Here is a 55,291-nt window from a genome sequence, read left to right as displayed (position 1 = left end):
GATACGCATCACCCTCATGGGCCACAAAGACCTGGGTCTTTTCCTTCAGGCGGCGGAAGGCGCTTGAATGGATGATGCGGTCGCGATCGCGCTGGAAGGCGCTGCGCATCGCGCTTTCGGGCTGAGGGTGGTGACGGCCGCGGCTTTTCGCCGGATCGCAGGCATAAGGGGCGCGCATCGGGGCCATCTCCAGCTCCTGTCACTGTTGAGGTCTTTTTTCAGGCGTCGGGAACGTCCATATACTGATGCGAGGCCGAAACGCCAGCCGTGGAAAGTCAGACGCTCATGAGCACCACCCTCGATACGACGGACATTTCCCTGTCCCCCTCAGCCGCCGCGCAGATCAATGAGATCACGAAGGCGCAAGGCTCGCGCTATCTGCGTCTCTCGGTCGAGGGCGGGGGCTGTTCGGGCTTTTCCTACAAATACGATCTCACCGACGAGGCGCGCGAGGATGATTTGCGCATCGAACGTGACGGAGCCACCGTATTGATCGATCCCATGAGCGTGGAGTTCCTCTCCGGTTCGGTCATCGACTATGTGGACGAGCTGATCGGCGCGAGCTTCCAGATCAAGAATCCCAACGCCACCGCCGCCTGCGGCTGCGGAACCAGCTTCTCGATCTGATCACGTCCGGGTGAACCTGTCGTCTTGATCTGGACATTCGGGCTTGTTTCGCGCTCCCCTGCGAAAAACACGTCAGGGGAGATTTCATGAGCCTTTCGGTCAAAGACGCGCTGCACAAGCGCATTTCCACGCGCGCCTTTCTCGACAAGCCGGTGACTGAAACCGAGCTGCGCGCGCTCATAGACGATGCGCGCTTCGCCGCGTCGGGGGGCAATTTGCAGCCCTGGAAAGTCGTCGCAGTCGCGGGCGAAGCGCGCCAGCGCGTCATGGATGCAGTGTCCAAGAAGCTCGCCGAAAACCCTTTCGATGATGAGGCCGCTTTCCCAGTCTATCCTGAAAAGCTGTGGGAGCCTTATCGCTCGCGTCGGTATGAGCTGGGCGAGGACATGTACGCCCTGATGGGCGTGCCGCGCGAGGACAAGGCGGCGCGCCTGAACTGGTTGATGCAGAACTACCAGTTCTTCGGCGCTCCGGTAGGCCTGTTCTTCCTGATTGATGAACGGATGAACCCCAACCAATGGGCGCATCTGGGCATGTTCATGATGAGCCTGGCGCTCGCCGCCCAGGAACGCGGACTCGCCACCTGTTTTCAGGAAGCCTGGACGCCGCATTGCAAGACTGTCGGCCGGGCGCTGGGCGTTGAAAGCCCCGATCAGGTCTATTGCGGCATGGCGATCGGCTATGCCGATCCCGACGCCGCCGTAAACCAGCTGCGCTCCAAGCGCGCGCCGGTGGACGAGATCGCGCGGTTCGAGGGGTTCTAGAGCGACGCGCCGCAGGTGAAACTGCCGTCGCACACGCTCATGATCAGGGCGAAATAGGCCAGCACGGCGACCACCCAGGCGACAGGCGGAAAGAAGACGAGCCGAATGCCCGTCTTCGGCGCCCTGAAGAGCAGAAAACTGATCCATCCCAGGATCAGTCCCGCCGCCGCGATCACGGGGCCTGCGGACAGGAACAGAAAGGCGGCCAGCGCCGCCTTGTCCACATCGTCCTGACTGAGGACCTGGGAAAAGGTCATCAGATTGGGCAGGTAGAGGCCAAAACTCAGGAAGCCAATGGCGACTGCGACCAGCGTCGCAAGCCCCATCAGAATCACGGTCAAAACCGTGTAGGGTTTCGGCGCGGGCTCATCCGCAAGATCGCGCATCCAGCATCCCCGTTATTCGGGCCCCATTGGTCGGGAGCATCACATGACCTTGTCCGTCGCTTCATGGAACGTCAACTCGATCAAGGCGCGCCTGCCCAATGTGCTCGACTGGCTGAAGGAGGCGAGCCCGGACGTGGCCTGCCTGCAGGAGATCAAGACAGTCGATGAGGGCTTCCCCCGGCTCGAGATCGAGGAGCTCGGATACAATGTCGAGACGGTTGGCCAGAAGACCTATAACGGCGTCGCCCTTCTCTCAAAACGCCCCATCGAAGAGATCAGCCAGCGCGCCCTGCCCGGCGATGATGAGGATGATCAGGCGCGCTATATCGAGGCCGTGATCAGCGCGGACAGCGGCCCGGTCCGCGTCGCCTCGATCTATCTGCCCAATGGCAATCCGGCGCCCGGCCCGAAATACGATTACAAGCTGGCCTGGATGAAGCGCCTTAAGGCGCATGCCCGGTCGCTGCTGGCTTTTGAGGAGCCGGTGATCCTCGCCGGGGACTACAACCTCATTCCGCGAGACAGCGATGTGCATGACGCCGCCGCCTGGGAAGGCGACGCCCTGATCCGCCCTGAAAGCCGGGACGCCTTCGCCGAGATCCTGTGGTTGGGCTATTCCGAAGCCTTCATGCAAGCCGATGGCCGCGCGCACCAGTACACCTTCTGGGATTATCAGGCGGGCGCCTGGCAGAAGAACAACGGCATCCGCATCGATCATCTGCTGCTGAGCCCGCAAGCGGCGGATCGTCTGAAAGCGGTCGAGATCGCCAAGGATGTGCGCGGCAAGGAAAAAGCCTCTGACCACGTCCCGTTCGTGGGCGTGTTCGATCTGTGAGTCAGCCCGCACAGACCCTCGCCGCCATCACCTATCTGGTGGCCGATTATGACGAGGCCATCGACTGGTTCACACGCGCGCTGGGCTTTGAGCTGATTAGCGATCAGGACCTGGGCGAGGGCAAACGCTGGGTCGAGATCGGCGCCGGGGATGGCGGCGTGAAGCTCCTGCTCGCCAGAGCCAGAGGCGTCCAGCAGGTCGCGGCCATTGGCGCCAGTGCAGGCGACCGTGTCGGTTTCTTCCTGCATACGACCGACCTTGAGACCAAACGCGCCCGGATGGAGCATGAAGGCGTCCGGTTCGAGGAAGCCACGCGGCACGAACCCTACGGCAAGGTGGCTGTCTTCAGGGACCTTTACGGCAATCGCTGGGATCTGCTGGAGCCAACGGCCTAGAGGACGCCCCCGCCCTCGCTCGGCGGTTCGAGCACGGTGTTGATGATATCGTCGATCATCGAGAACTCGCCGTGCAAGCTGGCGATGCGGCCATGATCGGTGAGCGGCTTGAACATGGAGCCCGCCTCGAACTTGTTTCCAGTTTCCGCAACGATCAGCAATTCGCCCCGCCCGGCGCCCTCGCCCAGCTTCTCGTCAAAAACACAGCGGACATTCTTGCCCTTCAGCACGCGCTCCAGCTTGAGCAGTCGCTCCATGAAGGATGGGGTCAGCAGATAGCGCGCCATCACCTGATCGGTGCCATAGACCTCGAACGCCTTCTCGAAAGTCGGATCCACCAGACCGATCCGCTCAAGCTTCTGGCCGCCAAACGTCTTTTTCGCCCAGCCTTCCAATGCGTTGAAAATGCCGGCGTCCCGGGTCACCAGCGTGACGCCCTCCACGGTCCGAGGGAAATTGATCCGGATCAGGACGCCGCGAAACACCGTGACGTAATAGGTGCGTTTCTTGGTCCGGCGTTTCTGTTCGAGATGGGCCTCATACAGATCGAAATCTGCGCCGTGCGCCTCGCCTGAGAAGTGATCCTCGAAGCTGCGCCGGTCATAACCGGGAAGCAGGTCATGCTCACGGAAGGCGTTAAAGCGGATCGGGTCCTGAACCTCGGCGCGATAGCGCATGCCGAAGGCTTCCGCAAAACGGTCATTGAGGCCTGTCTTGACCGTCTTGCGCAATCTGTTGAGCGGCTGGTTGCCCCAGACAAGACCCAGGACGAAGATCACCCCGCCCCCGATCATCATGACGGGCGGCGGCCAGGACGCAGCCACGCAGACCAGAACGAAGGCCGCCGCCACGACCAGCCCAAGCACCAGCCCCTTGTAACACTGCGCCACCGCGGACTTTCGCTCGCTTTCAAGGCTCTCAAGCCAGGGAGTCAGGTCGGCTATCGCCTGGTTCAGATCACGCATGGGCAGCTCGTTTACAGAGAGGGGCCAAAGAAAACGGGCGCCGTGACACGGCGCCCGTTTCATATGTCAGATCCTGCGCAAGACCGGTTAGCGGCCGCGGCGCGCAATCCGTTCGATCTCGGCCTGCACCTTCTCTTCCACGATGGAGGGCAGGTTTTCGTCGAGCCATTGCTTGAGCATCGGACGCATCAGTTCGCGCACAATGCCTTCCAGAGTCTGGCCCTGCTGGGATGAGACGCGCAGATTCTCCGACAGGGCCGCGAACATGCCTGCAGCCGCGGAGGCCGGAGCGGCGTCGATGAGGCTGTCCTCCTCGGGCTCCTCCTCAGGCTCCGCGTCAAACTCGACTTCCGGCTCGGGTTCGGGATCCGGCTCGCGGTCCATGATCATGAGATCATCGGCCACGTCCATCGGCTCGTCTTCATCCTCGACACGCTCGGTCAGCTCCAGCGCGTCATCCATGTCCATTTCCGGTTCCGGCTCGGGTTCGGGCTCCGGTTCGGCCTCGAACTCGACTTCAGGTTCCGGCTCAGGCTCGGGTTCCGGCTCGGCCTCGAACTCGGGCTCAGGCTCCGGCGCAGGCTCCTCCGCCTCGGCTTCGGCCTCTTCAGCCTTCGGCTCTTCTTCGTCTTCGTTAATGATACGGCGAATGGAGGCGAGGATTTCCTCCATCGTCGGTTCTTGGTCGGTATCCTGAGCCATAGAGACGTCCTTCGTCCGTCGAGGGGTAAACGGCGGCGCACAGGTTAGGCGCGGCAAGCCTTGGCTGTCCAGCACCCTTCCTTGATTTCCAATGGTCTAATTCCAGGGCGTTAAGTCGAAGTTAGCCCCACGAGCTTCTTCAAAACGCGACCGCACATCTTCCGCCTCGACCGGCAGCCCCAGGCTCTGGGCGTCAAGCTGGCCCATCGCCTGCAGAAGCGCATAGCTGGCCACCGTCAAGTCACGCTCGGCGCGCACCAGTTCAAGACGGGAGTTCAGCAATTCCTGCTCGGCGTTAAGCACGTCCAGGGTCGTGCGAAGGCCCACAAGCGCCTCCTGCTCAACCCCTTCAAAGGCGATTTCGTTGGCGCGAACAGCCTCGCGGCTGGATTCGATGACCGCCAGAGCCGCCAGATAATTGTTCCACGCATTGGTGGCGCCCTCGATGACCTGACGACGCACCGTCAGCCCCGACAGACGCGCCTGATCGGCCGCCGCGCGCGCCTCTCTCACATTCGAGCGGTTCAGCCCCCCGGTGAAAATCGGCATGGTCACATTGGCCGTGATCGAGGCTGTGCCGCGGCCCTGACCGGAGAAGTCACTTTCGCGCCCCTCGGACACAGAAGCGCGCAGACCGATTTCCGGCAGTTGCGCGCCGCGGGCGACCCGGACGCCATATTCCGCCGCCTGCTCGGCGTACTGGGCCGCCAGCAGGTCGGGATTGCGGTTGATCGCCACTTCGGCGGCGTCGGCGAATTCTGCGGGCACCTGCTCGGACGGGCCGGCATTGTCAGGCTCCACAGGATCGACCCCGGTCACGCGCGCATAGCCCGCGCGGGACGCTGCGAGGGCGGCCTGAGCTGCGGAAAGCTGGGCGCGAGCGCCAGACAGGCGCGCCTCGGCCTGGGCGACATCAGTGCGGGTGATCTCACCCACTTCAAACCGGTCGCGGGCGGCGCGCAGCTGCTCGGCCAGCACTTCGACGTTATTGCTGCGAATGGCGACAACCTGCTGGTCGCGCACCACATTCATGTGGGCGCTTACAGCATCGAGCAGCACCGACTGTTCGGTCGAGCGCAATTGCTGGCGCGCGGCTTCAATCCGCGCCAGCGAGGCGTCGATGGAGCCGCGCGTCCGGCCGCCCCGGTAGATGGACTGGTTCAGCGTCAGCCCATAGCTGGAGGAATCGTTCTCCGGAGCCCCGCCCCAGGTATCGACCGTTTCACCCACGGACCCGGTCGCCGACAGGCTGGGCAGCAAGCCCGCGCGCGCCTGGAAATACCCCTCTTCAGACTGACGCAGGCTGGCGCGCTGAGCGCCGAGCGTGGGGTTGGATTCATAGGCGGCGGCGAGCGTCTCGTTCAGAGACTGGGCCTGCGCCAGTCCCCACGGCGCAAGACCTGCAGACAGAACCGACAGTGCGGCGGCGCACAGAAAACGTTTCATGGGGCGTCCCTCTTGACCATCCCTTGCGCAAAAACGCGCAATCCCGACACGCCTTCTTATACGGCGCTCGGCGTGCGGTGTACGGTGCAAAATGTCACCCTAGCCATACGGTTCTGTAACAGACCGCTCTAGAAGGCGAATTTTGCTTCCGGCTCGAAACCCGGCAGATAGGGCGCGGTCGTGTCGAACACGCTCCGGTCACCCACGGAAGTCTGCGCTTTGGTATAGATACGCGCCTGCCCGACAGTTCCGTCGCGAACGATCACAGCCAGCCGCCCGCCGACAGCGAGCTGGTCAAGCCAGGCCTGTGCAGGCTCAGCAACGGCGCCGTTGACGATGATCACGTCAAACGGGCCCTGTCCGGGCACGCCCTTGGACAGGTCCCCCTCGACCACGACCGCATTGTCGGTCTCGATGGCGTTGAGGGCGTCGGTCGCCTTCTCGACAAGACCGAGATCCTTCTGCTCCAGGCCAACGACGGTCTCCGCCATGCGCGCCAGAACCGCGGTCGAATAGCCACGGCCGCAGGCCACATCAAGAACCACGTCCGTGCGGCGGATATCGGCCGCCTGGATCAGCTTGGCGAGATCACGCGGGGTGAGCATGAAGCGGCCTTCCGCCACTTTCGCCTCGATGTCGGCATAGGCTTTGGCCGATTGCGACTTGGGCAGGAAGCGCTCGCGCGGAATGTCGGCCATCGCGTCCTGAATACGATGATCGGTGACATCGTTCGGACGAATCTGGCTGTTGACCATGGCGAGGCGGGCGGTCTCGAATTCGGACATGGCGCGACGGCGTCCCCTTGTTGAATCTGCGGGCCGCTTATATCGCGCCCGCTTTCAGACCTGCAAGGCCAAGAGACGCCCCTGCGGCGCCAGGCCACTGCAATATTGTACAGCACAAGCTGTCAAAGCCCCCTCAAACCGCGTTGCGGGCGCCTTCGCGCTTTTGTATAGATGGCGACCCACCACACGGCGGCGCTATGGCGGAGTGGTGACGCAGCGGATTGCAAATCCGTGTACCCCGGTTCGATTCCGGGTGGCGCCTCCACCCTCTCCCACGAAACGCCCCTCAGCGGTCCCGCAGGGCTGACGACTATTCCGCGGCTTGCGCGTGCGGATGATCCAGAACGCCTGCCTTGACCAGTTCAGGCTTGAGACGCCCCGTGAACGCCAGCGCCGTCATCCGGTAATCACTGATGAACGACCAGAACGGGTGAATGAAGGTCGCCGGCTTGTTGCGCTCGATAAAGGCGTGGCTGACCCAGGCGAAACCATATCCCGTCAGCGGCCAGAGCAAAATCGCCCACCAGGTCTGCGTGACCAGAGCGGCGGCGAGAATCGCCGTACCAATCACCGTACCGGCGTAATGCATGTAGCGCGTGCCCGCCTCGGCGTGCTCACGAAGGTAAAAGGGCCAGAATTCCTGGTAGCTGGCGCTGCGCTCGGCCATGACGACCTCCCCGTCTGCTTTGTTTTAAAGGCAAAGTATCACAGGGCCGGGCTTTCCGCGAGCAGATCGGAGTCTGTGGGGAAATGTGGAGAATTTCCATTAACGTTAGGCCGTTGTTAACTCCCGACTCAGTATTTGTTTACCCGTCTTCCTTCGAAGACACCCCACCATCCACCCAATGCCTTTTCGGGAGCTTCCGGGCTCCCGATTTTTTTTGCCTGCACCGCGGCGAACTGAAACGAAACTGCATCGGGCTGCACTCAGCCGCTTGATCGCGTCCAACGCCATGGATATACACACCACCTCATCGCTGATGAACGTTCCTCGGTAGCTCAGTTGGTAGAGCAAGCGACTGTTAATCGCTGGGTCGGCGGTTCGAGCCCGTCCCGAGGAGCCATCAGCGGCGATGACCTCTCAAAGAGTGTGAGCTGCAAGCCCCGCCTTGATCCTCAAGGCGGGGCTGCTCGCATCTGAGCCCCCTCAATTCGCCATGCGCGCAAAAGAAAAGGGACGCCCATGGCGCCCCTTCCCTCATGCAGAGTCGTGTCTCAGGTCCTAGCTGACCATGCGCACCGAATCCGTGGGCGCATCCCAGGGCAGGTGGTGCTCCTTGAGGACGGCCATATTGTCCGCCGAGATGATTCGCGGCTTTGATTCATAGCCCAGAAGCTCGGACGGCTCGGAGTCACAATTCCGCGCCAGGAGCAGGATCTCGGCAGACGTGAAGTTCGACATGCCGCGCGCCAGCTCTTCGCCCGCTTCATCATAGATGTGCAGCACATCGCCCTTGTTGAACTCGCCCTGCACCGACACCACAGCCTCACGACCGATATCGGTGCGATCCTTGCGCAGCTGCTTGGCGGTTTCCTCGTCGACCACGAGCCCGCCCGCCTGCTGCAGGCGGTCCGTAAGCCAGATCGCCCAGGAGCTGTCGGGATCGCCCAGCGCCACGCATTTGGTGTGACGGCGCTCATCCTTGAGAAGCGCCGAGACGGGGCGGTCCACTTCACCCTGACCGATGATCGTTTCCACGCCAGCGTTCTGCGCCATGTTCGCGGCGCGCATCTTGGTCAGCATGCCGCCCGTGCCGAGCGCGCTGACCGAGCTGGTCACCTCGAGATATTCGGACACGTCCTCGACGACCGGCACGTGCTGGGCGCCTTCTTCTTCCGGATTGCGGTCATACAGACCATCCACGCTCGTCAGGATCACCAGCTGGTCGGCCTGGACCATCTGGGCCACCTTGGCGGCCAGACGGTCATTATCACCCACCTTCAACTCCTGGGTCGTGACCGAGTCGTTTTCATTCACGATGGGCATGACGCCATGCTCGATCAGCCGGGTGATGGTGTTCTTGGTGTTCAGGAAGCGGCGACGATCCTCAAGATCATCCAGCGTCACCAGCACCTGAGCAATGTCGAACCCGTACTCAAGGGCAATCTGCTTGTAGGCGTTCATCAGGAGGGGTTGCCCGCAGGCGGCGGCCGCCTGCTTGTCCAGCAGACCCGCCTCTTCCGGCGCCACGCCAATGGTCGACAGGCCGATCGCCACGGAGCCCGACGAGGTCAGGACCACGTCAATGCCCTCTTCGCGCAACCGGGCGACATCCTCCATCACCCCGTGCATGAAGGCGTAGCGCAGGGTGAGATGCTCCTCGTTTGCGAGCAGCGATGAGCCGATTTTAACAACGACGCGTTGGCGATCTGACAAAACAATACCTCTCCTGTGACGCGGCGCAGCATGCCGCTCAGACGGGGGAAACATACTTTTTGTTCGAAATAATTCAAGGGCAGACACCCTGAAATTCCACCCCCGCAAAAGGGCTTTAAAAGCGTAGTTTACAGGGTGTTTCAGCGCCTAAACTCTGCATCGAGTTGAAAAAGCTTACTTCGTCATCTAAATGATGCGGCGTCGCGTCATACTGGATTGACGCACATGTGTTGCATAGCGGAGACGGAGGCATCGTGCGCTGGAATTTGATTATGGTCGGATGCGGAAACATGGGCGGCGCCCTGCTTTCGCGGTGGATCAAACTTGGCGGCGTCGGCGTGACGGTCGTCGATCCGGGCGAACCCAAACTGCCCCTTGGGGCGAAATGGGTGAAGTCGGTGGATGATCTGCCCCAGGATGAGCGCTTCGACGCCATGATCCTGGCCGTGAAACCCCAGCTGATCGATGTCGCCATCCCGCCCGCCGCCAGGTTCGTGAAAGAGGGCGGATGCGTGGTTTCAATTGCAGCCGGCGCCTCCGCCGCCAAGGTTTCCGAAGCCGCCGGCGGGGTCAGCGCCCTGCGCCTGATGCCGAACATGCCCGCGCGTGTGGGACGCGGCGTCAGCGGGCTTTTCGCCGACAGCCAAGCCACTAAGGAGCACCGTGAACTCGGGACCGTTCTGGGCGAAGCCGTCGGCGAGGCGATCTGGCTTGAGGACGAAGACCAGATCGACCGCATCACCGCCGCCGCCGGCAGCGGGCCGGGCTATGTTTTCGAATTCGCCCGCACCTACCAGAAGGCGGTCGAAGCGCAGGGCTTTGACCCGAAAGACGCCCGTCGCCTCGTCATCGAGACGCTGGCAGGCTGCATGGCTCTCGCGCTTGAAGACGAAGCCGGGTTTGAAGACCTGCGCAACTCGATCATGAGCAAGGGCGGCACCACAGCGGCCGGCGTCAATGCTCTCAATGGCGACGGCGTTCTGGATGAACGCCTGAACGCCGCGCTCGACGCCGCCTATTCCCGTGCAGTGGAACTGCGCGGATAAGCTTTAACTCGCACGCCCCCGATAACAGACGCTACAAAGGAGCCAGCCACCGTATGACCGCTGTTCTCAGCCGGATGAATGACATGACCGACACCAACGACGTCACCGCCTATGTGAACGAGCTGGGCCGTCGCGCCGCGACCGCCGCCCGCTCTCTCGCCTCTGCCTCGACAGAGCGCAAGAACACGGCGCTGACGGCCGCCGCCCAGGCCCTGCGCGACAATTGCGGACGGCTGCTCGAAGCGAACGCCAAGGATGTCGACAGCGTCAAGGCTGCGGGCAAGCCCGCCGCCTTTATCGACCGTCTGATCCTGGATGAAGAACGGGTGGGCGCCATTGCGGATGCGCTGGACAAGATCGCCGAGCTGCCCGACCCGGTGGGTCGCGTTCTGCACACGACGGAACGCCCGAACGGGCTGACCATCGAGCGGGTCGCAACGCCTTTGGGCGTGATCGGCATGATCTATGAAAGCCGCCCCAATGTGGGCGCGGACGCCGGCGCTCTCTGCCTGAAATCGGGCAATGCCGTCATCCTGCGCGGCGGCTCGGAGAGTCTGAACTCCACCCGCGTGATCGTCGAATGTCTCGCCAAGGGTCTGGAAGCAGCCGATCTGCCGCTCGATTGCATCCAGATGATCGACACCACCGACCGCGACGCGGTGCAGGCGCTGCTGACCTGCGCGGATTACGTGGACCTTGTGATTCCGCGTGGCGGCAAGGGTCTTGTCTCTCTGGTGCGCGATCAGGCGCGGGTGCCGACCCTGCTGCACCTGGATGGCAACTGTCACACCTATGTGCATGCAGCGGCGGATCTGACCAAGGCGGCGGCGATCATCAAGAACGCCAAGCTGCGTCGCACCGGCATCTGCGGCGCCACGGAGAGCCTTGTCGTGGACCGCAAGGTCGCCAAGGACTTCCTGCCGATGGCCATGGACGCCCTCGGCGATTGCGAAGTGCGCGGCGAAGCCGAAGCGCGCGAGATCGATTCCCGGATCAAGCCGGCGACGGACGAGGACTTCTACACCGAGTATCTCGACACCATCCTGTCGGTGAAGCTGGTGGACGGTCCGGACGAGGCCATTCCGTTCGTCTCAGAGCACTCTTCCGCCCACACCGACGCCATCGTCACCGAGGATGCGCAAGTGGCCGAACGCTTTCTGAACGAGATCGACTCAGCCGTGGTGATGCACAACGCCTCCACCCAGTTCTCCGATGGCGGCGAGTTCGGCATGGGCGCTGAGATCGGCATCGCAACGGGCAAAATGCACGCGCGGGGTCCGGTGGGGCTGGAGCAACTGACCAGCTTCAAATACCGTGTCCGCGGCAACGGCCAGACCCGGCCGTAAGCCCAAAAAACATAGATTAATCGAACCCATTAACGCGTTCACTCGGGGGCCAATATGCAAGTTGAAGCGCTTGTATCGCTTGCGGGGTATTTTGTCCTGATGCTGGGCATCGGGCTCTATGCCTACAAGAAATCTACTGATGACGTGTCCGGCTACATGCTGGGCGGGCGTCAACTTCACCCGGCGGTCGGCGCGCTCTCTGCGGGCGCGTCCGACATGTCGGGCTGGATGCTGATGGGCTTGCCGGGGGCGGTGTACGTCTCTGGCCTCGGCGCAGCCTGGATCGCGGTAGGCCTCGTTATCGGGGCGTATTTCAACTATCTGCTCGTGGCTCCGCGCCTGCGCGTCTACACCGAGGTCGCTGACGACGCGATCACCATTCCGGACTATTTCGAGAAGCGCTTCCACGACAATACGCGCGTGCTGCGCATCCTGTCGTCCGTGGTGATCGTGATCTTCTTCACCCTCTACACCTCGTCGGGCGTGGTCGCGGGCGGCAAGCTGTTTGAAGCCAGCTTCGGCCTTGATTACCGTCTGGGCCTGTTCCTGACCGCCGGCGTGGTGATCGCCTACACCCTGTTCGGCGGTTTCCTGGCGGTGAGCCTGACCGACTTTGTCCAGGGCGTGATCATGTTCATCGCCCTGATCATGGTGCCCATCGTCGCCTTCACGCAGCTGGGCGGGCTCGGCGATATCGTGGAGACCACGAATGCGGTCTCCGACGTGCCCCATTACCTCTCGATGATACCGGACCCGCTCACCTCCATGAGCATACTGGGCATCATTTCGGCGATGAGCTGGGGGCTGGGCTATTTCGGTCAGCCGCACATCATCGTGCGCTTCATGGCGATCCGCACCCTCAAGGATGTCGCCGTGGCGCGCTGGATCGGCATGAGCTGGATGATCGTCACGGTCATCGGCGCGGTGCTGACGGGCATTTTCGGTCTCGCCTTCGTCACCCAGAACGGCGCGGTGATCGAACAGGCCCATATCGAGTTCACCGATCCCGAAACCATCTTCATCCTGATGAGCCAGATCCTGTTCCACCCGCTGGTGGGCGGCTTCCTGCTGGCGGCGATCCTGGCGGCGATCATGTCCACCATCTCCAGCCAGCTTCTGGTGTCCTCAAGCTCGCTGACGGAGGACTTCTACAAGACCTTCCTGCGTCGCAACGCCAGCCAGAAGGAGCTCGTGCTGATCGGTCGCCTTTCGGTTCTGGTCGTGTCGCTGGTGGCCATCGCGCTCGCCTTTGACCGGTCGAGCTCGATCCTCGATCTGGTGTCCAACGCCTGGGCCGGTTTCGGCGCCGCGTTTGGTCCGCTGATCCTGTTCAGCCTGTATCGCCGCAATATGAGCCGTTCGGCCGCGATCGCCGGCATGGTGGTCGGCGCGCTTGTGGTGCTGTTCTGGCTGTATGCGCCCATCACAATCGGCGGCAACTCGCTGTCCTCGATCATGTACGAGATGGTGCCCGGCTTCATCGCCTCCACCCTCGCCATCCTGATCACGGACGCGGTCACCAAGCCGCCGCGCGGCAAGGTGAAGGAGCAATATGAGGCGATGGAAGCCCATATCGAGGAACACGGCTAAGGCGAGAGCCCATAGCTGTCACCTGAAACGCCGGCCTCGATGAGGCCGGCGTTTTCATGTTCAGGGTCTAACACTCATCACCGCGTCAGACCGCCACATTGCAGCAAACATCGCTGGACACCATATCATTTATCAATTATCGAAACTGATAATAAATGAGGCCAACATGACCATCGGACGCGCAGTCACCCTTCTGGCCGGGACCATGATCCTGGTCTCCCTTCTGCTGTCACAGCTCTACAGCCCGTACTGGCTGTTGCTGACGGCGTTCGTGGGGCTGAACCTTGTCCAGTCCAGCTTCACGGGCTTTTGTCCCGCCGCCATGATCTTCAAGCTCATGGGGGTGAAGCCTGGCGGCGCCTTTTCCTAGAAGGTTCGCCCCAGTCGTCAGGCGAGAAGCCCCGGCGTCCCCCACGCCGGGGTTTTTCTTGTCCGCCGTCAGGCTTGACTGTCGCGCACCTTGGTGATGCCCAGCATGTCCAGCATCATGCGCTCATAGAAGGGTTCGCTGACCCCGCGACGCATCTTGCCCATGAAATAGCCTTCGAACGCCGCTTTCGCCATGTGCACCCAGCGCCCTTCCATGGCCCAGTTCACATTGCGCGGCGGGATTTGCGGCATGGCGACGAAGGCGACTCCGCCATCGCCGAAGTCCGCGATGCAGACCGCGTTCCAGGTGGATTCATGCTTCATCGGGCGCCCGTCAATCAGGGCGCGGATATTCTGCGCGGCGGCGCGCACCATGGATTCGATCATGAAACCGGTCTTCGGCACGCCGACTGGCACCGGATAGCTCGCCACCGGCGGGATCGCGACGCAGACGCCGACCGAGAAGATGTTCGGCCAGTTTGGATTCTGCTGATGGCGATCCACCAGCACGAAACCCTTCTCGTTCACCAGCCCCTCGACGCCGAAGACCGCATCCACGCCCTTGAAGGCTGGCAGCACCATGGAATGCTTGAAGGGCAGCGCGTGTGTCTCGACAACCTCGCCCTTGCGGCCAACCTCCTCCACATGCATCAGCCCCGCCTCCACTTTGGTGATGCGAGCGGAGGTGATGAACCGGATCGACCGCTGGCGAAGCTCATGCTCCAGCAGCCCCTTGGTGTCGCCGACCCCGTCCAGGCCCAGATGGCCGATATAGGGTTCCGAGGTCACGAAGGTCATGGGCACCTGATCGCGGATCTTCTTGCGCCGCAGATCGGTTTCCAGCGTGAAGACATGCTCGTAGGCCGGACCGAAGCAGGACGCGCCCTGAACTGCTCCGACAATGACCGGTCCGGGGTCCGCGACCAGCCTTTGCCAATCTTCATAGGCCGTCTCGGCATGGTTCACATGGCAGACCGACTGGGTGTGGCCGCCATGGGGCCCCAGCCCTTCAATGGCGTCGAAATCCAGCTTGGGTCCGGTGGCGATGACCAGATAGTCGTAATGCACGCTCTCGCCATTGCTCAGGGCGATTTCATTGCGCTCGGGATGGACCTTGCTGGCGGCGGAATGGATGAACGCGATGCCGCGCTTTTTCAGCAAGGGGCCCAACTCGATCTTGATCTGCTCGGCCTCGCGCCAGCCCACCGCCACCCAGGGGTTGGAGGGGGTGAAGTGAAAGGTCGCTGAATCGCTGATCACCGTGATGGTGTCCGACTTGCGCATCTGTTCGCGCGCTTCGAACGCCATGGGCAAACCGCCCAGTCCGGCGCCCAGAATTACGATATCCGCCATGTCATGCCTCCCGATCCCTGCGTCGCTTCCAGATGAAGGCGCATCTGTTTTGGGAAAGCATCGACCTCGTGGCCCGGCAGCGCCATTAGGCAGATCGTCGCATATCAATTATCGAAAGTGTATAGGGTTAGAAGGAGCCGCCCACATGCAGGAAGACGCCGCCTGCTCCCTCCTCTCCCACGCCGCCGCCCAGGATCACCGGCCCCAAGACGGTGTCGAGCCCCAGATAGACTGCGCCGGAATAGGTCGCGCCGGCCTCCCCCGGCCCCAAAATGTCCAGCTCCACATGGGCCGCCTCCAGAAGGAGGCCCACATAGACCGGCATGTTGAAGACGGCGCCCGTCCGGTCGAGACGCTGATACGCCTCGAGCGACCCATAGACATAGCCGTTGGTCGGAATGGCGTTCTGGGCATAGGCGGAGAGGGACCGGAAGCCGCCCAGCGTGATCAGGTCTATGGGATCGTCATTCGCGTTGCGAACCTCGCCGGCGCGCACGCTGGCCAGAAGATGGCTCTGACCCAGTGCGAAGGCGCGCAGAGCGGAGGCCTGAAGCTGGACGGTGTCCGAGCCCTCATCCCCGATGCTGTAAAGCTGGAACGCCTCACCGCTCAGCGCCATGCCGTGCGTCGGCCAGCTCACATGATCCAGCGTATCCACGCGCACCCCGCCTCCGAAGCCGGCCAGGGTGTAGACCAGAGGATCGAGCTCGCCGAGCAGGGACACCTTGCTTTCCGTGCGTCCTCGCCGCATCTCGCCGCCCGCATAGACCACCCCCCAATCTCCCAGCTCGCGCCCGAAACGCAGGCGAGCCCCGGCCTTCTGATCCCAGAACTCGGCGACGCGCAGATCCCCGATATTGAGCGGGATCTGCTCGCCTTCATAATAAAGGCTCGGCTCGTAGAAATAGCGCCCGGCTGCGCCGAAAGGCTGCTGAAGCACGGCTTCAAGCCCGTTGGTCGTGCCGAGCTCAAGCGACAGGCTGAAATCGCCTCCATGATGGGAAAAGGGGCGTCGCGAATAGCGCGCCAGCACCGAGAAGGTGGAATCTCCTGCAAACGTATTGGACAGGCGCACGCCGCCCTCGAGCTGGGAGCGCCCGATATCACGCTCATCCACCATCAGGACGAGCCCCTGCCCGTCCTGCGCCAGATCCGCCTCTCCCAGCGCACCGAACGCCGTCAGGGCATTCAGACGCCGCGACAGCAGAGCCTCGTCATCCTCCAGCGCCGGGCGCACATTGGCGCGCGCGCTCAGCAGCGTGTCGTTCAGAGGCGTGTTATTGATCACCCGCAACTCCGCATCCGCCATCTGGGCGGGATGGGTGCGCGCGATGTCCCTGGTCCGGCGGGGCGCCGCCAGATCCGCTATGGCGCGCAGCCGGGTCTCATGGCGCCGGGCTTCCTGCTCGCCGGCCGCCACGCCACGAGATGCGCGCTCGAACGTGGTGGTGCTCAAGCCCTCAAGGGAGGGCGACAGCAGCAGGTCATCGCCGTCCAGGCGCGCCACATCCTCCTGCCGATTGCGCCAGACCGAGACGCGGATCAGCTGTTGCAGTGTGTCCGCCATGGACGGGGAGGCCGTGGGCGCTGGCGGTTCGACCGTGGTGTCGATCGCGATGATGATGTCCGCGCCCATCGCCTGAGCCATCTGCACGGGCAATTGCGCGGCCATACCGCCATCCACATACAGCGCGCCATCGATCTCACGCGGCTGAAAGGCGCCCGGCACGGCCATGCTGGCGAGCATGGCCTGCACGAGATCGCCCGAGGACAGCGCCACCGGGTCACCAGTCGCGAAATCCGTCACCACGGCCCGATAAGGCACGGCGAGCGCATCGAAGTCGGCATCCAGCGGCACGTGGAAGGTCAGTTGCCGGAAATGGCGGCGTAGCCCCCGCATGGAGCGTATGCCGCCGGGCAATCGGATGCCGTCATCGCCCAGCCCGATCAGCGCGCCGGTCAGATAGTCCGCCGAGCGTTCAGACTGCAGATAGGACTGGTCCTCACGCGGCGGGCGTCCGCCGAGCACCTCGGCCCAGTCGGTATAAACGAAGATGTCCGCGATTTCGGCGGCGGAATATCCGGAGGCGTACAGACCACCGACGACCGCCCCCATGGAGGTGCCGACCACGCAGTGAACCGGCACGCCAAGCTCCTCGATCACCTTCAGGGCGCCGATCTGGGTGCTGGCCAGCGCTCCGCCGCCGCTGAGCACCAGCGCCACATCCGGCCCGTCGGCATCATCAAAATCGCAAGCCTGGGCGGACATGGTGAAAGATGTCGCCAGCAACAGACCGCTCAGAGCGGCCCTGAAGAAAGATAAACTCATGGTGTGCGTCCCCGCCTCGGCCTGCGTCCCGACAGGCCGGGCAGGTTCTTATGCACGAATCCGGCGAAAAAGCGGCCTGCCGGAAAACAGGCGAATCACGCCAGCTCGCCTGCCTCCGCCTGACGTCGCCACATAGCGGCGTAGCGCCCCTCACGGCCAAGCAGGGCGGCATGATCGCCCTGCTCTGCAACATGACCGTCTTCCAGAACGATGATCTGGTCCGCCTTGGCGATGGTGGACAGGCGATGCGCCACCGCAATGGTGGTGCGCCCGCGCGCGGCCTCGGCCAGGGCGGCCTGAACCTCGCTCTCGGTCTCGGAATCCAGCGCCGATGTGGCTTCATCGAGAATGAGAATGGGCGGGTTCTTCAGGATCGCCCGGGCGACGCCCACCCGCTGCTTCTCGCCGCCGGAAAGCTTCAGCCCCCGCTCACCGACCCGGGTCTCAAGACCCTTGGGCAAGGAGCGGACGAAATCGCCCAGCCGCGCCCGCTCGACCGCATCCCAGAGCGCGTCCTCATCCGCTTCGGGATGACCATACAGGATGTTCTCGCGCAGGGTGTCGTTGAACAGGACCACATCCTGCGGCACCAGCCCCAAGGCGTTACGCAGGCTCGACTGGGTGACGCCGGCAATGTCCTGACCGTCGATCAGCACCCGGCCTTCATCCGGGTCATAGAAGCGGAACAGGAGGCGCAGAAGCGTGGACTTGCCCGCTCCGGAAGGACCAGCAAGTCCGACAAAGCTGCCCGGCGCGATCTCGAAGCTCACCTCGGAGACAGACCGATCGCGCCCGTCATGGGCGAAGCTGACGCCCTCGAACCTGACCCCGCCGCCCTTCAGGACGAGCGCAGGTGCATCAGGCTTATCGGCGACTTCAGGCTTGAGCTTCAGGGTCTGGAACAGGCGTTCGAGGTCCACGCTCGCCTGTTTGATCTCGCGATAGGCCCAGCCCAGGATGTTCAGCGGCTGGTATACATTCATCAGCATCAGCGTCAGAGCCGCCACATCGCCCGCTTCCAGCTGACCATTGAGCACCTTGTAGGCGCCCGTCAGCGCCACCGCCAGCAAACCGCCATTCATGATCGCGGCCTGAGCCGCATTCAGTCCGGCAAGACTTTGCTGGGACTTGGACGCCGCCTCGGCATAGCGCTTTTTCGCTGTATCAAAACGATCCGCTTCGCGCTGCTCGGCGGCAAACGCCTTCACCGTCTCGAAATTGGTCAGGGTATCGACGGCGCGGGCGTTCACCTCGGTGTCCGCCTCGTTCATCTGGCGACGCAGCTTCACCCGCCATTCGGTCATCAAACCGGTGATGACCGCATAGGCGATCACCGCCACCACGATGATCACCGAGAACGCCCAGCCATAGAGCACGGCCGCGACGATGGCGGCGAGCGACAGCTCGACCAGTGCGGGCAGGATGTTGAAGACCAGAAAGCGCAGCAGGAAATCGACGGCGTTTGCGCCGCGATCAATGATGCGGTTCATCGCGCCAGTGCGCTTGGTCTGGTGAAAGCTCAGCGACAGGGTCTGCACATGCGCAAACCCCTGCACGGCGGTCAGACGCTGAGCGTCCTGGGAGACCGGCGCAAAGATGGCGTCGCGCAATTGCGGCGCGCCCGTGGAGGCGAAGCGCAGCAAACCGTAGGCGAGAAACATGATCGCTGCGGACCAGAACAGCCCGCTCGCCATCGCGCCGTTTGAGACCCCGCGGGTCAGCACGTTCACGCCCTCGCCAAACGCGATCGGCGAGGCGACGGCGAAGCCCTTGGAGGCGAGCGTGATCAGGAAGGCGATCGCCATGCGCGGGCGCCAGCGCCGCATGTCGTCCGACGCCAGAATGGCGAGCAGGCGTGAAATGGCCTCCCCCAGACGCCCTTCGGGTGCAGGGCCTTCTGTGGGATTGGCAGAATCATGATGTCGCATGGAGCCCTATTTAGGGCGAAGGACGGGGCGGCGCCATGCCGCCCCGGCGCTTATTGCTGGGGTTCGTCGTCAGACTGTTCATCCGGGGCGTTGAACACCTGGCCAGGATAGATCAGGTCCGGGTCGCGGATCTGGTCGCGATTGGCCTCGTAGATCACGGTGTATTGCAAGCCCTCGCCATAGAGACGACGGGCGATCCGCCAGAGCGAATTGCCGGGCTGGACAATGACGCGGCCCGATTGCTGAGCGGCGCGCGCGGCTTCGGGCTCAGCGCGTTCGAAAGGCAGAACGATGACGGCGGTCACCCGGCCATCGGCGTCCAGCTGGTCCACCTGCAGATCATAGACGCCCGGCGCGAACGCCGATCCGGCGCGGATCACCCAGCGCCCGGCGTCATCGGTGGTGGTGCGGCCCACCACTTCGCCATCGGCCAGAACGCGCACATCCGACCCCGGCTCGGCGCGGCCGGCGAAAATCACGGCGCCGCTTTCGTCATAATCCACCGTGGACAATGACAGCGGTCCGACCGTCAAACCGTCGAACGGGCCCTGCAGCACGCGACTGGCTTCACCCGGACGGCCCAGCACCACAAGCGGGGTCTCGTCCCGGCCCTCGGGCACGGAGACGACCACGACCTGATCGGAGCGGATTTCCTGTCCGGCGGGCGTAATCATCAGAAGCGACAATTCCACCGAACCGGCCGGCAGCGGACGGTCCACGATCATCACCCATTCGCCCGCATTATCGATGGCGACCCGCGCAATCTCCTCTTCGCCCACCATCAGCACGACCTGTGAGCCCGGCGCCCCCCGGCCAGCGACGACCGCGGTGCCGCGCGGATCCACGCGCACAATATCGAAGGTGGGCGGGATCAGGGCTGACGCTTCCTGGCTGGATTGAGCCTGGGCATCAGACGAGTCCGTCACCGCCGGCGTCTCCGGCGTGCTGATCACGCCAGGCCCTGGACGCATGACGATGAAGACCGCCGCCGCGGCGACGGCGATGATCAGAAGGGCTGTGGCAATCAGAAAGGACCGCGTTGCGGCCATGAGCGTGCTCCTCACGTTCTGACGGGTCGGCACTGCTATGCAAGCCTCGCGCCGGATGCGCCATCTTGGTAATGCTGGACGTCTCGTCTGTACGTTTCAATCCGCGTTTGCAGACTTTATCGAAAATTTGTGAGGCGAAAATGCGGAGCATCTGCGTATTTTGCGGGTCCAGCGACGGCAGCGACGCCCGGTTTGCGAAACTGGCTGAAGACACAGGCCGCGAACTCGCCCGCAAGGGGCTCCGACTGGTCTATGGCGGCGCGGAAGCCGGACTGATGGGCCGGATGGCCCGCGCGGCTCTGGATGAAGGCGGCGAGGTTCTGGGCGTGATCCCGGAATTCCTCATTCCCCTGGAAGGCCTTCAGGACGGCGTCGAACCGCGCATCACCGCCACCCTCGCCTCCCGCAAGGCCATCATGGTCGAGGAGGCTGACGGCTTCCTGGTGCTGCCAGGCGGCGCTGGCACGCTCGAAGAGATCTTCGACATGATCATGCTGCGCCAGCTCGGCCGTCACCAGAAACCCGCCGCCTTCGTGGACGCCGATTTCTGGGGACCGCTTGAAACCCTGCTGCTTCGCGTGGTCGACGCCGGCTTCGCTCAGGATGATGTGATCCGGACCATCAGCTTTCATCCCGAAGCCGGCGCCGCCATTGAGCGGCTTCAATCGGAATGGGCCTCCTGACCCAGCTCTGCGAAGCAGATCAGCTCACCGCTGGCGTTCTCAAGACGCAGCGTGGCGAAGACCAGACCCTGACCCGATCCGCCAACGATGGTCTGGCCAGGCCGCAAACCGTCCAGCCCCGGGGCGGGCCCTGAAGCGGTGGCGAGCTGTAGGCGCGCCAGATCTGTCGCCCTCTCCGGGCGATCACGAAGATCGCCGGACTGCTGCATCATCATGGACGGACCGCCAGCTTCGAGCGTCCAGAAACCGGACAGGCCCGGCGCGGCCTCCGCCACCAGTTCGCGTCCGTACGGCGCTTGCACCAGGCTGAGCTGGCATAGCGGCATCGGCTCCAGCGCCTCGACAGGGCGGTCCGGCTGGGCGTGCGCGCACGCGGCGGCCAGTCCCAGAGAGCCCGTCAGTCCCAGAAGAAGGGGTATGATGCGCATGGTGTCATCCTCCTGTTCCGGCGTGGCGGTCGACGCAGCGCGCCGACCGTTTCACGCACCGATCCTCAACCCTAGAATCCGCCCTGGATGACCAGGGTCACATTGCCCGAACCGCTCTGATGCACATCGGTGAACTGGCCGCGGCCGATCTGGATGACGCCCAGCGCATTGTTGGAGCCTTCCTGATGGGTGATCGCCTGATGACCTTCACCGATCTGGGCGACGCCCACGACATTGCCGTAGCCGGACTGGGAGCTGAAGGCGTCGTTGAGCCAGCCTTCCTGACCAATCACGACGCGGTTGCGACGCCCCTGCTGACTGAGGCCGGCCTGATTGTCGCCGCCCTCCTGAGACACCTGGGCGCCGTTGCGTGTGCCGTCCTGCAGGGTCGAGATGAACTGGCGGACGCCGCGCTGCTCGAGGCTGAGCCGATTGCGATGACCGTCCACGCGGGCGGCCAGCTCGTTGGCGTAGCCCGACTGGCGGATCTCGATGGAATTGCGCGACTGGGCGTACGCGGTCGGCGCCAGCGCGAGGACGGCCAGGCCGAGACTTGCGGCGAGAAGCGAGCGTTTAAGCATGAAGGGTCTCCCTTGGGGTTAGGACATCAGCGTCCGTGACAAGGAGAGACTGGCAGGCTTGAGCTGAACCGGAACGGAAAAGCCCGTTCAGCTTCAATTGATTGAGCTGAACGGGCCATTCAGGGACAAGGCAGGATCAAGGCGAGGGTCAATCCGGCTCGCCGTGTGGATCGAAAACGTCTTCGATCTTCGCCTCGAAGGCCTCGGCGATCTTGAAGGCCAGCGAGAGTGACGGGTCGTGCTTGGAAGTCTCCACCGCATTGATCGCCTGGCGAGAAACCCCCACCCGTTCCCCGAGGTCCGCTTGGGACCAGCGCCGCTCCGCGCGAAGCACTCGGATACGGTTCTTCACTGGTAGCGCCTTTTCACGAAGATCTGCGCGATGCCCGATACGGCGATGAAGGCGGGCAGATACCAGACTTCGTAAATGCCCGGCCAATCGGTCACCCCGCGCAACATGCCGTAGGTGAAGCTGGCCACTGCGACCACGATGGCGCCGATCAGGGTGGATTCCAGCACGATGCGGGCCTGCACTTCATCCATGGCGCGCACGAAGGCGATGATGGTTCCGATGCAGGCGATCACCGGCAGGACAGGCAGGAGGCTGAGAATGATGCGGACAGGCTGGGCGAGATCGAGCTGGTTGTCAGCCCAGACGGCGCCGAACAGCAGGACCATATAGGCGCCCATCACGATCAGCATGCGTCGCAGATAGGTCTTTGCGGCCGGGGTCATGGTCATGCTCAGTCTCCTTCCACGACACGTTCGATTTCAGCATAGAAGCTTTCAGGCTGGTCGAGCATGATGAAATGGCGTGAGTCGGCGACACCGCGCGCTTCAAGATCGACCTTGCCCTCATACTGACGGACGAACATGGAGCGGATCTGCTCGGGCGCCATTTCAGGGAACTCGGCATAGAGCAGGGTGACCGGCGCTTCGACCTCGGCCAGCCAGGGCGCAAAATCGGTGGACATCAGCTCTGCGGTCGCGGTTGCGACAGTCGCCTGGTCCGCGCCTTCGATCCAGCGCAACACCTGCGCCTGACCGTCCTGGGTCATCGATTGAACGCGCAGCCCCTGCGCCATCATCCCGAGATAGGCGTCACGCGGCATGGCGCTCATCTGCTGGCGCATCGCGGCGGCTTGCGGCGCCATCATGTCCGGGGTTACGCCCGGCTGCATCAGCCCTGCGAAGAAGGGGGCGGAATCCACGACCACCACATGGGACACCCGGTCTGCAGCGGCGCCCGCGGTCAGCAGCGCCACCTGCGCGCCCATGGAATGGCCCACCAGCACCACATCTTGCAGGTTTTCCGATTCCAGATACGCAGCGATGTCGAGCGCGGCGCCCTCCACCACATTGTCCAGTTCTTCCGGCGCCTGAGTGTCGCCGCCGAACCCTTTCAGCGTCACCACATGATTGTCCCAGTCCGAGTGACGCTCGACCGTGGGGCCGTAAACAGCGCCCGGCGTGGCGAGGCCGGGAATGTAGACCACGCTCGCGCCCTGTTCGGCGCCCGAGCGCTCAACCACGACCCGGTCTTCAGCGCGGGCCTGATTGGCGGAAATGATCGCCACGGCGACGCCGACAGCGATGGCGACAAAGGCGCCGATGCGATTGGAGTTTTTCGAACACATGATGCGTCCTTTCAGGACTAGCTGACGATATGTCATGCTTACCTGACACCGACGGCGCGTGTCAACTATACCTGACAAAAATACTGACCTACTTGTCTTTTTGTCGAGTTTGCCCTTGTATAACACACAGAAAAAAGCCCTCCCGGCGAGCGCCGGAAGGGCTGAAAAGCTCAACTATAAAAGCGTATTAGCCGCGACCACGATAGGACGGCACGCCCTGATCGGGGATCCACAGGCCCTTGGGCGCCTCGCCCCATTGGGCGAACACATCGATCGGAATGCCGCCGCGCGGATACCAGTAGCCGCCAATGCGCAGCCATTTGGGATCGAGCTCATCCACCAGGCGCTGCCCGATCATGGTCGTGCAGGCTTCATGGAAGGCGCCGTGATTGCGGAAGCTCTGCAGATAGAGCTTCAGCGACTTGCTCTCCACGATCCATTTGGACGGCGCATAGTCGATCACGAGATGGGCGAAATCGGGCTGTCCGGTCACCGGACAGATTGAGGTGAATTCCGGACAGGCGAAGCGGATCATGTAGTCGGCGTTCGGCGTGGGGTTCTCCACCCGCTCGAGACGCGCCTCTTCAGGGGTGTCGGCCGCTCTCGCGTCCGACCCCAGCATGTCCAGCTTGGAATAGCGTTCATCGGTCATGGGCGCGCATTTAGCGCCGAAGCGCTCCGGCGGCAATGGGCGAACGCCTCACGCGTTATTGAACGCTCATCGCGCGGCGGGAGAAGACGGTGCGCATGGCGATGTTGGAGACCAGCCGCGCCACGCCCGGAAGACCGGACAGGCGCTCGCGGTGCACCCGCTCATAATCGCGCGCATCGCGCACCTGCAGCTGGAGAAAATAGTCCTCGGCCCCGGTGGTCAGATAACAATCGCTCACATGCTCGATCCCGGTCACGGCGGTCTCGAACGCCTCCATGGTCTCGCGTTTCTGGTTTTCCAGCGTCACCAGAACAATGACGGTCAGCCCACGCCCCACCTGATTGGCGTTCAGCAGCGCTGTATAGCCCGCGATCACGCCTTCGCTCTCGAGGGTCTTCACCCGGCGATGGCAGGCCGAGGGCGACAAGCCGACCCGCTCGGCGAGGTCAGCGTTGGTCAGCCGGCCATCGCCCTGAAGCGCGCCGAGTATCGCCGCATCGATATCATCGAGTTTCATGCCCCCTCCACACTGTCGAAGCTTCTCGCGCTTTCCGACTGAACACATGCAATGACGCAGCGCATCATGGCGCTTTATGACAGCATAACGCAAAATAATTCGAACAACACAAATTTACTTGCAGGATGCTGCACACAATCCCTATTTTCCGCGCAAAATCACACCGTCGAGACCTCCCCTTTCGAGTCTCGACCAGCCGGGAGGCGGATTGATGCGCATTGGCGTTCCGACCGAGATCAAGAACCATGAATACCGGGTCGGCCTGACCCCCAATGGCGCGCGCGAGCTGATTGCGCATGGCCATGAGGTCTACATGCAGGACGGCGCCGGCAATGGCGCGGGCTTCTCCAACGAAGAATATGTCGAGGCGGGCGCCCAGATCCTGGCGGACGCCCAGTCGGTCTTCGACACCGCCGAGCTGATTGTGAAGGTGAAAGAGCCCCAGCCGTCTGAAACGGCGATGCTGAAGCCGCACCACACCCTGTTCACCTATCTGCACATCGCGCCCGATCCCAAACAGGTCGAGGGCCTGCGCAAATCGGGCTGCATCGCCATCGCCTACGAGACGGTGACCGACGCCAATGGCCGCTTGCCGCTGCTGCGCCCGATGTCGGAGGTTGCAGGCCGCATGTCGGTGCATGTGGGCGCCAACGCGCTGCACAAGGCTGCGGGCGGTCGCGGCGTTCTCATGGGCGGCGTGCCGGGCGTGACCCCGGCCAAGGTCGTGATCCTGGGCGCGGGCGTGTCCGGTTCTCACGCAGCGGAAATGGCGCTCGGCCTGCGCGCGGACGTGACGGTGCTCGATCGCTCGCTGCCCAAGCTTGCCGAAACCGATCAGTTCTTCCGCGGTCAGGTGAAGACCCGCTTCTCCACCCAGGGCGCCATCGCCGAGGAAATCGCCGAAGCCGATCTCGTCATCGGCGCCGTTCTCGTGCCGGGCGCAGCCGCGCCCAAACTGGTCACCCGCGACATGCTGGGCACCATGAAGGAAGGCGCAGTGCTGGTGGATATCGCCATCGACCAGGGCGGCTGCTTTGAAACCTCCCACGCCACCACGCACCAGGATCCGACCTATGTGGTCGACGGCATCGTGCACTATTGCGTGGCGAACATGCCGGGCGCCGTGGCGCGCACCTCGACCCTGGCGCTGACCAACGCCACCCTGCCCTTCACGATCGCGCTGGCCAACAAGGGCGCGAAGAAGGCCCTGAATGACGACATCCATCTGGCGCGCGGCCTGAACGTCGCCGAGGGTGAAGTCACCTTCAGGGACGCGGCTGACGATCTGGGCGTGCCCTGCGTGAAGCCGGACTGGCTGACCGTGCTGTAACTCCTCTTGCAGCGCGACCCCTGAAACCCCGGCTCGGCGAGCCGGGGTTTTTTCTACTCGGGCTCGGGTGCGTCAGATTTTGCGTGTCCGGGATGGGCGCCAAACAGAGCGGGAACGAACAAGCCCTGAAGCGCCGCTGTAGCCGCGGCGAGCCCGGCGAGAACGTTCCGGGCGCCATCCGGTGAGCGATCAGCAACAGGCAGACCGGTGTAGATCGCGCCGGAATTGATCAGCAGGGTGAACCCCAGCATGCCCAGAATCAGCATGAGCGGCCCTGAGAGCGCCAGAAAGACGAACATGCCGCTGCGGATATCCTTGAGGTCGTCTGGCGTGGCCGGTCGTGCGCCGTCCATGACCACATAGGTGATGACCGCCACAGCGTATCCGGAGCTGAGCGGGATGAGAATTTCGGCCAGCTCATGGCGGCTGATCCCGCCATCCAGCTCCAGCCCGACCCAGATGCAGCCATAAACGACCAGATGGGCGAAGAGCGTCAGCAGGCCGACAATGATGGCCAGGTGCTTTCTCACCCTGAGCCAGGCAAGAGGGTTCATGGCGCAAGCCTCCGACAGGTTCGTGGATCATATTGCCGGCTCAGAAGGGCCTGACGCATCGGGTTTCTGGCGCTTTGCGGCGTTCCCGTCGGGCATCCGGTCACGAAGCGCCCCTCGATGAGGAAGTTGTTCAGACAGACCGTCAGGGCTTCGGCGTAGCGGGTGATGTTGAGATACATGTCATCGCCGTAGGCGGTGTAACCCGAAGGTTCCGGGGATGGGACGAACCGGTTCAGAGCCGACACCAGCGGTCCCAGCAGGAACAGGTCCTCGCCCACATAATCACCGGGCTGGCGCTCCATCCAGACGGTATAGTTGACCGCCGCCTGCTGCGCCTTGAGCTCGGACAGATCAAGCTCAAGCGTGAGCTGCTCCCATTCCTCGTCTTCGCCGGATCGCACTTCGGCTCTCAGATTGGAGAGAACAGCGCGCACGGAGAACTTGCCGGCCCGGTGCGCGCCCCATTGCGGACGCCTGGGCTGCATGAGGTCGTCGGGATGCTCGGGATACCAGAGCCGGAAAAAGCAATCGAGCGGATCTTCAAAACTGCGTCCCAGCGCCTCATAGGGCAGAGACGGCTCGACAGGTTCCCAGACATAGCGCCGTGTGATCGGCGCTGTTTGCGGGGGCCTGGCCCGAACCCAGTCGCCCACCGGATAGGCCCTGCCCGCCAGATTGGTCACTTCCAGATGCACGCTGATGGGCGCGATGGTGCGGACGGGGCGGATCGCGCCGGACATCGAGCCTGCCTCGCGCGGCACTCTGACCTCACCGGCCAGGCGCCGGGACAGGTCGGCCGACCGCCTTGCGGGCTGATCATCCACGCTGACCAGCAGAGCCAGACCTGAGGCGCTCGGGACCCCCGCCTCGATCCTGGACACCGCGTCGGACAGGATCGCCTGTTGATCCGCCGCGGTCAGTTGCGGGGCCGAGACCATGAGCGTTCCCGAATACGTTCCGATCAACGGCGGATGCGTCACGGCGCCGTCAACGAGTTCAAACAGCGGGTCGCCATTCTCGAAGCCAACGGCGTGAAACTGGTAAACCTCACAGGCCTGCCCGGTCGCCTCCCTGGGCGCGGCAAGCAACAATTCCTCGGCTTGCTCCAGATCGAGGGTCCGCCCTCTATAGGCATCGATCCAGAGCTGCGCCTGGGTGTCCGGCAGGGCGAGCTGGAACTCGGTTTTAAGAGACAACTCTTCAGGGGTGACCGATCGCGGACACGCCTGCCCGCTCCAGATTTCCGCCGGCTGAAGGGCGAGCCAGGCGCCAACAAGCAATGAGAGAGCTTCCAAGACCCGATACCCCCGTAGAGCGAATTTCACACTAGCGGCGCCCTACGGGAGTTTCAATCAGGGTTTGAATATCCTTATTCAGACCGGATCCGGAGCGATCCGGCTTACCGGGTCTCCGCCTGCCGCCATTCCGGCGCCAGCGGGGTATGGCGGGCGCTGTCATTGGCGGCCTCGACCGCATCGACCAGGGAGTCGAGTTCCTCACGGGACAGGATGTCGCCATGACTGACCACGGCCGCGATGCTGCGCGTGTTGCGAATGTCCTCGAGCGGATTGGCGTTGAGCAGGACCAGATTGGCGCGGAAACCCGGCAGGACGCGTCCCGTATTCCAGTCCATGAACCGACCGGGCGTCGCGGTCGCCGATTCCAGCGCCTGCGCCGGCGTCATGCCGGCCAGGACCAGGGCTTCCAGCTCCTGATGCAGCGAATAGCCTGGCGCCATGAGGGGCACATTGGCGTCGGTGCCCGCCACCATCGGCACGCCCGCCGCCAGCACGGCTTCGAACATCAGCTGCTGCGCCTCGGCATAGGTGGTCCAATAGGTCTCGTAACGTTCACGCCAGCCGTCATTGCGATACTGCTGAGGCACCGAATAGATGTTCACATCGGGCAGCCAGCCCATGGCGCGACCTTCGGCGACGCCCGGATTGACCAGCCCCACCGGCGCTGTTTCCAGAGCCGCTTCAGTTTCGGTCTTCTGCTGGGCGAAGCTTGAGACCAGCGCCAGCGTGGACGCCAGCACGATCTCGTTGTCGATCATGTGCTGGGCGACCGCGTCGCGATGCTGCATCACATAGTCGAGATACTCACCGGCATTGCTGACGCCGTAACCGCCAAAGTCGCGATCGAGGCCCTTGATCAGCTCCTCCACATGGGCGACCTCGCTCTGGTTGGACGCCCACAGATCATCGAGCCGCGCCGCCACCGGCACATGTCCCACCAGCGGAATGCCGGTGTCCTCGCTGGCCGCGCTGACCGCCTCATACCCGCTCAGGCTGAGATAACTGCTGGCCTTCACCGCATCATAGCCGTCAGCCGCCAGGTCCCGGACCAGCTGGTCCGCCGCCTCTGGCGTGCGGGCGACATTGCGCTTGGAGGTCAGGGACTGCCACAGGCCTTCGGCAAAGTCATAGGTAGCGATTTGCGCCGCCACCACGAAGATGTCCGGGCCCAGAAGCTCGCCTTCACTGATCTGGTCGCGCCATTCGAGATGATGGGACTGGCCATGCATTTCACGGATCTGGGTCACCCCATAGGCGAGATACAGCGCCAGATCGTTCTGGCTGTTCCACAAATGCACGTGGGAATCGGTGAGGCCGGGCATCAGATAGCGCCCCTCGCCATCCATGGCCGGGGCATTGGCCCGCGCCGCCAGATCCAGCCCCATATCGGCGATGACGCCGTTCTCGATGACCACGTCCATGGGCTCCGAGAACTGCTCCGAGCCCGGCTCCAGCACACGCACATTCGCCAGGACATAGCGTTCAGGCGTCTCATCGGAGGGCTGCAGCGCGATGACCGGCGTGCGTCCGCCAAACATCTCAAAGACCGAGCGGTCGATCATCACATAGGCCCCAATTGCGCCCAGCACGTTCAGCAACACGAAGACGCCCAGAATCCGAAGGCCCCATTTCAACATCTCTATCTCCTCAAGGCGTCTGACCACGCCTGTATCTTTACATTGTCAAGATACGCTAGCCGCGCTATTTTGTCAGTGTCAAGTTTGAAATCGAGCCGGGTGACGAAAATGGCGATGACCGCGAAGCAGCCGTACCATAAAGGCGATCTGCCGGCCCTTCTGCTGAAGGCCGCCGAGGAGGAATTGTCGGAAAACGGGCTGGAACGCTTCTCGCTCCGCGCCGCGGCCAAGCGCGCCAATGTCAGCCATGCCGCCCCGGCGCACCATTTCAAGGACATGACCGGACTTCTGAGCGCGCTGGGCGCGGACGGCTATCGACGCCTGATCGCGGCGCAGGAGCACCGTCAGGCGCAGGCGGCGCCAGACCGCGTGTCACAGTTTGTGGCGTTGGGGCTGGGCTATGTGGATTTCGCCGAAGCCCATCCGGCCCTGTTCCAGCTGATGTTCGCGTCAGAAAAGCCCGATCGCAGCCATCCCGATTTCGCCGAAGCCTCGCTCGCCGCCTTCGCCAAGCTGCAGGACCGGGTCAACGCGCTCTATCCAGACGAGACCGATCAGGCGCGGCGCACCACCATGCTGATGACCTCCTGGTCCGTGGTGCATGGCCTCGCCGAGTTGATCATTTCAGGCCGCGCCGCGGCGCCCATGCAGCTCGAGTTGCGCACGCCGGAAGAGCGGGACGCGATGATCCACGCCATCCTGATGCGCGTGCATGAGGTAAAGGGGTGAAGCTTTAGCCACCCCAAACAAACCTATCGCGAGAATCAAGCGAGCGACATACACTCAGAATATGACCGATAAGCCCCAGCCCCCCCACGAACCAGCCACCCTGACTGAGATCATCGAGGTTTGGAAAAAAGTCGTTGAAGTACAGATGCATTTCAACGACATGGGAATGAGGGCAAGGAATTTTGTAGTGCTTTTACTAGGCGCTTATCTTGCCGCCATAGGGATAGCTTTAGACGAGTCCGTAACCGCATCATTTTTCGGGATAGAAGCCCATTTAGGATTCTGGCTCTCACCACTCGCCATTTTAATTATAGCCTGTTTTGCAATTATAGACTTTTTCTGGTTTTCACGACTTCTCTCAGGGGCAGTCAGACACGGTGAGTATATAGAAAAGCGCGTTGAAGCGTCATTTCCAGAGCTATCCCTTGCAAGAAAAATTCGGGAAACCAATGAAGATGGTAAGTTTTTCTTTTTTTGGAAGCCGACTTCCAAGAAAAAACTAGCCACGTTTTATATGGTTCTAATTTTTGCTGTATTAATCTCAGCAATCATGTTCTGGAACATAACTCCTAGCGATATAGGAATTCAATAAAACCCACCTCAGACCGGGTAGATGAAATTGTTCACCGGCCCGTCCACGGTCTGGGTCTGGGCATAGTCCTTGAGCAGGAAATAGATGCGGCGGTCGAACTTGCTGTCCGATATGCTCACTTCGTGGATTTCCTCATTGGCATTGAAGACCTGCATGATCTCCTCCAGATCGACCCCCGGCTCCACATCCGCGAAGACCTTGAACTGGCTGCCCAGCCGCTTGTGAACCGGCACCTTGAAGGACAGATAGGCGCCGTCCTTCTTGCCGCGCACTTCAGCGGGATAGATCTTCAGCTGCAGCCGCCCCACCAGGCGCTCGCGATCACTGGCCATGGTGGAGATGTACTGGTCCGTGCCGAAACGGATGATCAGCACGCTGAACCTGATGCCCGGCGGAAACGCCTCAACGGGCCCCAGATAGATCACATGATGGGTAAGCGAGCGGGACAGAAGGAACACTGCCCGCTCGATCAACCAGCTCGACCCCGCCCAGACAATGCGGATCACCGCGGTCAGCACAGTCGCCAGAGCGCCCAGGATGAGCGACTCCAGCAACAGGCTGTCGGGCAGGTTGTTGATGATCCTGCCCAGAAGCGCGCCGATTTCCCCCATCGCCCCGATGTCCTGGTCTAGCCGCCGCAGATGCGCTGTTTGGCGGCTTCATACTGGGCTTGCAGCTCGGAGACATAGGCGCCCGCGCTCTGGACCTTCTTGATCGATCCGACGCCCTGACCCGAGCCCCAGATATCCTTCCAGGCCTTGGCGTCGGTATTGCCGCCGGAGCCGAAATTCATCGCGGACGGATCGCTTTCTGGCAGATTGTTCGGATCAAGCCCGGCATCCTCGATCGACTTGCGCAGATAATTGCCGTGCACGCCGGTGAAGAGGTTGGAATAGATGATGTCTTCCGCCGTGCTGTCGACGATGGACTGCTTGTAGGCCTCGCTAGCGCGCGCCTCTTCGGTGGCGATGAAGGCCGAGCCGATATAGGCGTAGTCCGCGCCCAGCGCCTGAGCGCCCAGAACGCCGGCGCCGGTGGAGATGGAGCCGGACAGCGCAATCGGGCCGTCAAAGAATTCGCGGATCTCGCTGACGAGACCAAAGGGCGACAGGGTGCCGGCATGGCCGCCCGCGCCGGCGCAGACCGGGATCAGGCCATCGGCGCCTTTTTCCAACGCCTTGTGCGCGAACTTGATGTTGATGATGTCGTGCATCGTCTCGCCGCCCCAGCCATGCACGGCCTGGTTCAGCTCTTCGCGGGCGCCCAGCGAGGTGATGACCAGCGGCACCTTGTATTTCTCACAGGTGGCGAGGTCGGCCTCGAGCCGGTCATTGGAGCGGTGCACGATCTGGTTCACCGCAAACGGCGCGGCAGGCGCGTCCGGATTGGCCTTGTTGTAGCTGTCGAGCTCGGACGTGATCTCGTCGAGCCATTCATCAAGCTGGCTCTGCGGGCGCGCATTCAGCGCCGGGAACGAGCCGACAATGCCCGCCTTGCACTGGGCGATGACCAGTTTGGGGTTGGAGATGATGAACAGCGGCGAGCCGATGACGGGCAGACGCAGCTTGCCTTTGAGGCATTTGAGTTCGGACACGCGGGCTTCCTCCCCTGCGGTTGGCATAACAGTGTTTTGCCCAAGGCTAGCGCAGATTTCGCGCAAGAAAAGCGCTCAGAGCGGTTTAACAAAATACACGGTGTCGATGCCGACGCCACGATCATCCTTAAGGCGTAATCTTTCTTCAAAGCCCAGCTGGGCGATGAGCGGCAAATGGGCGGCGTTGGTGCTCCAGGTGCGGGTCGCGACCGAGGGCTCTGCGGACCAGCTCTGCGCCAGTTCAAACAGTCGCGCATAAAGCTGTCGCGCCAGCCCCCGTCCCCGCGCCGATTCGGCGACGATCAGGGTGGACAGATAGGCCGCAACCGTCAGCTCAAGCGCATCAAGGCGCTTGTCCCGCGCCACGCTCATCATGCCGAGCACGCGCCCGTCTTCCGCTGCCGAGATAAGGGCGTGCTGCTGGATCGAGGTCCAATAGGCGTCCGGCTTGGCGTCCAGCACCTCGCCGGCGCCCACCGACAGGCCTTGCTCCGGCGTGCGCGCCCGCAAGGGCGGCCAGAAGGCGTCATCGGCTTCAAGCACCAACGCCCACACATCCGCGCGAACAGCGTCTGGCGCCTCCGCCAGCGTGTCATGCACCGTAAACGTCACGCTCATGCCGGGCCGGTCTCAACCGGAAGGTCGCGGGCGCCCCAATCGGCCCAGCTGCCGTCATAGAGGCGCACATCGCGGAAACCGGCGCTCAGGAAGGCCGCGCTGAGGATCGCCGCGGTCACGCCCGACCCGCAGGTCGTGATGATGCGCGTGTCGCGGCTGATGCGCGGCAGCGCCGCTTCCAGCGCGTCTTCGGTCTTGAGCTTGCCTTCTGGCGTCAGAAGCTGAGGGAAGGGCAGATTGATCGAACCGGGGATATGGCCTGACTTGAGCCCCTTGCGCGGTTCGGGCTCCGTGCCCTCAAACCGCCCCTTGGAACGCGCATCCACAACCAACGCCTTGCCCGACCGGGTGGCGTGGGAGACATCCTCCCAGGTCACCGTGTCGTCCCAGATCATCCGCGGCGTGCGCTCAATGGCGGGATGGCGGCGGAAAATCTCGCCGCTTTCAATCGCGCCGCCCGATTTGCGCCAGGCGCTCAGCCCGCCATCCAGAATGCGCACATCGCAGCCAAAGCGGCGGAAGGTCCACCAGACCCGCGCGGCGCCCACCATCGAGGTCTGGTCATAGATGATGAATTTCTCTCCGCCGCTCAGCCCATGCCAGCTGAGCCAGCGGGCGAAGGCCGCCGCGCCGGGCGCCATGTGCGGCAGGGTGGAAGTGGCGTCGCAAACGCCATCGATATCGAAATAGACCGCGCGCGGCAGGCGGCGTTCCTCGAACACCTCCTCGCCTGTCATGCCCGATCCGGGCAGGAACCAGCTCGCTTCCACAAATACAGGGTCTGCTTCGGCCAGCGCCTGTATCGCGCTGATTGTCACCGTTTCCCGCATCAGGGCGATTCTCCCGAACTAATCGTATTCACCGTACCAGCTTGTCTTGTCCGCGCCATCTGGCTGGGCCAGTCTGGACGAAATGACGCGAAAAATCGCGCGCTTACGGGAGGAAAACATGACCCCAGCCACACCCCTGGCCGGGCTGAGAGTGCTTGACCTGACGACCGTCGTCGCCGGACCAATCGCCAGCCTGACCCTCGCCCAGCAGGGCGCCCATATCATCAAGGTCGAACCACCGGGCGGTGATCTTGTCCGCCGCCTGGGCTTCATCGCGAAAGACGGCTCGAGTTCCACCTTCCAGACGCTCAATCGCGGCAAGGCGCTGATCAGTCTTGATCTTTCCACCGAAGACGGCCGCGCCGCCCTGGCCCCGCTGGTCGAGCAATCTGATGTGGTCATGCACAATTACCGCCCGGCGGCGGCGAGGAAGCTGGGCCTCGACGCCGACAGCCTGCGCGCCCGACATGACGGGCTGATCGTCGCCGAAGTGACGGGCTTCGGCCCGTGGGATCCCTTGAGCGATGTGCGCGCCTATGACCCGGTGATCCAGGCCGAAAGCGGGCTCGCAGCCCGCCCGGACAAGCCCGAGCCCGAGCTGTACCCCCAGTATATCTGCGACAAGGTGGCGGGGCTCTATCTGTGCCAGGCGATCACCAGCGCCCTTGTGGGCCGCGAGCGTGATGGCGCGGGTCGTCATGTGGCCGTCTCCATGCTGGAAGCCGCCCTCGCCTTTTCCTGGATGGATGTGCACATGCCGCTGACGCTGAAGGACCCGCTTCAGCCCGGCCCCAACATCGCCAAGGTCTATCGCCCCTGGAAGGCGGCCGATGGCTGGTTCGTCGTGGTGATGTTGTCAGAAAAGGAATTCGGCGCTTGGTGCGAAGTGGTCGGGGCGCCTCAGCTGCTCGATGATCCGCGTTGTGCGGACATGGCCAGCCGCTTCATCAACTGGGATTTCATCCGCGAAACCTGCGCGCCGCTGGCCGAACACCAGTCCGCCGATGACCTGCTCAATCGCCTGCGCAAGGCAGGCGTGCCAGCGGGCAAGGTGAATACCTCTGACGATATTCTGAATCATCCCCAGCTCGCCAATAGCGGTTTCATCTATGAGGGCGAAGCGGACGGGCCAGGCCCTGTGCGCCTGCCCGGCGCCGCGGCGCGCTTTGACGGCGAACGTCCCGGTCAGGGCGCGACCTGTTCGGGTCAGCTGGGCGCGGACACCCGCATGGTTCTTGAAAAAGCCGGGGTGGATGACGCCCTGATCGCACGTATTTGCGGAGACTGAGATGAGCGAGTTTTCCACGCTTCTGTACGCCGTCGAGGGTCGTGTCTGCACGATCACCCTGAACCGCCCCGAGCGCCTGAACGCCATCAATGACGCCATGCCCGGCGACATTTCCCGCGCCATCAAGACAGCCGAACGCGATCCGGCGGTGCATGTGATCGTCCTGCAGGGCGCGGGCAAGGGCTTCTGCGGCGGCTATGACCTCAAGGATTATGCCGAACGCGAGGGCGAACTGCCGGGCAGTCAGGACATGCCCTGGGATCCGATGATCGATTATGCCTTCATGCACCAGAACACGCTCGACTTCATGAGCCTGTGGCGCTGTCACAAGCCCACCATCGCCCGCGTGCACGGCGCAGCGGCGGCGGGCGGCTCGGATATCGCGCTGTGCTGTGATTTCGTGATCATGGCCGAGGATGCGCGCATCGGTTATCCGCCGGCCCGCGTCTGGGGCGTGCCGACCCCGTCCATGTGGGTCTATCGCCTCGGCCCCCAGCAGGCCAAGCGCATGATGATGACCGGCGAGCTGATCGACGGCAAAGAGGCCGAGCGTATCGGGCTGGCGCTTGAAGCCGTGCCCGAAGCCGAGCTGGACGCCGCCGTCGAGCGCCTGGCCGGGCGGTTGCAGGGCGTGCCAAAGAACCAGCTGATGATGACCAAGATGGTGGTCAATCAGGCCTATGAGACCATGGGCATTTCCAACACCCAGATGCTGGCGACCGTCTTTGACGGCATTTCGCGACACTCGCCCGAGGGCATGTGGTTCCGTCAGCGCGCCCAGGAGGTCGGATTCAAGCAGGCCGTCGCCGAGCGTGATGGCGGCGGCCCCATCGCGGCCGAGGTGGAGAAGACGCCCTATGACCGCATGGAATGACTGAGCCGAACGCCATGACGGCGTTGCAAGACGGGATGGGGGCGGCTAAGCCGAAAGCCTGACTGTCCCTCCCGCCAAGAGAGCCTCATGAGCGTTCGCCTCGCAGACCCCAAAGCCACGCCCTTCCTCGCTGATATGGAAGCCCGCGGCCTTCTCAACCAGAAGACCCCTGAGCTGACCGACGCCTATATCACTGAGCATAGGCCGGCGATGTATGTGGGCTTTGATCCGAGCGCGCCGAGCCTGCATGCGGGCAATCTGATGCCGCTTCTGGGCATGGACCGCTACCGCCAGCGCGGCGGTCAGGTTGTGGTGCTCTTGGGCGGCGCGACGGGCCTCATTGGCGACCCGTCCGGCAAGGACGCCGAGCGCAATCTTCAGACCGAAGACGTGGTCGAGGCCAATATCGAGGGCCAGCGCAAGCAGTTCGAACGCCTGTTCGCGCTGACCGACGGGCCGGAGCCCATCTACGTCAACAACGCCGACTGGTGGCGGAAGATGGATGTGGTCAGTTTCCTGCGCGATGTGGGCAAGCACTTCTCGGTCAACGCCATGCTGACCAAGGACTCGGTGCGCAACCGTATCGAGAACCGCGATCAGGGCATCTCCTTCACCGAGTTCTCCTACCAGCTGCTGCAGGGCTATGACTTTGTGCACCTGCACCGCACCCACAATGTCCAGATCCAGATGGGCGGTTCGGACCAGTGGGGCAATATCGTGGGCGGCGTCGACCTGATGCGCCGCATCGAGGGCGTGCAGGCCCATGCGGTCACCTACCCGCTGCTGACCAATTCGGAAGGCAAGAAATACGGCAAGTCCGAAAAGGGCGCGGTCTGGATCGATCCGGACCTGACGAGCCCTTATGAATTCTACCAGTTCTGGCTCAACAGCGCCGACGCCGATGCGCCGAAATTCCTGAGCTGGCTGACCGATGTGGATCTGGGCCAGCTTGAAGAGCTGACCCAGGCCGAGCCGCATCTGCGCCTGCCGCAAAAAGCCCTCGCCGAGCTTCTGACCGCACGCGTGCATGGCCAGAAGGCCGCCGATCTCGCGATTGAAGCCTCCACCGTGATCTTCAAGGGCAAATCGGACAATTTGAGCGTCGAACTGATCGACATGATCGCCCGCGCCGTGCCGACGCTGGACGCCCCGGCCGGAGAGGAGCTGAAGCTGATCGACGCCATGGTGGATGAAAGCGTGCAGGCCGCCGCATCCAAGGGCGAGGCGCGCCGCCTGCTCAAGCAGAATTCTGTCTCGCTCAATGGTCAGAAAGTGCAGGACGAAAACGCCGATGTGCGCGAGCACCGTACGGGCGCCGGCGCCGTGGTGATGAGCGTGGGCAAGACCAAGCGCTTCCTCATTCGTTTTAACGGATAATCGACATGACGCCGCTGTCCGAGTTCGACGCCGTCTTCATCTGGGGCTTCGGCAAGGAAGGCCGCGCCGCGCTCAACCATGTGCGCACGCGCTCTGAAGCCGCGCTCTATGTGATTGACGCGAAAGAGCCTTCCGACCTGCCGGACGGGGTTGAGTACGTCGCGCAGGACGATCTGGCGCAAGTCATCGAGAAAGCGGGCCAGTCCCTGATCGTGAAATCGCCGGGCGTGTCGCTCTATGATGCGCGCCTGGCTGAAGCGATGGATCTGGGCGCGGAGCTCACGAGCCAGACCAATCTGTGGTTCGCCTCCAAACCCGCCCATCAGACCGTGATCGGGGTGACGGGCACCAAGGGCAAGTCCACCACCTCGAGCCTTCTGCATCACATGCTCAAGGCGCTCGATGTGAACGCGGTTCTGGCGGGCAATATCGGCGAGCCGGTGATCGACACGTCCGAGGACGCCGAGATCGTGGTGCTGGAGCTGTCGAGCTATCAGATCGCCGACCTCGTCCATGCGCCAGACTGGTTCATCTTCCTCAACCTCCTCAATGATCACGCGCCCTGGCATCGCGGCGTCGAGCAATACCGCCGCGACAAGGCGCGGCTCGCCATGCTCGATCCCAATGCGCGCGGCGTGATGAGCGCCAGGGATTCCCGGCTCAACGCGCTGTTCGTCCATCGTCCCAACACCGTCTGGTATGACCAGAGCGAAGGCTTTCATGCGCCCGACGGCGTGATCCATCATGGCGCTGAAGCTTGGGGCCGCATCCCCGCCTTGCCCGGCGCCCATAACGCGGCGAACGCCTGCGCGGCCTTGGCGGTGATCGAAGGATTGGGGCTGAGCGCCTATGAAGCCTTCGAGAGCCTTTCAAGCTTCAAGGGTCTGGCGCACCGGCTCGAAACCGTTCACACGCTCTATGGCGTCGATTTCATCGACGACACGCTGTGCACCACGCCGCAATCCTGCCTGCTCGCCTTGGCGGCGTTTCCGGACCGACCCATCAGCCTGATCCTGGGCGGGGAAGACCGCGAGCAGGACTATGCACCGCTCGCTGAAGGCCTGCGCGATGAGACCCGGATCAAGGCCATTGTGACCATTCCCGAGAACGGTCCGGCCATCATTGATGCGCTGAAATCAGGTCCGCATGCGGATATAACCACTTACGAGCCTGACTTTGAGCTGGCCGTGAAGCGCGCTTACGAAGCCCTGCCCGAAGGCGGCATCGTGATGATGAGCCCGGCGGCCCCACGGGGCGCGGCCTTTACCTATTTCGGCGCCCGCGGCGACGCCTTCACGCAAGCTGCGAAGAAGCTCGGGTAAAACGCGCTCACTGATTCAATTCAGGGTTTGGGCTTTCAGACGCGCAACTTCACGCACCGGATCAGCTTGCCGCCATAAGCTCGGCGACCGGTCCCGGCATACGATGCTCGGAGCGGGCGTCGAGCGCCTGCGCCCAGGCCAGCTCCAGGTCTGCGCGATCCCACTGAGTGAACAATTCACCCTCAATCGACTGTATCAGCGGGGCTTTCGCCCACTCCGCATCACTCAGAAGGTGGGTTATCGCGGCGGCGACTTCGCGCCGCTCCCCGACGCACTCCCAGGGCTTGGCGTCGGTCAGACCGGCGATCTCGCGCAGGAAGTCGAGATTCCTGGGATCATGGAGGGGCTGGCTCTGGAAGACCCGCGCATGACGCTCCACCGGCAGGAAGGGCGCCAGCAGCACGGCGGTGTAGACGCACTTGGCGCATTCCCCACACCAGCGCCGGTCCCTGGGCAGGGCGTTGGGCCCGGCGAACACGAAATTGCGGTTGCAGCTGGCGAAAATCTCGAGCGCATCCTCGCCTGCCGTGGCCAGATAATGCGCAGTCCACAATTCGCTGACCGGGCGCAGGATCGAGAAATAAGTCACCGGCACGGCGTTGGCCGCGAAGGCGTTGCGCAGCGCGTCCTCGAACTCGAGGGATTTGGAGAACTGGTGGTTCACCGGATGGCCGTTGCTCTCCATGGTCGGCTCGCTGGCCGCACGCTCATTGGCGAACACTACCCAATCCAGCCCCTTGGCGGCGGCGTAAAGCGTCATCAGACAAGAGTTTACGCCCGTAATCGGAATATGGCCGTTCAGCGCCCGACCTGACCGGCTCAGCTCGATCAGGTGCGGGTCAATCCGGCGCCGGATCAGCGTCACCGGCGCCTCGCTCATCGCCACAAGGCGTTCGCCCACGCTGTCAGACAGGATCAGGGAGACCTGTTCGACCTCGGCCCCCACCGCCTTGATGACGCTGGCGGCCACATGGCTGTCCTTGCCGCCGCCAAAGGCGACCGCGGCGCGCACATCCTCCGTCTTGCGTGCGGGCGTCTGGAGCGCGTCCATGCGAGGTTCAGCCTTGATGGTGAATTCAGGCGGATACGGCAGTTCGTTGCGTACATAGAACTCGCCCAGCCCCGGCCCGTACGCCAGCTCAAACAGGTGACGTTCTGCGTCGGTCAGCGCGAAATCGGGCTCGATCAGGTTGGCCGGCGCGGCCTTGTAATAGCTCGTCCCGATCAGGATGGCGCACATGCGCACCAGACCCGCAAGCACGCTGCGATCCAGGCGGTCAAAGTCCGCCTCCTCGGGAAACACGACCGTCTCTGTAAACGCGCCAATGCCGGGAACATCATATTCGAAGGCGTACCCGTTCTGCCCATCAAGGCGTCTGGGGAAGCAGAGGCGGAAGGAGGTCATGACGGCTCGCGAAATTCGGTGTTGGACAGACCCTAGCGGGCCTTGCGCGCTTAAACCACCGCGTCGCGCTGCGCCGTGATGATCATGTGGCCGGGCTTGTGGAAAACCGCCAGCTCCGGCTTGGCGTCCAGAACCACCGCCTGCGGGGTGACGCCGCACGCCCAGAACACCGGCACATCGCCTTCTTCCAGTACGGGCGCGTCGCCAAAATCAGGCGTCATCAGGTCGGCGATGCCGATCTCCGCCGGATCGCCGGCATGGACGGGCGCGCCGTGGCTGCCCGGAAACCGTCCGGTAATTTCGCTGACCCGCTCCACAAGCTCGGCCGGATATCCCCGCATGGAGACGACCATGCCGCCCGCAAACGGCCCAACCGGCGTGCACTCAAGATTGGTGCGATACATGGGCACATTGCGGCCCGCATCGATATGGCGAACCGGCAGGCCTTCGGCCAGAAGCGCATGTTCGAAGGTGAAGGAACAGCCCAGCAGCAAAGCGACCAGGTCTTCGCGCCACAGCTCGGTCAGGTCCGTGCGCTCCTCGCTGAACTCGCCATTGCGGAACACCTCAAAGCGCGGCGCATCGGTGCGCACATCCACATCCAGCTTGGGGATGGTCGGATCGCCCGGCTCGCTCATGCCCAGAAGCGGACAAGGGCGCGGGTTGAGCTGAGTGAACAAGAGGAAGTCATACGCCATGGAGGCCGGCAGAATCACCAGATTGGCCTGGGCGAAGCCCGGGCACAGCCCGGTGGTGGGCTGGTCAAAGGCGCCGGATCGGACAGCGGCCATATGGGCGTCACGAAGTGAATGCGGGTCAGTCATTGCGAAGTCCTTGATCTGACGCCAGTTCACGTCAGTTCAGCGCAGCACGCAAGCCATGATTAACGACTCATTGCATCCCGGACCGCATCGACGCGAGAACGCCCCACCGGCGCCTCGGCGCCACCAACAAGGCTGAGCGCATAGCGACTGCCCGGACGGGTCAGCAACGCCTCCGCCTTGGCCATGTTCACCGCATAGGAGCGATGCACGCGCAGAAGTCCCGGCCCGGCCTCCTCCAGCACCGCCGCCAGACCGCGCTGATCGAGCAGCCAGTCGCCGCCGCAGCGATGCACCTCGGTGTAATTGCCTGCGGCCTTCAGATACAGCACGTCCTCAAGCGCGACCCGGTGCAGGCGCCCGGTGGATTGCACCGTCAGCGCCGCCTGTTGCGGCGTGGCGTCGGTCGCCTGTGGTGCAGCGGCGGGCGATAAGAGGTCCGGCGCCCGCACCATCCACACCCCCAGCGCCACAGCGGTGATGGCGTAAACGCCCAGATCGATGAACCGCCCGGGCGCCACAAGGTTCAGGAACAGCAGCGCAATCCATACCCCCGCCATAGCCAGGGCGTTGCGGTCGAGCCGAATGCCAGCGAGCAGAGTCCACACCAGACTGCCCAGCAAGGCGCACATGGTCAGTAGGATGATCTTGCCGTCATAGCCGTCAAACAGGAGCACGCCCAAAAGGGCGCAGGCGGTCGTGATCCCGATGGCGGCGCGGCTCCAGACCCGCCCCAGCACCCAGCGCTTGACCAGAAAGCCCAGACAGCCCGCTGAAAAGCCCGCCATGCCCATCAAGATCACGGCCTGTCGGGGCTGATGCCAGCTATAGGGATAATTGACATAGGCGCGCGAGATTTCCGCGAGCGCGGCGATGACCAGAGCGCCCAGACCCGCCGCCAGCCAATACAGGGCTTTGTCCGCGCGGTCCTGTCCCAGACGGATCAGCCCCACGGCCAGAACGACCAGAATGCCCGCCAGCCCCAGCGTCGGCGCATAAAGGCGCAAAGACCGCCGTGCATCGGCGCGATAGGGCGTGGTGCCCACGGTTTGCAGGATCACCGCCGGATCATAGCCCGCGCGCGTGCTGGAGACCTCAAGCTCGATGATATTACCGCTGGGACGGATCAGGTTCGACGGCAGCGCGATCAGGCTGTCGATCGGCCCGGCCCGCTCTGGCCCGTCCGGGCCGAGGGGACGGCCCTTGGCCCCCACCCTCTCGCCATTCAGAAAAGCCAGAGCGGAAAACGGTCCCGACAACTCGAGCGCCATGGGGGCGCCGGTCTCAAACGCTTCATCGGGCGCCGCCCAGCGCACACGTACGACGCCTTGCGCCGGATCGACGCGCCATATCTGTGCGCTTGCCCAGTCTGAAGAGACCGAAGGATCGGCGCCCGGCGCCAGAACGCTGACCTCGCCCGCGCGCCAGATCAGCGTCTCTTCACCCGGCCAGGGAGCGATCAGGATCAGGGCGCAGACCAACGTCGCCAAGGCGGCTTCCCAAGGACGCAGGGTTTGCCCGATGCGGGCTGTCAAAGCCTTGAGCTGTTCACCCCGCATTTGAGCATTTCGTCCTTTTCAAGTTTCGCGGGCGCAAAACCGCCTGCAGACAGAGGGTGTTGGCGGTCACCGCCTCTCCCCACGCAAACGACAACAAGGACGCCTTTAATGCAAACCCTCATTGCCGCACTCGGCTCCGCCGCGCTGATCACCCTTCCGGCGATGGCCCAGAGCCAGACCGAAACCGCCCAGGCGATCTTTGATCAGTTCGCCGCCGGTTATCCCGCCCTCAACGCCACGGTGATGGTGAATGGCGAGATCGTCTTTGAAGCCGAGGGCGGCACGATGCGCAGCGATCACGATGGCGTCGATACGGACTATAACGTCTATTCAACGGCGAAAATGTTCACCGGCCTCGCCTTCGCCCGGCTGGAAGCCCATCAGGGGCTCGATCTCGATCAGTCCGTTCGCAATATCGATCCCGCCCTGCCCGACCCTTATCAGGACGTGACCTTGCGCCAGCTCCTCAGCCATACCGCAGGCGTGCGCGGCTATACCGGTGATACCGACTGGATCGCGTTCAATGATCTGCGTTGCGAGCTGCCGTCAGACGCACTGGGCCATTTCATCAACGATCCGCTGATCCATGCGCCCGGCGCACGCCATGAGTACACCACTTATGGCTTTGTGCTGTTGAGCCATCTGCTGGTCGAACTGACGGGCGCGGACAGCTTTGACGCCGCCATGGAGCAAACGCTGGGCGACGCCTATCTGGCGCACAAGGATTCCCTGACTGCCGACAAGGCCACGCCCTATTTTGACGCCGGTGAAGGTCTTGAACCCATGCCCCTGTCAGCAGAGTGCAAATTCGGCGGCGGCGGTCTGATCGCCTCCAGCCGGGATCTGGCGGCCATGGGGTCCGCTCTGGTGGAAGGCCAGCTCTTGAGCGCTGAAGAAATTGACGCCGCCTTCCAGCCGATCCAGACGACGGGTGGTGACGCCGTGAGCTATGTCTACGGCATGGAAGCGGGTTTTGAGCCGAGCCTGAACCTGCATTACGCCGCCCATTCCGGCGGCAGCCCGGGCGGCCGCAGCTTTGTGATGGCCTATGTGGAGCCGCAAGTGGTTGTCGCCACAACCGGAAACGCCGACGGCGACAATCATTACCCGCTCGCCCTGGCCCTGGCGGACCTGTTCGCAGGCTACGCCCGATAAAGTCATCGGGCGCCCGGCTTGCACCAGGCGCCCGATCCAGGCGGAAACCAATGCGGTCGCTGCAGGCCGACCGATTGGTCCGCCACGGATGCGATCCGGATCAGCCCCGCTCACATGGCGCTGATCAGGGACCAGCACCGCATAAGAAACGCGCGCCGAGGCTTTTCGTTCACCGATCGTGCAATCACAGATCCGGCGGCGCGTCGGCATGGCGCCACATATAGCGCGCCAGATAGGAGCGATAGGGCGCAAACCGCGTCGCCGTCCGGACGGTCTTGCGGCGCTTGCTCGTCAGCTTTTCCAGGGTCTTGCGCGCCGTCACATCCCCATCAGGCCAGATATCCGGTTCGCCGAAATAGAAGATGTTGGCCATGTCCGCCGTCCAGCGGCCCACGCCCCAGATTTCGACCAGCCGGTCAGACCGCGCCTGAGGCGGCATCGCCCTGAGAACATCGGCCTCGAGCGCGCCCTGCCGGTTCGCCTCGGCAATGGCGAGCAGGGTCTTCACCTTGGCGCCGGACAAACCGCAGGCGCGCATCCGGTCGGCTTGATTCTCACAGAAGGTCTCAAGCAGGCTGTCCTGCGTCTCGCTCAACGCAGCAACCCGCGCCCAAATGGAGGCCGCGGCCTTCACGCTCAATTGCTGACCAGCCACAGAGCGGCACAGGGATAAAGGAAAGGCCAGACTCGGAGCGCGCCAGGGCGCCAGCAGGCCCTGCCGCGCAATGGAATGATGAAGCTCCGGGCTCAGATCCGCCGCAGCAGACAGGCAATGGTCGTGGGCATGCTGGGTCATGCCCCTATCGGGCCTGTTCGCGGAGAGACGGTCAACTGCGCGAGCCATATCGATTCTGCAATTCATTCTCATTTTATATTGATATTGAGAATGACACGCATTAAGCAGGCCGCAGATTTGATACGGGGTTTTCTCATGACTTTCCGCTCCTCCCTGCTGGGCGCCTGCGCGCTCATGACGCTGGCGACTTCCGCCCATGCGCAAACCGAGACGAACACGTCCGGTGAAACCGAAGATGTGATCGTGGTCACGGGCGCTCTGGGCGCGTTCGGCGCCACCAAGTCCAGCGCGCCGATCCTGGAGACCGCACGCTCTGTGTCGGTCGAGACGTCCTATGACTTCATCTCGCGCGGCGCCCTGAACCTCAGCGACACGCTCAATTACACCTCGGGCGTGCTAGGCCAGGCTTATGGCTTCGCCACCCGCGGCGATTTCTTCACCGTGCGCGGGCTCGACGTGCCGGAATATCGCGACAATCTTCAGGCGCTGTTCGGCAATTACAACAACACCCGTCCCGACCTTTACACCATCGACCAAGTGGAAGTGCTCAAAGGGCCGGCCTCTGTGCTCTATGGCCAGGGCTCTCCGGGCGGCATTGTGAACCTTGCTTCCAAGGTCGCAGGACCGGATCTCGGTCAGGAGATCGTGGCGAGCTATGGCACGCATGACCGCGCCGAACTCGCTGGCGATTTCAGCACCACGCTGATCGAGGACACGCTCCATGCCCGCTTTGTCGGCGTGGTGCGCGACAGCGACACCCAGGTCGATTACGTCAATGACGACGCAATTGCGCTGGCGCCGTCCCTCACCTGGACGCCGGGCGAGAACACCGAAATCAACCTGCTGTTCAACTATGATGACCGCGACGGCGACGCCGCCGGCCAGTTCATCCCGCTGACCGGCACCTATTATCCCGGCCCCAATGGCGAGACGATCGAGCCGAGCACCTATCTGGGCGAGCCTGGCTTCAACACCTATGAGACGGACTCCACCGCCCTCACCGTGATCGGCAGTCACCGTCTCAATGACATCTTCACGCTGGAAGGCACGGCGCGCTGGCGCGATTCCGGTTCCACCTATCGACAGACCTGGGTCGCCTTCGCTGGCGCAGGCGTTCCGCGCATCCTGCCCAATGGCGACAGCCGGTATGGCCGCCGCTGGTATGACAGCGAAGCCAGCTCCAAACAGCTCGCCTTCGACACGCGCGTGCGCGCAGATTTCGTGACCGGCGCGTTCGAGCACGAGGTTCTGGGGGGCGTGAACTATCAGAATGTCGAGCTGGACAGCGAGTCCTCCTACCTCCTGCAAGGCACGATCAATGTCTTCAATCCGGTCTATGGCGACGGTCTGCCGACCCAGGCCGAGATCGACGCCGTGCGCAGCTACACCTCCAGCGAGACCGACTATTGGGGCTTCTACCTGCACGACCAGATTTCCTGGGGGAACTGGATCTTCAATGCCGGACTGCGCGCTGATGAGGTGAGCAATGAAACCGGCGCCGTGAGCCAGGATGATGACGCGGTCACCTATTCGGTCGGGCTTCTGTACGCCTTCGATAACGGGTTCTCGCCCTATGTCAGCTATGCGGAATCCTTCGAGCCGGTGATCGGCATCGACAGCTTCACCAATCAGGCGCTCAACCCGCAGGAAGGCGAACAGGTCGAGATCGGCGTGAAATACCAGCCCGCCGGGACCCGCACCTATCTGACGCTGGCCTGGTTCGACATCACCCAGACCAACCTGCCGAACCCGGTCGCCCTCCCGACCGCACCGTCCCAGCAGGAGGGCGAAGCCAGCGTCACCGGTTTCGAGTTCGAAGGCGTGACCACGTTCGAGACCGGCTATGGCGACCTGAAGCTGGATGCGGCGCTGACGCTTCTCGACACCGAAGACGCCAACGGCATTCCCTTCTCGGTGATCCCTGACGAGCAGGCCTCGCTGTGGGCCGAGTTCCGCCCCGCCGCGCTTGACGCCCTGCGCATCGGCGCCGGCGTGCGCTATGTCGGCGAACGCGAGAGCAATGGGGTCAGCGTCGTCAATGGCGACATCGTGCGCATCGTGTCTGACAGCTACACCCTCGCCGACCTCCTCATCGGCTATGAGCTTGAGGACTGGAGCGTCGCTCTGAACGTCCGCAACCTCTTCGACGAAGCGTATTACGGCAGCTGCCTGGCGCGGGGCGATTGCTTCCCCGGCGAGGAGCGCACCGTCAATCTGCGCGTCGCGAAACGCTTCTAGGATCGAGTGCTGAGATCGTGGCGACCTCTTCGATAGCAGCACTGATCGTCGGACTGGCGCTGGGCCTTCTGGGCCTGGCGCTGGTCCGTCAGTCCTGGCTCAGGCGTCAGACCCGGCATACGGGTCTGATGGCGACGGGCTGGAGCCTGATGATCCTTGCCACAGCCCCCCTCGTGGTCGCGCTTGGCCCCGATCTGGGCGTTACCACTGCTTTCATGGCGCCCATGCTCGGCGCCATTGCGCTTTTGAGCCCGGGCATGACCCAGCCCGTCGGGGCAGCCTCAAACGCCGTCAGTCCGGCGAGCGCATCACGCACGCATTGGCTGGCGAGCTTGCGCACCCTCATCGTGTGCCTGCTGGCCGGTCCTGCCGCCCTGACCGTGACGCTGATTGCATCCATCGCCCTGCTTCGGATGACACAGGGCATTGGCTGGACCATGCCGGACAGCCTGTTGTTGGTCTTCCTGTTCGCGCCTCTCGCCTGGGCCGGGCTCGCCGTCATCAGCGCGCTCGACGCCCCCTTGCGCTGGCGCAGCGCCAGCCTCGCAGCCCTTGCCGCCGTGTTCGCCATCCTGGCGCTTCTACTTCCGCCTTCCATTTCGTGAGACGTCCCATGGCCGCCCCTGCCCGCCCTTCGATCTGGCCTGACCTGTCCGCCAAGCTGGTGGCGCGCATGCTGTCGGCCCATGCCGGCCTCGGCGTCATTCTGGGCGCCCTGCTCTACATCGTCTCGCTGAGCGGGGTTCTCGTGGTTTTCCACGCCGAGTTCGCCCGCTGGGAACAGCCGCATATCGTTGAGAGGCAGAGCGTGTCGCCCGAGCTGGCGCAAAGCGCAGCGCAGAGCGTGCTCGATCATGCGCGCGCCATGGACGATACCCCCGACGAAATCATGATCTTCATGCCGACCCCGGACTCACCGCGTCTGGCGGGCGGCTATGACGACAGCTACTGGTTCATCGATGATCAGGCCCGGCTGGGCGAGCGGATCGATCACGGCTTTTCCGAATTCCTGATCGACCTGCACTACTATCTGCACCTGCCCTCCACGCTCGGCCTGATCGTCGTGGGCCTGATGGGCGTGATGATGCTGGCGCTGGTGGTCTCGGGTTTTCTGGCCCATCCGCGCGTGTTCAGGGACGCCTTTCGCAGCCGCAAGCCCGGCAATGGCCAGCTCAGCCTGGCGGATCGCCACAACCGGCTGTCGGTCTGGGGCGCGCCCTTTCATGTCATGATCCCGCTGACCGGCGCCGCCCTGGGGCTGGCGACGATTGTCGCTTTGGTGCTGGCCCAGTCCGAGCCCGAAATGACAGTGACGGACATGTTCGACACGGTGTTCGGCGCGGGCGCCGAACAGACGGCGCCCGCCGGCCCCCTGCCGGACGCCGCGCAGGCCTTGCGGGTGGTGGCAAAAGACTTCGCCGAAGACGGGCTGATCCCGTGGATCATCCAGATCCACCATCCGGGCGAGGACGAGCAGACGCTGCAGATCCTGACCGCCGCGCCCGACCGCCTGATCTTCGGCGAATACCTTCAGTTCTCACCCGATGGCCGCTTCATCGGCCAGACCGGGCTAGAGAACGGGGAGTTCGGTCAACAGGCCATGGCGTCCGTCTACAACCTGCATTTCGGCAATTGGGGCGGCGTGCCGGTGAAGCTGGTCTATGTGGTGCTGGGCCTCGCCCTGTGCGTGGTGTGCGTCAGCGGCGTTCAGCTCTGGCTCTACAAGCGCGCCCGCAAGAAAGGCCCCCAGCCCCGGCTTGAACGCGCCTGGATCGCCCTGGTCTGGGGACCGGTGGCGCTGATCGGACTGTGCCTGACGCTGGATCGGGTCTTCGGGATTGCAGATTCGCTGCTGGCGCCGGTCTTCTGGATCGGCCTGGTCGCCCTCGCCGGTCTCAGCCAATTCGCCCCCTCCAAGGCAGGACTGTCCTGCGGTCTCAAACTGACAGGAGCAACGCTGCTCCTGATTGGCGCCAGTGCGCATTTCCTGGCCTATGGGGCCAGCGGCTATCAGAACCCGGCCGCCTGGGGCGTGTTCGCGGGCATCATCCTGAGCGCCCTGCTGCTGACAGGCGACGCACTGCGCCAACCTCGCGCCGAGGCGATGCCTGCCGTGGTCCCGGGAGACTAGATCAGGGCCACGGAGTCTTCATCGTGATCAGGCAGGGGGTCCGAAATTGAGCCGTCGCATCCCAGCCAGCCCAGCACATCGCTCCAGTCGGTGAAAGAGCGCGCATCCACGGCGCGTTCTCGCAAGAGATCCACCATGAGCGCCGCTGGGCGGCTGTTCCGTCCGCTGCTGAGATAGCTGACCCGTAATCCGGGCGGCGCATGGATGCTCATGCTCAAGGCCAGCTCTGAATACTCGTTGATCAAACGCCGCAGGACCGCCGCCCTGTAATCAATGATGAGACCGCTCAGAAACGGGCGAGCGAGCCGCCTTGCCAGATCCCGGATCAAAGCCGCAGACTGCTCGAGCGTACCCCCTGCCCCCAGAGCGAGGTACCAAACCCTTGGCGCTTCACAGATCAGCTGACTGGCGTAGACGGGATGCTTCATCCTGCCGTCTTGCCCGATTATAATTTAATAACTTCTGAGCGATTTGAGCGACGAGGCGCCCCTACTGCGCACGCCCCAATACCCAGCCGCAGGCTTGCTCGGCCAAAGGCAGCCCGCATCCAAGCTACGATCAACCGAGTGACCGCAAGGAAGAAGGGCAAACCCGAGCCCAACGGGCTCGCAAGGGCGACCGCCCGCCCGCAGCGTCAGCGAGGATCGACCGAGCGGAGCGAGGGAGAACAAGAAACAGATGGTGCGGGCGGCCGGAGTCGAACCGGCACGGGCGTTGCCGCCCAACGGATTTTAAGTCCGGTGCGTCTACCAATTCCGCCACGCCCGCCGCGTGTGTTGCGCGAACACCGTTCGTTCTGAATACGAAACGGGCCGGACTTTTCCAAGTCCGGCCCGCTGTCGTTTGGCAGAAAGATAAGGCGGTTAGCGCTTGATCTCGTCCTGGCTGGTGATGATCTTGCCGCACAGGCCATATTCAACCGCATCCTTGGCCGAAAGCCAGAAATCGCGGTCGGTGTCCTTCTCGATCTGATCGAGCGACTTGCCCGTGGCGTCGGCGAAAATCTGGTTCAGACGCTGACGCATGGAGCGCATCTCCCGGACCTGTATCTCGATGTCGGACGCCATGCCGCCCGCGCCGCCGGACGGTTGGTGGAGCAAGAAGCGGGTGTTGGGAAGCGCGTAGCGGTCTTCCTTATTGGCGCCCACATAGATCAGCGCCCCGGCGCTCGCCACCCAGCCCGAGCCGAGCACGATCACGCGCGGTTTGATGAACTTCATGGTGTCGTGGATCATGTCGCCCGATTCCACATGACCGCCCGGAGAGGATATGACCATCAGGATCGGGTCGTCGGACTTGGCCGCCAGCGCGAACAGCTGGGCGCAGACCTCACGCGCCGTCTTGTCCGAAATGCCCCCGGTGATCAGGATGGTCCGGCTCTCAAACAGCGCCTTGCCCACATAATCGGGGGTTTTCGGCGCGTTATTGTCTTCGCCGTCTTCGTCGTCATTGCGGATGATCGGGTCGGTATAGCCGTAAGACATCAGCGGCGGTCCTCAAATCAGGCTGGAAGCCCTGAAGCTCAGGGCCGGTAAGGCAGGTTCAGGCCAAAACGTAAGATGGCCCGCGCGGGACGGCAAGCATGGCCTCCAGCGCGTTAAGGCGCGGTTGCTCCCCGCGCCTATTGCGCGAGCCGGTGCAGCGCCTGCTCCACCTCCGCCAGCGCCTCCGGATCCACGCCCCGCGCGACGAGCGCCACGCCGCGGGTGATGGAGCCGTCCTCGGTCTCCTGGAACCAGGGATAGGAGCCCAGCGACACTGCCGGATAATCGATCTGCAGCTGGCCCAGCGCTTCGGCCAGATCACCTTCCCGCGCGCCCTCGAGCCGCACCGTGACAGACTGGGTGACAGCGCCCCGGGTCAGGCGCGGCGCGACATCCTCCAGCATGCCGCGGGCGATCTTGGGGACCCCGGCAAGGACGAAGACATTCTCGATCTGGAAGCCCGGCGCCCCGGTGACCGGATTATCGATCAGGATTGCGCCCTCGGGAATGCGCGCCATGCGCAATCGCGCGGTCGTGACCTCGGTCTTGGCGCGGGCGTACCAGTCTTCCAGGATGGCGAGCGCATCGGCCCGCACGTCTATGCTGCGTCCGAAGGCGGCGGCGACCGCGTCGGCGGTGATGTCGTCATGGGTGGGCCCGATGCCGCCCGTGGTGAAGACATAATCGCACCGCGCGGACAGCGCCTGAACCGCCTCGATGATGGCGTCCTGGTCATCGGAGACGATTCGCACTTCCTTGAGGCCGATACCCAGCGGCGCCAGGAATTCGGCGATCTGCTGCACATTGATGTCACGGGTGCGGCCCGACAGGATTTCATCGCCAATGACGACAATCCCCGCGCTGACGGTCTTGTTCCCGGTTTCACTCATGGCCGCCCCTCTCTTGCGTGCGTGGTCGGGCAGACTATGGTCCGCCCCTTCCCGCTCTCCAAGGTCTTGTGATGCGATTTCCCGCTCCGCTCCATCCCGGCGTCCTGATCAAGCGCTATAAACGCTTCCTGGCCGATGTGACGCTGGACACCGGAGACACCGTCACCGCGCACTGTCCCAATCCCGGCTCCATGATGGGATTGAAGGAGCCGGGCAGTCGCTGCTGGCTCAGCCATGCCGACGACCCCAGACGCAAGCTCAAATACACCCTGGAGGTTCTAGAAGCCGACGGCGCCCTGGTGGGCATCAACACCCACCGCCCGAATGCGCTGGCGGAAGAGGCCATCCGGGAAGGACGCATTCCCTCCCTGTCCGGCTATGGCAGCCTCAGGCGCGAGGTGAGATACGGCGTCAATTCGCGCATCGACCTGTTGCTCGAGAGCGAAGACCGGCCGGCCTGCTATGTGGAGGTGAAGAACTGTCATCTCATGCGCACCCCGGGGCTGGCGGAGTTTCCGGACAGCGTGACGACACGCGGCGCCAAGCATCTGGGCGAGCTCAGCGAGATGGTGCGTCAGGGCCATCGCGCGGTGCAGCTCTTCATCGTGCAGCGTCCTGATTGCGAGGCGCTGTCCACGGCGGAGGACCTGGATCCCGATTACGCCCAGGCTCTGTGTGACGCTGCGGCTGCAGGCGTCGAGGTCCTCGCCTGGGCGTGCGCAGTGACGCTGGACGGGATAGAGGTGATCCGCGAGATCGAGGTGAGACTGTGAGCGAGACCCACGTGCTGAACCCTGAAGACGCCGGCTGGGACCTGCCCCGGCCCTTCATCCTGCCCGTCACGGTGAAGACGGAGGATATCGACGACTTCGATCACGCCAACAATTCGGTCTATCTGCGCTGGGCGGACCAGACCGCCTGGGCGCACTGGGAGGCGGACGGCTACACCCGCCGAAATTGCCGCGATCTTGATCGCGGAATGGCGATCCTGCGCACCGAGGCGGACTATCTGGGGCATTGCCGCAAGGACGAGGCCATTGCATGCGCCGTGTGGATCGCCCGGTCAGACGGCAGATTGCGCGCCGAGCGCTGGTACCAGTTCCGTCGCGTCTCGGACGGAGAGACCGTTTTCCGCGCCGTCACGAAACTGGTCTGCTTCCAGCTCAGCACAGGCAGGCCGGCGCGAATGGTGGACAGTTTCGCCCGCCATTACGGCAAGCCCGCCGAGGATCTCAGCCAGGCGGCGGACGCGCTGGACGCCCGCCTGAAACGCGGCTGAAAACCGGCCCATCTGCGCATTACAGACCGGAAAGTTTTCCCGCCGCCTGGACAGGCCTATAGTCCGCGCGTGATTAAGGGGAGACTTTCATGCGTTCCATTCTTGCTGCTGCGGCCAGCGCCCTTGTGCTGACCGCCTGCGCCACCGTCCCGGCGCCCGAACAGGCCCAGACCCAGACCGCTGCGCCGGTTGTGGCGGCGTCCTCCATCGAAGCCCATATCCGCTTCCTGGCTGACGACCTGCTTGAGGGCCGGGAAGCCGGTGAGCGCGGCTATGACATCGCCGCCGCCTACATGGAGAGCCAGTTCCGCCTGATCGGCCTCGAGCCGGGCGGCATGGACGGCTATCGCGCGCCGGTTCCGCTTCAGGTGATGTCCGCGAACCAGGACGAGGCGAGCTTCGTTCTCAACGGCGAATCCCTGACCCCGGGCCAGGACTTCGTCGTGTCCGCACATGCTGCGCTCGATGAAGCCAGCATCGAGGCGGACGCCGTCTTCGTCGGCTATGGCCTCGACGCGCCGCAACTGGGGCTTGATGATTACGAGGGCCTCGATGTGGAGGGCAAGATCGTGGTGGTGCTGATGGGCACGCCGGGCGAGCTGCCGTCTGACATTTCCGCGCACCTCAATTCCAGCCGCACCAAGGCGCAGTACGCCGCCGACAATGGCGCGATCGGCATGATCGCCGTGATGCCTGAGGGTCTGTCGCGCTTCACCTTCGAGCGCATGGCGCCCTACGCCGCCGGCGAGAGCATGACCACCGAAGCCGCCTCCGCCGCCTCGGAGCTGCAGGTGCGCGCCGCCATTTCCGACGCGGTTGCAACGCGCATGTTCGAAGCGGCCGGTCAGGACTATGCCGCCATGGTCGAGGCCGCCATCAATGGCGAGACGCCCGAGGGCTTCGACTTCAACCAGACCCTCGCCCTGTCCGCCAAGACCGAGCGCGAAATGGTCTATTCCGACAACGTGGTCGGCGTTCTGCCGGGCTCTGATCCGGCCCTGGCCGACCAGCCGGTGATCGTGACCGCGCACCTCGACCATATCGGCATCTGCCGCCTGGAAGAGGATGTGGACCGGATCTGCAACGGCGCGCTCGACAATGCGTCGGGCTCGGCGATCATGATCGAGACCGCCCGCGCCATGGCCGAGATGGAGCGCCAGCGTCGCCCGGTGATCTTCGTCGGCCTGACCGCAGAAGAAAAAGGCCTGCTGGGTTCGGCGCATATCGCCGCCAACATCACCCCGGCCATGAACGGCATGGTCGCCAACGTCAATCTCGACATGCCGGTCATCCGCTACGAGTTCAACGACCTGATCGCCTTCGGCGCCGAGCATTCCAGCCTGGGCCCGATCGCGGAAGCCGCCGTGGCCAGCGCCGGCGCGACCCTGTCGCCCGATCCGCTCCCGCAACAGGCCCTGTTCGTGCGTTCGGACCACTACAACTTCGTGCGCCAGGGCGTGCCTTCGCTCTTCCTGATGACGGGCTTTTCCAGCCCCAATCCGGAGGATGATGAAGGCCAGGGCTTCCTGAACTTCCTGGGCGGCGACTATCACAGCCCGGGCGATGAAGCCGATGCCGGCGTGATGTTTGACCAGGGCGCCAAGTTCGCCAACATCAACCTCGCCATCATCGAGGCGATCGCCAATTCCGACGAGACCCCGCACTGGAACGAAGACAGCTTCTTCGCCCAGTAGACCCTCGGTACTGCGAACGAATGCGCGCCCGGGCCCGTGGAACATTCCATCACGGCCCGGGCGCGTTTATATAGGGGTCAGGCAACGAACGGATGAGACGTGACTGACACCGGGCTAGAGATCGACGACGCGCCGACGCGCGATGGGCATATCAAGCGCCACAAGCCGGAAGATTTCGACGGCATGCGCAAGGCCGGGCAATTGTCCGCGCGTGCGCTCGACATGCTGGTCGATCATGTAAAGCCCGGCGTCACCACCCAGGAACTCGACGACCTGGTTCGTGAATTCTATCTCGACCACGGCGCGGCTCCGGCCACGATCTTCTATCGCGGCTACACGAAATCGAGCTGCACCTCGATCAATCACGTCGTCTGTCACGGCATCCCCAACAAGAAGCCCCTGCGCGAAGGCGACATTGTCAACATCGACGTGACCTGCGTGCTGGACGGCTGGCATGGCGACACCTCGCGCATGTTCGGCGTGGGCGAGGTCAAGCGCAAGGCGTCCCGCCTTGTCGAAGTGACCTATGAAGCCATGATGCGCGGCATCGAGATGGTCAAGCCGGGCAATACGTTCGGCGATATCGGCGCCGCCATCCAGGAATATGCCGAATCCCAGCGCTATTCGGTGGTGCGTGATTTCTGCGGCCATGGTCTGGGGCGCCTGTTCCACGACGCGCCCAACGTGCTGCACTTTGGCGAGTACGGCACCGGGCCGGTGATCGAGGAAGGCATGTTCTTCACGATCGAACCCATGCTCAATATCGGCAAGCCCGGCGTGAAGATTCTCAATGACGGCTGGACCGCGGTGACCCGCGACAAATCCCTGTCGGCCCAGTTCGAGCATTCGGTGGGCGTGACGAAAGACGGCGTCGAGATCTTCACCAAATCGCCCGCCGGTCTCGATCAGCCGCCCTGCGGCTAGGCGCGAACTTATCCGCCCCCTCTGAAAGTCGAGCCATACTGCTCCTCGTTCCTTCCAAGACGGGCGGCCGGCGCGTTCAGGC

General features: G+C 63.4%; 56 protein-coding genes, 3 tRNA genes and 1 pseudogene (1 of these 60 cut by a window edge). 26 read left to right on the top strand and 34 right to left on the bottom strand.

The window, feature by feature from the left end; all coding sequences use genetic code 11:
• On the bottom strand, positions 1-187 hold the 5' end (the start) of the coding sequence (locus B2Z70_RS03245) for a deoxyguanosinetriphosphate triphosphohydrolase (protein ID WP_292980935.1). 989 nt of this gene lie to the left of the window's left edge; the window shows 187 of its 1,176 coding nt (coding positions 1-187); its start codon is at positions 185-187; its stop codon lies beyond the left edge, outside the window.
• A 98-nt stretch (positions 188-285) separates the two neighbouring features.
• Between B2Z70_RS03245 and erpA the strand changes: the two genes are divergently transcribed.
• Positions 286-627, top strand: a complete 342-nt coding sequence (erpA, locus tag B2Z70_RS03240) for an iron-sulfur cluster insertion protein ErpA (protein ID WP_009801260.1) — start codon at positions 286-288, stop codon at positions 625-627.
• 86 nt (positions 628-713) lie between these two features.
• Positions 714-1,391: a nitroreductase gene (locus tag B2Z70_RS03235; RefSeq protein ID WP_292980932.1), complete on the top strand. Its 678-nt coding sequence runs from the start codon at positions 714-716 to the stop codon at positions 1,389-1,391.
• Here the strand turns inward: B2Z70_RS03235 and B2Z70_RS03230 are convergent.
• Positions 1,388-1,777 (bottom strand): hypothetical protein, encoded by a 390-nt coding sequence (locus B2Z70_RS03230; RefSeq protein ID WP_292980929.1) that lies wholly within the window; start codon positions 1,775-1,777, stop codon positions 1,388-1,390. The two genes, B2Z70_RS03235 and B2Z70_RS03230, sit on opposite strands and share 4 nt — an antisense overlap.
• A 43-nt stretch (positions 1,778-1,820) precedes the next feature.
• Here B2Z70_RS03230 and xth point away from each other — a divergent pair, with 43 nt between their 5' ends.
• Complete coding sequence (xth, locus tag B2Z70_RS03225) at positions 1,821-2,612, top strand: exodeoxyribonuclease III (RefSeq protein WP_292980927.1); 792 nt, start codon at positions 1,821-1,823, stop codon at positions 2,610-2,612.
• Positions 2,609-3,007 carry a VOC family protein gene (locus B2Z70_RS03220; RefSeq protein WP_292980923.1) on the top strand — a complete coding sequence of 133 codons (399 nt, stop codon included), beginning with the start codon at positions 2,609-2,611 and terminating at the stop codon, positions 3,005-3,007. The genes xth and B2Z70_RS03220 overlap by 4 nt, the downstream gene beginning before the upstream one ends.
• Here the strand turns inward: B2Z70_RS03220 and B2Z70_RS03215 are convergent.
• The 4 genes from B2Z70_RS03215 to B2Z70_RS03200 all read right to left on the bottom strand — a co-directional run bounded on the left by B2Z70_RS03215 (position 3,004) and on the right by B2Z70_RS03200 (position 6,905).
• Complete coding sequence (locus tag B2Z70_RS03215) at positions 3,004-3,972, bottom strand: DUF3137 domain-containing protein (protein ID WP_009801265.1); 969 nt, start codon at positions 3,970-3,972, stop codon at positions 3,004-3,006. The two genes, B2Z70_RS03220 and B2Z70_RS03215, sit on opposite strands and share 4 nt — an antisense overlap.
• 87 nt (positions 3,973-4,059) lie before the next feature.
• Positions 4,060-4,674, bottom strand: coding sequence for a DUF2497 domain-containing protein (locus tag B2Z70_RS03210; protein WP_009801266.1), 615 nt, complete (start codon positions 4,672-4,674; stop codon positions 4,060-4,062).
• A gap of 96 nt (positions 4,675-4,770) precedes the next feature.
• On the bottom strand, positions 4,771-6,120 hold the full coding sequence (locus tag B2Z70_RS03205; RefSeq protein WP_009801267.1) for a TolC family outer membrane protein: 1,350 nt from the start codon (positions 6,118-6,120) through the stop codon (positions 4,771-4,773).
• Between the two features lie 128 nt (positions 6,121-6,248).
• Positions 6,249-6,905, bottom strand: coding sequence for a protein-L-isoaspartate O-methyltransferase family protein (locus B2Z70_RS03200; protein ID WP_009801268.1), 657 nt, complete (start codon positions 6,903-6,905; stop codon positions 6,249-6,251).
• A 191-nt stretch (positions 6,906-7,096) separates the two neighbouring features.
• Between B2Z70_RS03200 and B2Z70_RS03195 the strand changes: the two genes are divergently transcribed.
• A tRNA-Cys gene (locus tag B2Z70_RS03195) sits at positions 7,097-7,170 on the top strand.
• Between the two features lie 45 nt (positions 7,171-7,215).
• On the opposite strand, the gene B2Z70_RS03190 is transcribed toward B2Z70_RS03195, so the two are convergent.
• Positions 7,216-7,572, bottom strand: coding sequence for an Mpo1-like protein (locus tag B2Z70_RS03190; RefSeq protein ID WP_009801269.1), 357 nt, complete (start codon positions 7,570-7,572; stop codon positions 7,216-7,218).
• 321 nt (positions 7,573-7,893) lie between these two features.
• On the opposite strand from B2Z70_RS03190, the gene B2Z70_RS03185 reads away from it, so the two are divergent.
• Positions 7,894-7,969 (top strand) — tRNA-Asn (locus B2Z70_RS03185).
• A gap of 158 nt (positions 7,970-8,127) precedes the next feature.
• On the opposite strand, the gene proB is transcribed toward B2Z70_RS03185, so the two are convergent.
• Positions 8,128-9,282: a glutamate 5-kinase gene (gene proB, locus B2Z70_RS03180; protein ID WP_009801270.1), complete on the bottom strand. Its 1,155-nt coding sequence runs from the start codon at positions 9,280-9,282 to the stop codon at positions 8,128-8,130.
• A gap of 290 nt (positions 9,283-9,572) precedes the next feature.
• Here proB and B2Z70_RS03175 point away from each other — a divergent pair, with 290 nt between their 5' ends.
• The 4 genes from B2Z70_RS03175 (at position 9,573) to B2Z70_RS03160 (ending at position 13,634) form a co-directional block, all read left to right on the top strand.
• On the top strand, positions 9,573-10,328 hold the full coding sequence (locus B2Z70_RS03175; protein ID WP_292980915.1) for a pyrroline-5-carboxylate reductase family protein: 756 nt from the start codon (positions 9,573-9,575) through the stop codon (positions 10,326-10,328).
• Between the two features lie 53 nt (positions 10,329-10,381).
• Positions 10,382-11,674 carry a glutamate-5-semialdehyde dehydrogenase gene (locus B2Z70_RS03170; protein ID WP_009801272.1) on the top strand — a complete coding sequence of 431 codons (1,293 nt, stop codon included), beginning with the start codon at positions 10,382-10,384 and terminating at the stop codon, positions 11,672-11,674.
• A gap of 54 nt (positions 11,675-11,728) precedes the next feature.
• The gene (putP, locus tag B2Z70_RS03165) at positions 11,729-13,264 is read left to right on the top strand and encodes a sodium/proline symporter PutP (protein ID WP_009801273.1); all 1,536 of its coding nucleotides are present in this window, start codon (positions 11,729-11,731) and stop codon (positions 13,262-13,264) included.
• Positions 13,265-13,430: 166 nt separating this feature from the next.
• Complete coding sequence (locus B2Z70_RS03160; protein WP_009801274.1) at positions 13,431-13,634, top strand: YgaP family membrane protein; 204 nt, start codon at positions 13,431-13,433, stop codon at positions 13,632-13,634.
• A 68-nt stretch (positions 13,635-13,702) separates the two neighbouring features.
• Here B2Z70_RS03160 and B2Z70_RS03155 read toward each other — a convergent pair whose 3' ends face one another.
• The 4 genes from B2Z70_RS03155 to B2Z70_RS03140 form a co-directional block, all read right to left on the bottom strand.
• The gene (locus tag B2Z70_RS03155) at positions 13,703-14,986 is read right to left on the bottom strand and encodes an NAD(P)/FAD-dependent oxidoreductase (RefSeq protein WP_292980908.1); all 1,284 of its coding nucleotides are present in this window, start codon (positions 14,984-14,986) and stop codon (positions 13,703-13,705) included.
• Between the two features lie 127 nt (positions 14,987-15,113).
• Entirely contained in the window at positions 15,114-17,315 is a 2,202-nt protein-coding gene (locus B2Z70_RS03150) for a patatin-like phospholipase family protein (RefSeq protein ID WP_292980905.1), read from the bottom strand.
• Between the two features lie 95 nt (positions 17,316-17,410).
• Positions 17,411-19,243, bottom strand: a complete 1,833-nt coding sequence (locus B2Z70_RS03145; RefSeq protein WP_009801277.1) for an ABCB family ABC transporter ATP-binding protein/permease — start codon at positions 19,241-19,243, stop codon at positions 17,411-17,413.
• Between the two features lie 50 nt (positions 19,244-19,293).
• Positions 19,294-20,292, bottom strand: a complete 999-nt coding sequence (locus tag B2Z70_RS03140) for a LysM peptidoglycan-binding domain-containing protein (protein ID WP_292980902.1) — start codon at positions 20,290-20,292, stop codon at positions 19,294-19,296.
• A 140-nt stretch (positions 20,293-20,432) separates the two neighbouring features.
• On the opposite strand from B2Z70_RS03140, the gene B2Z70_RS03135 reads away from it, so the two are divergent.
• Complete coding sequence (locus B2Z70_RS03135) at positions 20,433-20,975, top strand: LOG family protein (RefSeq protein ID WP_009801279.1); 543 nt, start codon at positions 20,433-20,435, stop codon at positions 20,973-20,975.
• Here B2Z70_RS03135 and B2Z70_RS03130 read toward each other — a convergent pair.
• The 7 genes from B2Z70_RS03130 to B2Z70_RS03100 all read right to left on the bottom strand — a co-directional run bounded on the left by B2Z70_RS03130 (position 20,954) and on the right by B2Z70_RS03100 (position 24,790).
• On the bottom strand, positions 20,954-21,403 hold the full coding sequence (locus tag B2Z70_RS03130; RefSeq protein WP_292980898.1) for a hypothetical protein: 450 nt from the start codon (positions 21,401-21,403) through the stop codon (positions 20,954-20,956). The genes B2Z70_RS03135 and B2Z70_RS03130 overlap by 22 nt on opposite strands.
• A gap of 71 nt (positions 21,404-21,474) precedes the next feature.
• On the bottom strand, positions 21,475-21,984 hold the full coding sequence (locus B2Z70_RS03125; protein ID WP_292980895.1) for a curlin-associated protein: 510 nt from the start codon (positions 21,982-21,984) through the stop codon (positions 21,475-21,477).
• Between the two features lie 148 nt (positions 21,985-22,132).
• A complete protein-coding gene (locus tag B2Z70_RS03120) occupies positions 22,133-22,336 on the bottom strand; it encodes a helix-turn-helix transcriptional regulator (protein ID WP_009801282.1) in 204 nt (67 codons plus the stop codon).
• Positions 22,333-22,725 carry a hypothetical protein gene (locus tag B2Z70_RS03115; protein WP_009801283.1) on the bottom strand — a complete coding sequence of 131 codons (393 nt, stop codon included), beginning with the start codon at positions 22,723-22,725 and terminating at the stop codon, positions 22,333-22,335. The genes B2Z70_RS03120 and B2Z70_RS03115 overlap by 4 nt, the downstream gene beginning before the upstream one ends.
• A gap of 2 nt (positions 22,726-22,727) precedes the next feature.
• Positions 22,728-23,621: an alpha/beta fold hydrolase gene (locus B2Z70_RS03110; protein ID WP_009801284.1), complete on the bottom strand. Its 894-nt coding sequence runs from the start codon at positions 23,619-23,621 to the stop codon at positions 22,728-22,730.
• A gap of 187 nt (positions 23,622-23,808) precedes the next feature.
• A complete protein-coding gene (gene queF / locus B2Z70_RS03105; protein ID WP_009801285.1) occupies positions 23,809-24,273 on the bottom strand; it encodes a preQ(1) synthase in 465 nt (154 codons plus the stop codon).
• 55 nt (positions 24,274-24,328) lie between these two features.
• On the bottom strand, positions 24,329-24,790 hold the full coding sequence (locus B2Z70_RS03100; RefSeq protein ID WP_009801286.1) for an Lrp/AsnC family transcriptional regulator: 462 nt from the start codon (positions 24,788-24,790) through the stop codon (positions 24,329-24,331).
• 211 nt (positions 24,791-25,001) lie between these two features.
• Here B2Z70_RS03100 and ald point away from each other — a divergent pair, with 211 nt between their 5' ends.
• Positions 25,002-26,120: an alanine dehydrogenase gene (gene ald, locus B2Z70_RS03095; RefSeq protein ID WP_009801287.1), complete on the top strand. Its 1,119-nt coding sequence runs from the start codon at positions 25,002-25,004 to the stop codon at positions 26,118-26,120.
• A gap of 53 nt (positions 26,121-26,173) precedes the next feature.
• Here the strand turns inward: ald and B2Z70_RS03090 are convergent, their stop codons facing one another.
• From B2Z70_RS03090 to B2Z70_RS03080, 3 genes are all read right to left on the bottom strand, one after another.
• A complete protein-coding gene (locus tag B2Z70_RS03090; RefSeq protein ID WP_009801288.1) occupies positions 26,174-26,674 on the bottom strand; it encodes a hypothetical protein in 501 nt (166 codons plus the stop codon).
• Positions 26,671-27,969, bottom strand: a complete 1,299-nt coding sequence (locus B2Z70_RS03085; protein ID WP_292980882.1) for a hypothetical protein — start codon at positions 27,967-27,969, stop codon at positions 26,671-26,673. The genes B2Z70_RS03090 and B2Z70_RS03085 overlap by 4 nt, the downstream gene beginning before the upstream one ends.
• A 104-nt stretch (positions 27,970-28,073) precedes the next feature.
• Positions 28,074-29,609 (bottom strand): amidohydrolase family protein, encoded by a 1,536-nt coding sequence (locus tag B2Z70_RS03080; protein ID WP_292980879.1) that lies wholly within the window; start codon positions 29,607-29,609, stop codon positions 28,074-28,076.
• A gap of 114 nt (positions 29,610-29,723) precedes the next feature.
• Here B2Z70_RS03080 and B2Z70_RS03075 point away from each other — a divergent pair, with 114 nt between their 5' ends.
• Positions 29,724-30,338, top strand: coding sequence for a TetR/AcrR family transcriptional regulator (locus B2Z70_RS03075; protein ID WP_292980876.1), 615 nt, complete (start codon positions 29,724-29,726; stop codon positions 30,336-30,338).
• Between the two features lie 61 nt (positions 30,339-30,399).
• Positions 30,400-30,930 carry a hypothetical protein gene (locus B2Z70_RS03070; protein WP_292980873.1) on the top strand — a complete coding sequence of 177 codons (531 nt, stop codon included), beginning with the start codon at positions 30,400-30,402 and terminating at the stop codon, positions 30,928-30,930.
• 8 nt (positions 30,931-30,938) lie between these two features.
• Here B2Z70_RS03070 and B2Z70_RS03065 read toward each other — a convergent pair whose 3' ends face one another.
• Genes B2Z70_RS03065 through B2Z70_RS03050 form a run of 4 tightly spaced genes read right to left on the bottom strand, consistent with a single transcriptional unit; the run spans position 30,939 to position 33,972 of the window.
• Positions 30,939-31,541, bottom strand: a complete 603-nt coding sequence (locus B2Z70_RS03065) for a hypothetical protein (protein ID WP_292980870.1) — start codon at positions 31,539-31,541, stop codon at positions 30,939-30,941.
• 17 nt (positions 31,542-31,558) lie between these two features.
• Entirely contained in the window at positions 31,559-32,551 is a 993-nt protein-coding gene (locus B2Z70_RS03060; RefSeq protein ID WP_348764616.1) for an NAD(P)H-dependent flavin oxidoreductase, read from the bottom strand.
• 48 nt (positions 32,552-32,599) lie between these two features.
• Entirely contained in the window at positions 32,600-33,142 is a 543-nt protein-coding gene (locus B2Z70_RS03055) for a GNAT family N-acetyltransferase (protein WP_009801294.1), read from the bottom strand.
• Positions 33,139-33,972, bottom strand: a complete 834-nt coding sequence (locus B2Z70_RS03050) for a sulfurtransferase (protein ID WP_292980862.1) — start codon at positions 33,970-33,972, stop codon at positions 33,139-33,141. Before B2Z70_RS03050 ends, B2Z70_RS03055 begins: the two co-directional genes overlap by 4 nt.
• Positions 33,973-34,090: 118 nt before the next feature.
• Here B2Z70_RS03050 and B2Z70_RS03045 point away from each other — a divergent pair, with 118 nt between their 5' ends.
• The 4 genes from B2Z70_RS03045 (at position 34,091) to murD (ending at position 38,833) form a co-directional block, all read left to right on the top strand.
• Positions 34,091-35,260, top strand: a complete 1,170-nt coding sequence (locus B2Z70_RS03045) for a CaiB/BaiF CoA transferase family protein (protein WP_292980859.1) — start codon at positions 34,091-34,093, stop codon at positions 35,258-35,260.
• A 1-nt stretch (position 35,261) separates the two neighbouring features.
• Positions 35,262-36,134, top strand: coding sequence for a crotonase/enoyl-CoA hydratase family protein (locus B2Z70_RS03040; RefSeq protein WP_292980856.1), 873 nt, complete (start codon positions 35,262-35,264; stop codon positions 36,132-36,134).
• A gap of 87 nt (positions 36,135-36,221) precedes the next feature.
• A complete protein-coding gene (gene tyrS / locus B2Z70_RS03035) occupies positions 36,222-37,511 on the top strand; it encodes a tyrosine--tRNA ligase (protein ID WP_292980853.1) in 1,290 nt (429 codons plus the stop codon).
• Between the two features lie 5 nt (positions 37,512-37,516).
• Positions 37,517-38,833: a UDP-N-acetylmuramoyl-L-alanine--D-glutamate ligase gene (gene murD, locus B2Z70_RS03030; RefSeq protein WP_292980850.1), complete on the top strand. Its 1,317-nt coding sequence runs from the start codon at positions 37,517-37,519 to the stop codon at positions 38,831-38,833.
• A gap of 61 nt (positions 38,834-38,894) precedes the next feature.
• Here murD and B2Z70_RS03025 read toward each other — a convergent pair whose 3' ends face one another.
• The 3 genes from B2Z70_RS03025 to B2Z70_RS03015 are packed head-to-tail and all read right to left on the bottom strand — an operon-like array spanning position 38,895 to position 42,549.
• Complete coding sequence (locus B2Z70_RS03025) at positions 38,895-40,238, bottom strand: MurL-like N-terminal domain-containing (RefSeq protein WP_292980847.1); 1,344 nt, start codon at positions 40,236-40,238, stop codon at positions 38,895-38,897.
• A 50-nt stretch (positions 40,239-40,288) separates the two neighbouring features.
• A complete protein-coding gene (locus B2Z70_RS03020; RefSeq protein WP_292980843.1) occupies positions 40,289-41,062 on the bottom strand; it encodes a putative hydro-lyase in 774 nt (257 codons plus the stop codon).
• A 59-nt stretch (positions 41,063-41,121) separates the two neighbouring features.
• Positions 41,122-42,549 (bottom strand): LytTR family DNA-binding domain-containing protein, encoded by a 1,428-nt coding sequence (locus B2Z70_RS03015; RefSeq protein WP_292980841.1) that lies wholly within the window; start codon positions 42,547-42,549, stop codon positions 41,122-41,124.
• Positions 42,550-42,726: 177 nt separating this feature from the next.
• Between B2Z70_RS03015 and B2Z70_RS03010 the strand changes: the two genes are divergently transcribed.
• Positions 42,727-43,773, top strand: a complete 1,047-nt coding sequence (locus tag B2Z70_RS03010) for a serine hydrolase domain-containing protein (RefSeq protein WP_292980839.1) — start codon at positions 42,727-42,729, stop codon at positions 43,771-43,773.
• Positions 43,774-43,957: 184 nt separating this feature from the next.
• Here B2Z70_RS03010 and B2Z70_RS03005 read toward each other — a convergent pair whose 3' ends face one another.
• Complete coding sequence (locus B2Z70_RS03005) at positions 43,958-44,569, bottom strand: DNA-3-methyladenine glycosylase family protein (protein WP_292980836.1); 612 nt, start codon at positions 44,567-44,569, stop codon at positions 43,958-43,960.
• 135 nt (positions 44,570-44,704) lie between these two features.
• Between B2Z70_RS03005 and B2Z70_RS03000 the strand changes: the two genes are divergently transcribed.
• From B2Z70_RS03000 to B2Z70_RS02990, 3 genes and pseudogenes are all read left to right on the top strand, one after another.
• Positions 44,705-46,807, top strand: coding sequence for a TonB-dependent siderophore receptor (locus B2Z70_RS03000; protein ID WP_009801305.1), 2,103 nt, complete (start codon positions 44,705-44,707; stop codon positions 46,805-46,807).
• Between the two features lie 17 nt (positions 46,808-46,824).
• Positions 46,825-47,412 (top strand): hypothetical protein, encoded by a 588-nt coding sequence (locus B2Z70_RS02995; RefSeq protein ID WP_292980833.1) that lies wholly within the window; start codon positions 46,825-46,827, stop codon positions 47,410-47,412.
• A gap of 8 nt (positions 47,413-47,420) precedes the next feature.
• Positions 47,421-48,521 (top strand): annotated as a pseudogene (locus tag B2Z70_RS02990) (PepSY-associated TM helix domain-containing protein); the annotation flags it as partial.
• Between the two features lie 413 nt (positions 48,522-48,934).
• Here B2Z70_RS02990 and B2Z70_RS02985 read toward each other — a convergent pair.
• The 4 genes from B2Z70_RS02985 to B2Z70_RS02970 all read right to left on the bottom strand — a co-directional run bounded on the left by B2Z70_RS02985 (position 48,935) and on the right by B2Z70_RS02970 (position 51,312).
• Entirely contained in the window at positions 48,935-49,366 is a 432-nt protein-coding gene (locus B2Z70_RS02985; RefSeq protein ID WP_292980827.1) for a hypothetical protein, read from the bottom strand.
• Between the two features lie 251 nt (positions 49,367-49,617).
• Positions 49,618-49,706, bottom strand: a tRNA-Leu gene (locus B2Z70_RS02980).
• 95 nt (positions 49,707-49,801) lie between these two features.
• The gene (locus B2Z70_RS02975; protein WP_009801311.1) at positions 49,802-50,422 is read right to left on the bottom strand and encodes an ATP-dependent Clp protease proteolytic subunit; all 621 of its coding nucleotides are present in this window, start codon (positions 50,420-50,422) and stop codon (positions 49,802-49,804) included.
• Positions 50,423-50,559: 137 nt separating this feature from the next.
• Positions 50,560-51,312, bottom strand: a complete 753-nt coding sequence (locus B2Z70_RS02970; RefSeq protein ID WP_292980822.1) for a competence/damage-inducible protein A — start codon at positions 51,310-51,312, stop codon at positions 50,560-50,562.
• A 71-nt stretch (positions 51,313-51,383) separates the two neighbouring features.
• Between B2Z70_RS02970 and sfsA the strand changes: the two genes are divergently transcribed.
• From sfsA to map, 4 genes are all read left to right on the top strand, one after another.
• The gene (gene sfsA, locus B2Z70_RS02965) at positions 51,384-52,085 is read left to right on the top strand and encodes a DNA/RNA nuclease SfsA (RefSeq protein WP_292980819.1); all 702 of its coding nucleotides are present in this window, start codon (positions 51,384-51,386) and stop codon (positions 52,083-52,085) included.
• Entirely contained in the window at positions 52,082-52,591 is a 510-nt protein-coding gene (locus tag B2Z70_RS02960) for an acyl-CoA thioesterase (protein ID WP_292980816.1), read from the top strand. Before sfsA ends, B2Z70_RS02960 begins: the two co-directional genes overlap by 4 nt.
• Positions 52,592-52,680: 89 nt before the next feature.
• On the top strand, positions 52,681-54,285 hold the full coding sequence (locus B2Z70_RS02955) for a M28 family metallopeptidase (protein ID WP_009801315.1): 1,605 nt from the start codon (positions 52,681-52,683) through the stop codon (positions 54,283-54,285).
• 99 nt (positions 54,286-54,384) lie between these two features.
• Positions 54,385-55,209: a type I methionyl aminopeptidase gene (gene map / locus B2Z70_RS02950; RefSeq protein WP_009801316.1), complete on the top strand. Its 825-nt coding sequence runs from the start codon at positions 54,385-54,387 to the stop codon at positions 55,207-55,209.
• Positions 55,210-55,291: the final 82 nt, after the last annotated feature.

Source organism: Oceanicaulis sp. UBA6590 (assembly GCF_002433705.1).
Classification (GTDB): Bacteria; Pseudomonadota; Alphaproteobacteria; order Caulobacterales; family Maricaulaceae; genus Oceanicaulis.
This window is presented reverse-complemented; position numbering and strand designations above follow the sequence as displayed.

Bases quoted from the DNA above. Each gene is read 5' to 3' on its own strand.
- erpA (WP_009801260.1), top strand. From the start codon at position 286: ATGAGCACCACCCTCGATACGACGGACATTTCCCTGTCCCCCTCAGCC.
- B2Z70_RS03235 (WP_292980932.1), top strand. From the start codon at position 714: ATGAGCCTTTCGGTCAAAGACGCGCTGCACAAGCGCATTTCCACGCGC.
- B2Z70_RS03230 (WP_292980929.1), bottom strand. From the start codon at position 1,777: ATGCGCGATCTTGCGGATGAGCCCGCGCCGAAACCCTACACGGTTTTG.
- xth (WP_292980927.1), top strand. From the start codon at position 1,821: ATGACCTTGTCCGTCGCTTCATGGAACGTCAACTCGATCAAGGCGCGC.
- B2Z70_RS03215 (WP_009801265.1), bottom strand. From the start codon at position 3,972: ATGCGTGATCTGAACCAGGCGATAGCCGACCTGACTCCCTGGCTTGAG.
- B2Z70_RS03210 (WP_009801266.1), bottom strand. From the start codon at position 4,674: ATGGCTCAGGATACCGACCAAGAACCGACGATGGAGGAAATCCTCGCC.
- B2Z70_RS03205 (WP_009801267.1), bottom strand. From the start codon at position 6,120: ATGAAACGTTTTCTGTGCGCCGCCGCACTGTCGGTTCTGTCTGCAGGT.
- B2Z70_RS03200 (WP_009801268.1), bottom strand. From the start codon at position 6,905: ATGTCCGAATTCGAGACCGCCCGCCTCGCCATGGTCAACAGCCAGATT.
- B2Z70_RS03190 (WP_009801269.1), bottom strand. From the start codon at position 7,572: ATGGCCGAGCGCAGCGCCAGCTACCAGGAATTCTGGCCCTTTTACCTT.
- B2Z70_RS03175 (WP_292980915.1), top strand. From the start codon at position 9,573: ATGGGCGGCGCCCTGCTTTCGCGGTGGATCAAACTTGGCGGCGTCGGC.
- B2Z70_RS03170 (WP_009801272.1), top strand. From the start codon at position 10,382: ATGACCGCTGTTCTCAGCCGGATGAATGACATGACCGACACCAACGAC.
- putP (WP_009801273.1), top strand. From the start codon at position 11,729: ATGCAAGTTGAAGCGCTTGTATCGCTTGCGGGGTATTTTGTCCTGATG.
- B2Z70_RS03160 (WP_009801274.1), top strand. From the start codon at position 13,431: ATGACCATCGGACGCGCAGTCACCCTTCTGGCCGGGACCATGATCCTG.
- B2Z70_RS03155 (WP_292980908.1), bottom strand. From the start codon at position 14,986: ATGGCGGATATCGTAATTCTGGGCGCCGGACTGGGCGGTTTGCCCATG.
- B2Z70_RS03150 (WP_292980905.1), bottom strand. From the start codon at position 17,315: ATGAGTTTATCTTTCTTCAGGGCCGCTCTGAGCGGTCTGTTGCTGGCG.
- B2Z70_RS03145 (WP_009801277.1), bottom strand. From the start codon at position 19,243: ATGCGACATCATGATTCTGCCAATCCCACAGAAGGCCCTGCACCCGAA.
- B2Z70_RS03140 (WP_292980902.1), bottom strand. From the start codon at position 20,292: ATGGCCGCAACGCGGTCCTTTCTGATTGCCACAGCCCTTCTGATCATC.
- B2Z70_RS03135 (WP_009801279.1), top strand. From the start codon at position 20,433: ATGCGGAGCATCTGCGTATTTTGCGGGTCCAGCGACGGCAGCGACGCC.
- B2Z70_RS03130 (WP_292980898.1), bottom strand. From the start codon at position 21,403: ATGCGCATCATACCCCTTCTTCTGGGACTGACGGGCTCTCTGGGACTG.
- B2Z70_RS03125 (WP_292980895.1), bottom strand. From the start codon at position 21,984: ATGCTTAAACGCTCGCTTCTCGCCGCAAGTCTCGGCCTGGCCGTCCTC.
- B2Z70_RS03115 (WP_009801283.1), bottom strand. From the start codon at position 22,725: ATGACCATGACCCCGGCCGCAAAGACCTATCTGCGACGCATGCTGATC.
- B2Z70_RS03110 (WP_009801284.1), bottom strand. From the start codon at position 23,621: ATGTGTTCGAAAAACTCCAATCGCATCGGCGCCTTTGTCGCCATCGCT.
- queF (WP_009801285.1), bottom strand. From the start codon at position 24,273: ATGACCGATGAACGCTATTCCAAGCTGGACATGCTGGGGTCGGACGCG.
- B2Z70_RS03100 (WP_009801286.1), bottom strand. From the start codon at position 24,790: ATGAAACTCGATGATATCGATGCGGCGATACTCGGCGCGCTTCAGGGC.
- ald (WP_009801287.1), top strand. From the start codon at position 25,002: ATGCGCATTGGCGTTCCGACCGAGATCAAGAACCATGAATACCGGGTC.
- B2Z70_RS03090 (WP_009801288.1), bottom strand. From the start codon at position 26,674: ATGAACCCTCTTGCCTGGCTCAGGGTGAGAAAGCACCTGGCCATCATT.
- B2Z70_RS03080 (WP_292980879.1), bottom strand. From the start codon at position 29,609: ATGTTGAAATGGGGCCTTCGGATTCTGGGCGTCTTCGTGTTGCTGAAC.
- B2Z70_RS03075 (WP_292980876.1), top strand. From the start codon at position 29,724: ATGACCGCGAAGCAGCCGTACCATAAAGGCGATCTGCCGGCCCTTCTG.
- B2Z70_RS03070 (WP_292980873.1), top strand. From the start codon at position 30,400: ATGACCGATAAGCCCCAGCCCCCCCACGAACCAGCCACCCTGACTGAG.
- B2Z70_RS03065 (WP_292980870.1), bottom strand. From the start codon at position 31,541: ATGGGGGAAATCGGCGCGCTTCTGGGCAGGATCATCAACAACCTGCCC.
- B2Z70_RS03060 (WP_348764616.1), bottom strand. From the start codon at position 32,551: ATGCCAACCGCAGGGGAGGAAGCCCGCGTGTCCGAACTCAAATGCCTC.
- B2Z70_RS03055 (WP_009801294.1), bottom strand. From the start codon at position 33,142: ATGAGCGTGACGTTTACGGTGCATGACACGCTGGCGGAGGCGCCAGAC.
- B2Z70_RS03050 (WP_292980862.1), bottom strand. From the start codon at position 33,972: ATGCGGGAAACGGTGACAATCAGCGCGATACAGGCGCTGGCCGAAGCA.
- B2Z70_RS03045 (WP_292980859.1), top strand. From the start codon at position 34,091: ATGACCCCAGCCACACCCCTGGCCGGGCTGAGAGTGCTTGACCTGACG.
- B2Z70_RS03040 (WP_292980856.1), top strand. From the start codon at position 35,262: ATGAGCGAGTTTTCCACGCTTCTGTACGCCGTCGAGGGTCGTGTCTGC.
- tyrS (WP_292980853.1), top strand. From the start codon at position 36,222: ATGAGCGTTCGCCTCGCAGACCCCAAAGCCACGCCCTTCCTCGCTGAT.
- murD (WP_292980850.1), top strand. From the start codon at position 37,517: ATGACGCCGCTGTCCGAGTTCGACGCCGTCTTCATCTGGGGCTTCGGC.
- B2Z70_RS03025 (WP_292980847.1), bottom strand. From the start codon at position 40,238: ATGACCTCCTTCCGCCTCTGCTTCCCCAGACGCCTTGATGGGCAGAAC.
- B2Z70_RS03020 (WP_292980843.1), bottom strand. From the start codon at position 41,062: ATGACTGACCCGCATTCACTTCGTGACGCCCATATGGCCGCTGTCCGA.
- B2Z70_RS03010 (WP_292980839.1), top strand. From the start codon at position 42,727: ATGCAAACCCTCATTGCCGCACTCGGCTCCGCCGCGCTGATCACCCTT.
- B2Z70_RS03005 (WP_292980836.1), bottom strand. From the start codon at position 44,569: ATGACCCAGCATGCCCACGACCATTGCCTGTCTGCTGCGGCGGATCTG.
- B2Z70_RS03000 (WP_009801305.1), top strand. From the start codon at position 44,705: ATGACTTTCCGCTCCTCCCTGCTGGGCGCCTGCGCGCTCATGACGCTG.
- B2Z70_RS02985 (WP_292980827.1), bottom strand. From the start codon at position 49,366: ATGAAGCATCCCGTCTACGCCAGTCAGCTGATCTGTGAAGCGCCAAGG.
- B2Z70_RS02975 (WP_009801311.1), bottom strand. From the start codon at position 50,422: ATGTCTTACGGCTATACCGACCCGATCATCCGCAATGACGACGAAGAC.
- B2Z70_RS02970 (WP_292980822.1), bottom strand. From the start codon at position 51,312: ATGAGTGAAACCGGGAACAAGACCGTCAGCGCGGGGATTGTCGTCATT.
- sfsA (WP_292980819.1), top strand. From the start codon at position 51,384: ATGCGATTTCCCGCTCCGCTCCATCCCGGCGTCCTGATCAAGCGCTAT.
- B2Z70_RS02955 (WP_009801315.1), top strand. From the start codon at position 52,681: ATGCGTTCCATTCTTGCTGCTGCGGCCAGCGCCCTTGTGCTGACCGCC.